This window comes from Frigoribacterium sp. NBH87 (genome assembly GCF_014217665.1).
Taxonomy (GTDB): Bacteria; Actinomycetota; Actinomycetes; order Actinomycetales; family Microbacteriaceae; genus Frigoribacterium; species Frigoribacterium endophyticum.
In genome coordinates, this window is sequence record NZ_CP043650.1 from 1,256,570 (window position 1) to 1,313,740 (window position 57,171).

50 protein-coding genes (2 of these 50 only partly in view) are annotated in these 57,171 nt (G+C 75.7%); 27 read left to right on the plus strand and 23 right to left on the minus strand.

The window, feature by feature from the left end; all coding sequences use genetic code 11:
• Positions 1-280, plus strand: partial view of a DUF4166 domain-containing protein gene (locus tag F1C15_RS05810; RefSeq protein WP_255465504.1) — the 3' end only. It extends 407 nt beyond the left edge of the window; the window shows 280 of its 687 coding nt (coding positions 408-687); its start codon lies off the left edge, out of view; its stop codon occupies positions 278-280.
• Positions 277-1,257: an epimerase gene (locus tag F1C15_RS05815; RefSeq protein ID WP_185233530.1), complete on the plus strand. Its 981-nt coding sequence runs from the start codon at positions 277-279 to the stop codon at positions 1,255-1,257. The genes F1C15_RS05810 and F1C15_RS05815 overlap by 4 nt, the downstream gene beginning before the upstream one ends.
• A gap of 77 nt (positions 1,258-1,334) precedes the next feature.
• Here the strand turns inward: F1C15_RS05815 and F1C15_RS05820 are convergent, their stop codons facing one another.
• Positions 1,335-1,580, minus strand: coding sequence for a glutaredoxin domain-containing protein (locus F1C15_RS05820; RefSeq protein ID WP_056056842.1), 246 nt, complete (start codon positions 1,578-1,580; stop codon positions 1,335-1,337).
• 93 nt (positions 1,581-1,673) lie between these two features.
• Between F1C15_RS05820 and F1C15_RS05825 the strand changes: the two genes are divergently transcribed.
• Positions 1,674-3,182: an amidohydrolase family protein gene (locus F1C15_RS05825; RefSeq protein ID WP_185233538.1), complete on the plus strand. Its 1,509-nt coding sequence runs from the start codon at positions 1,674-1,676 to the stop codon at positions 3,180-3,182.
• A 394-nt stretch (positions 3,183-3,576) separates the two neighbouring features.
• Here the strand turns inward: F1C15_RS05825 and F1C15_RS05830 are convergent, their stop codons facing one another.
• Positions 3,577-4,539 carry a PDR/VanB family oxidoreductase gene (locus F1C15_RS05830; protein ID WP_185233539.1) on the minus strand — a complete coding sequence of 321 codons (963 nt, stop codon included), beginning with the start codon at positions 4,537-4,539 and terminating at the stop codon, positions 3,577-3,579.
• Entirely contained in the window at positions 4,536-5,252 is a 717-nt protein-coding gene (locus F1C15_RS05835; RefSeq protein ID WP_255465506.1) for a helix-turn-helix domain-containing protein, read from the minus strand. Before F1C15_RS05835 ends, F1C15_RS05830 begins: the two co-directional genes overlap by 4 nt.
• Positions 5,253-5,487: 235 nt before the next feature.
• Between F1C15_RS05835 and F1C15_RS05840 the strand changes: the two genes are divergently transcribed.
• The 10 genes from F1C15_RS05840 to F1C15_RS05885 all read left to right on the plus strand — a co-directional run bounded on the left by F1C15_RS05840 (position 5,488) and on the right by F1C15_RS05885 (position 15,845).
• Positions 5,488-6,762, plus strand: coding sequence for an amidohydrolase family protein (locus tag F1C15_RS05840; RefSeq protein ID WP_185233540.1), 1,275 nt, complete (start codon positions 5,488-5,490; stop codon positions 6,760-6,762).
• Between the two features lie 5 nt (positions 6,763-6,767).
• A complete protein-coding gene (locus F1C15_RS05845; RefSeq protein ID WP_056058967.1) occupies positions 6,768-7,550 on the plus strand; it encodes an ABC transporter ATP-binding protein in 783 nt (260 codons plus the stop codon).
• Positions 7,550-8,434, plus strand: a complete 885-nt coding sequence (locus F1C15_RS05850; protein ID WP_185233541.1) for an ABC transporter permease — start codon at positions 7,550-7,552, stop codon at positions 8,432-8,434. Before F1C15_RS05845 ends, F1C15_RS05850 begins: the two co-directional genes overlap by 1 nt.
• Positions 8,435-8,611: 177 nt before the next feature.
• A complete protein-coding gene (locus F1C15_RS05855; protein WP_185233542.1) occupies positions 8,612-9,793 on the plus strand; it encodes an ABC transporter substrate-binding protein in 1,182 nt (393 codons plus the stop codon).
• A 3-nt stretch (positions 9,794-9,796) separates the two neighbouring features.
• Positions 9,797-11,227, plus strand: coding sequence for an FAD-binding oxidoreductase (locus F1C15_RS05860; RefSeq protein ID WP_185233543.1), 1,431 nt, complete (start codon positions 9,797-9,799; stop codon positions 11,225-11,227).
• On the plus strand, positions 11,224-12,051 hold the full coding sequence (locus F1C15_RS05865) for a creatininase family protein (protein WP_056056851.1): 828 nt from the start codon (positions 11,224-11,226) through the stop codon (positions 12,049-12,051). The genes F1C15_RS05860 and F1C15_RS05865 overlap by 4 nt, the downstream gene beginning before the upstream one ends.
• Entirely contained in the window at positions 12,048-12,644 is a 597-nt protein-coding gene (locus F1C15_RS05870) for a pyridoxamine 5'-phosphate oxidase family protein (RefSeq protein WP_056056853.1), read from the plus strand. Before F1C15_RS05865 ends, F1C15_RS05870 begins: the two co-directional genes overlap by 4 nt.
• Before the next feature lie 87 nt (positions 12,645-12,731).
• Positions 12,732-13,508, plus strand: a complete 777-nt coding sequence (locus F1C15_RS05875; RefSeq protein ID WP_255465507.1) for a DUF1275 family protein — start codon at positions 12,732-12,734, stop codon at positions 13,506-13,508.
• On the plus strand, positions 13,501-14,928 hold the full coding sequence (allB, locus tag F1C15_RS05880; protein WP_219731573.1) for an allantoinase AllB: 1,428 nt from the start codon (positions 13,501-13,503) through the stop codon (positions 14,926-14,928). The genes F1C15_RS05875 and allB overlap by 8 nt, the downstream gene beginning before the upstream one ends.
• 305 nt (positions 14,929-15,233) lie before the next feature.
• Positions 15,234-15,845, plus strand: coding sequence for a TetR/AcrR family transcriptional regulator (locus F1C15_RS05885; protein ID WP_082514564.1), 612 nt, complete (start codon positions 15,234-15,236; stop codon positions 15,843-15,845).
• Positions 15,846-16,040: 195 nt separating this feature from the next.
• Here the strand turns inward: F1C15_RS05885 and F1C15_RS05890 are convergent, their stop codons facing one another.
• The 3 genes from F1C15_RS05890 to F1C15_RS05900 are packed head-to-tail and all read right to left on the minus strand — an operon-like array spanning position 16,041 to position 19,512.
• Entirely contained in the window at positions 16,041-16,967 is a 927-nt protein-coding gene (locus F1C15_RS05890; RefSeq protein ID WP_255465508.1) for a MurR/RpiR family transcriptional regulator, read from the minus strand.
• A complete protein-coding gene (locus tag F1C15_RS05895; protein ID WP_185233544.1) occupies positions 16,964-18,226 on the minus strand; it encodes an allantoate amidohydrolase in 1,263 nt (420 codons plus the stop codon). The genes F1C15_RS05890 and F1C15_RS05895 overlap by 4 nt, the downstream gene beginning before the upstream one ends.
• Positions 18,223-19,512, minus strand: coding sequence for an alanine--glyoxylate aminotransferase family protein (locus F1C15_RS05900; RefSeq protein ID WP_255465509.1), 1,290 nt, complete (start codon positions 19,510-19,512; stop codon positions 18,223-18,225). Before F1C15_RS05900 ends, F1C15_RS05895 begins: the two co-directional genes overlap by 4 nt.
• 79 nt (positions 19,513-19,591) lie before the next feature.
• Here F1C15_RS05900 and F1C15_RS05905 point away from each other — a divergent pair, with 79 nt between their 5' ends.
• Positions 19,592-20,278, plus strand: a complete 687-nt coding sequence (locus tag F1C15_RS05905; protein WP_255465510.1) for an NTP transferase domain-containing protein — start codon at positions 19,592-19,594, stop codon at positions 20,276-20,278.
• A gap of 114 nt (positions 20,279-20,392) precedes the next feature.
• Here F1C15_RS05905 and F1C15_RS05910 read toward each other — a convergent pair whose 3' ends face one another.
• Together F1C15_RS05910 and F1C15_RS05915 are read right to left on the minus strand one after the other, a co-directional pair.
• Positions 20,393-22,045 (minus strand): AtzH-like domain-containing protein, encoded by a 1,653-nt coding sequence (locus tag F1C15_RS05910; protein ID WP_255465512.1) that lies wholly within the window; start codon positions 22,043-22,045, stop codon positions 20,393-20,395.
• The gene (locus F1C15_RS05915) at positions 22,038-23,174 is read right to left on the minus strand and encodes an acetamidase/formamidase family protein (RefSeq protein ID WP_255465579.1); all 1,137 of its coding nucleotides are present in this window, start codon (positions 23,172-23,174) and stop codon (positions 22,038-22,040) included. The genes F1C15_RS05910 and F1C15_RS05915 overlap by 8 nt, the downstream gene beginning before the upstream one ends.
• 262 nt (positions 23,175-23,436) lie before the next feature.
• On the opposite strand from F1C15_RS05915, the gene pucL reads away from it, so the two are divergent.
• Together pucL and F1C15_RS05925 are read left to right on the plus strand one after the other, a co-directional pair.
• A complete protein-coding gene (pucL, locus tag F1C15_RS05920; RefSeq protein WP_185233547.1) occupies positions 23,437-24,345 on the plus strand; it encodes a factor-independent urate hydroxylase in 909 nt (302 codons plus the stop codon).
• Positions 24,346-24,416: 71 nt separating this feature from the next.
• The gene (locus F1C15_RS05925) at positions 24,417-24,932 is read left to right on the plus strand and encodes a nucleoside deaminase (RefSeq protein ID WP_185233549.1); all 516 of its coding nucleotides are present in this window, start codon (positions 24,417-24,419) and stop codon (positions 24,930-24,932) included.
• 62 nt (positions 24,933-24,994) lie between these two features.
• Here F1C15_RS05925 and uraH read toward each other — a convergent pair whose 3' ends face one another.
• Together uraH and uraD are read right to left on the minus strand one after the other, a co-directional pair.
• Positions 24,995-25,321, minus strand: coding sequence for a hydroxyisourate hydrolase (gene uraH / locus F1C15_RS05930; protein WP_185233557.1), 327 nt, complete (start codon positions 25,319-25,321; stop codon positions 24,995-24,997).
• Complete coding sequence (gene uraD, locus F1C15_RS05935; protein WP_185233559.1) at positions 25,318-25,860, minus strand: 2-oxo-4-hydroxy-4-carboxy-5-ureidoimidazoline decarboxylase; 543 nt, start codon at positions 25,858-25,860, stop codon at positions 25,318-25,320. The genes uraH and uraD overlap by 4 nt, the downstream gene beginning before the upstream one ends.
• Positions 25,861-25,902: 42 nt before the next feature.
• Here uraD and F1C15_RS05940 point away from each other — a divergent pair, with 42 nt between their 5' ends.
• From F1C15_RS05940 to F1C15_RS05950, 3 genes are all read left to right on the plus strand, one after another.
• Positions 25,903-26,793, plus strand: coding sequence for an FAD binding domain-containing protein (locus F1C15_RS05940; protein ID WP_185233561.1), 891 nt, complete (start codon positions 25,903-25,905; stop codon positions 26,791-26,793).
• Between the two features lie 62 nt (positions 26,794-26,855).
• Complete coding sequence (locus F1C15_RS05945; RefSeq protein WP_185234113.1) at positions 26,856-29,660, plus strand: molybdopterin cofactor-binding domain-containing protein; 2,805 nt, start codon at positions 26,856-26,858, stop codon at positions 29,658-29,660.
• A gap of 79 nt (positions 29,661-29,739) precedes the next feature.
• The gene (locus F1C15_RS05950) at positions 29,740-30,564 is read left to right on the plus strand and encodes a nitrilase-related carbon-nitrogen hydrolase (RefSeq protein ID WP_185233563.1); all 825 of its coding nucleotides are present in this window, start codon (positions 29,740-29,742) and stop codon (positions 30,562-30,564) included.
• Between the two features lie 198 nt (positions 30,565-30,762).
• On the opposite strand, the gene F1C15_RS05955 is transcribed toward F1C15_RS05950, so the two are convergent.
• From F1C15_RS05955 to F1C15_RS05970, 4 genes are all read right to left on the minus strand, one after another.
• On the minus strand, positions 30,763-31,785 hold the full coding sequence (locus F1C15_RS05955; protein ID WP_056058987.1) for a BMP family protein: 1,023 nt from the start codon (positions 31,783-31,785) through the stop codon (positions 30,763-30,765).
• A 232-nt stretch (positions 31,786-32,017) separates the two neighbouring features.
• Positions 32,018-32,752, minus strand: a complete 735-nt coding sequence (locus tag F1C15_RS05960; protein ID WP_255465513.1) for a response regulator transcription factor — start codon at positions 32,750-32,752, stop codon at positions 32,018-32,020.
• Positions 32,740-34,089: a sensor histidine kinase gene (locus tag F1C15_RS05965; RefSeq protein WP_185233565.1), complete on the minus strand. Its 1,350-nt coding sequence runs from the start codon at positions 34,087-34,089 to the stop codon at positions 32,740-32,742. Before F1C15_RS05965 ends, F1C15_RS05960 begins: the two co-directional genes overlap by 13 nt.
• 79 nt (positions 34,090-34,168) lie before the next feature.
• Positions 34,169-36,820: a phosphoenolpyruvate carboxylase gene (locus F1C15_RS05970; RefSeq protein ID WP_185233567.1), complete on the minus strand. Its 2,652-nt coding sequence runs from the start codon at positions 36,818-36,820 to the stop codon at positions 34,169-34,171.
• Positions 36,821-36,892: 72 nt separating this feature from the next.
• On the opposite strand from F1C15_RS05970, the gene F1C15_RS05975 reads away from it, so the two are divergent.
• Positions 36,893-37,228, plus strand: a complete 336-nt coding sequence (locus tag F1C15_RS05975; protein ID WP_185233569.1) for a hypothetical protein — start codon at positions 36,893-36,895, stop codon at positions 37,226-37,228.
• Between the two features lie 153 nt (positions 37,229-37,381).
• Here F1C15_RS05975 and F1C15_RS05980 read toward each other — a convergent pair whose 3' ends face one another.
• The 7 genes from F1C15_RS05980 to F1C15_RS06010 form a co-directional block, all read right to left on the minus strand.
• Positions 37,382-38,248, minus strand: coding sequence for an SDR family NAD(P)-dependent oxidoreductase (locus tag F1C15_RS05980; RefSeq protein ID WP_185233571.1), 867 nt, complete (start codon positions 38,246-38,248; stop codon positions 37,382-37,384).
• An 84-nt stretch (positions 38,249-38,332) separates the two neighbouring features.
• A complete protein-coding gene (locus F1C15_RS05985; RefSeq protein WP_056056874.1) occupies positions 38,333-38,758 on the minus strand; it encodes a DoxX family membrane protein in 426 nt (141 codons plus the stop codon).
• Positions 38,755-40,515: an MDR family MFS transporter gene (locus F1C15_RS05990; protein WP_185233573.1), complete on the minus strand. Its 1,761-nt coding sequence runs from the start codon at positions 40,513-40,515 to the stop codon at positions 38,755-38,757. Before F1C15_RS05990 ends, F1C15_RS05985 begins: the two co-directional genes overlap by 4 nt.
• Positions 40,512-41,234, minus strand: a complete 723-nt coding sequence (locus F1C15_RS05995) for a TetR/AcrR family transcriptional regulator (RefSeq protein WP_255465515.1) — start codon at positions 41,232-41,234, stop codon at positions 40,512-40,514. Before F1C15_RS05995 ends, F1C15_RS05990 begins: the two co-directional genes overlap by 4 nt.
• Positions 41,235-41,447: 213 nt before the next feature.
• Positions 41,448-44,039, minus strand: a complete 2,592-nt coding sequence (locus F1C15_RS06000; RefSeq protein ID WP_185233575.1) for an MMPL family transporter — start codon at positions 44,037-44,039, stop codon at positions 41,448-41,450.
• A gap of 148 nt (positions 44,040-44,187) precedes the next feature.
• Positions 44,188-44,850 carry a TetR/AcrR family transcriptional regulator gene (locus F1C15_RS06005; protein WP_056056879.1) on the minus strand — a complete coding sequence of 221 codons (663 nt, stop codon included), beginning with the start codon at positions 44,848-44,850 and terminating at the stop codon, positions 44,188-44,190.
• Positions 44,851-44,932: 82 nt separating this feature from the next.
• A complete protein-coding gene (locus tag F1C15_RS06010; protein ID WP_185233577.1) occupies positions 44,933-47,362 on the minus strand; it encodes an excinuclease ABC subunit UvrA in 2,430 nt (809 codons plus the stop codon).
• Positions 47,363-47,602: 240 nt separating this feature from the next.
• Between F1C15_RS06010 and F1C15_RS06015 the strand changes: the two genes are divergently transcribed.
• On the plus strand, positions 47,603-48,823 hold the full coding sequence (locus tag F1C15_RS06015) for a GDSL-type esterase/lipase family protein (protein WP_185233579.1): 1,221 nt from the start codon (positions 47,603-47,605) through the stop codon (positions 48,821-48,823).
• Here F1C15_RS06015 and tatA read toward each other — a convergent pair.
• On the minus strand, positions 48,820-49,062 hold the full coding sequence (tatA, locus tag F1C15_RS06020) for a twin-arginine translocase TatA/TatE family subunit (protein ID WP_056056886.1): 243 nt from the start codon (positions 49,060-49,062) through the stop codon (positions 48,820-48,822). The two genes, F1C15_RS06015 and tatA, sit on opposite strands and share 4 nt — an antisense overlap.
• A 243-nt stretch (positions 49,063-49,305) precedes the next feature.
• On the opposite strand from tatA, the gene F1C15_RS06025 reads away from it, so the two are divergent.
• Entirely contained in the window at positions 49,306-51,915 is a 2,610-nt protein-coding gene (locus tag F1C15_RS06025; RefSeq protein ID WP_185233581.1) for a LuxR family transcriptional regulator, read from the plus strand.
• Here the strand turns inward: F1C15_RS06025 and F1C15_RS06030 are convergent.
• Positions 51,912-52,304, minus strand: coding sequence for a PqqD family protein (locus F1C15_RS06030; RefSeq protein WP_185233583.1), 393 nt, complete (start codon positions 52,302-52,304; stop codon positions 51,912-51,914). The two genes, F1C15_RS06025 and F1C15_RS06030, sit on opposite strands and share 4 nt — an antisense overlap.
• A gap of 147 nt (positions 52,305-52,451) precedes the next feature.
• On the opposite strand from F1C15_RS06030, the gene F1C15_RS06035 reads away from it, so the two are divergent.
• The 5 genes in view from F1C15_RS06035 to F1C15_RS06055 are tightly spaced (each overlapping or abutting the next) and all read left to right on the plus strand, a layout consistent with a single transcriptional unit that may run on beyond the window.
• Positions 52,452-53,126 (plus strand): hypothetical protein, encoded by a 675-nt coding sequence (locus tag F1C15_RS06035; protein ID WP_219731574.1) that lies wholly within the window; start codon positions 52,452-52,454, stop codon positions 53,124-53,126.
• On the plus strand, positions 53,123-54,340 hold the full coding sequence (locus F1C15_RS06040) for an LCP family protein (protein WP_185233588.1): 1,218 nt from the start codon (positions 53,123-53,125) through the stop codon (positions 54,338-54,340). The genes F1C15_RS06035 and F1C15_RS06040 overlap by 4 nt, the downstream gene beginning before the upstream one ends.
• Complete coding sequence (locus tag F1C15_RS06045) at positions 54,337-55,932, plus strand: sugar transferase (RefSeq protein WP_185233590.1); 1,596 nt, start codon at positions 54,337-54,339, stop codon at positions 55,930-55,932. Before F1C15_RS06040 ends, F1C15_RS06045 begins: the two co-directional genes overlap by 4 nt.
• On the plus strand, positions 55,932-56,726 hold the full coding sequence (locus F1C15_RS06050; RefSeq protein WP_185233592.1) for a WecB/TagA/CpsF family glycosyltransferase: 795 nt from the start codon (positions 55,932-55,934) through the stop codon (positions 56,724-56,726). Before F1C15_RS06045 ends, F1C15_RS06050 begins: the two co-directional genes overlap by 1 nt.
• Positions 56,723-57,171: the start of a glycosyltransferase family A protein gene (locus tag F1C15_RS06055; RefSeq protein WP_185233594.1), read on the plus strand. Its footprint extends 625 nt past the window's final position; 449 of the gene's 1,074 nt are visible here — the first part of the coding sequence; the start codon lies at positions 56,723-56,725; its stop codon lies off the right edge, out of view. The genes F1C15_RS06050 and F1C15_RS06055 overlap by 4 nt, the downstream gene beginning before the upstream one ends.

Consider the following 57,171-nt stretch of genomic DNA (forward strand, 5'->3'; position numbering starts at 1 on the left):
GGCCGACCTCGCCGTGGCCGTCGTCGACGGCGGGCTCGTGCTCACGTCGGGGGCGCTCGCCCTGCGCGTCGGTCGCCGGCACCTCCCGCTGCCCCGGGCGGTCTCGCCGCGCGTGACGCTGCACGAGGCCTTCGACCCGGCGGCCGGGCGCCAGCGCGTCTCGCTGACGCTCGACGCCCCGGTCGTCGGGCGGATCTACGAGTACTCCGGACACTTCGACTACCGGATCGAGCCCCGCGCCGCGGCGGCCGACCGCCACCCAGGGGGAACAACACCATGACCGAGCACGTCGTCCTCGCCGGGGCCTCCGGCTTCATCGGCCAGCACCTCGCCGCCGCGTACCGCGCGCGCGGCGCCCGCGTGAGCACCGTCGGGCGCTCCGGCTCCGACGCGAGCTGGGGCGACACCGCGGGCATCACGGCCCTGCTCGAGGGCGCCGACGTGCTCGTGAACCTGGCCGGCAAGAGCGTCGACTGCCGCTACGGGCCGGAGAACCGCGCCGAGATCCTCCGGTCACGGGTCGAGACCACGCGGGAGCTGGCGGAGGCGGTGCTCGCGTGCACCGCGCCTCCCGCCGTCTGGTTCAACTCGTCGACCGCGACGATCTACCGCCACGCCGAGGACCGCCCGATGACCGAGTCGACCGGGCAGATCGGCACCGGCTTCTCGGTCGACGTGGCGACGGCCTGGGAGCGCGAGTTCTTCGCGCCCGACCTGCCCGCGACCCGTCGGGTCGCGCTGCGGATGGCCATCGTGCTCGGCGACGGCAGCGCGCTGGTGCCGCTGATGGGGCTGGCGCGCGCCGGCCTCGGCGGCCCGCAGCTCGACGGCCCGTGGCCCGCGACGCGGGCGCGGCTCGCGGCCGGCACGCACCACCGCGAGGGCGCCGGCGGCGGGCGCCAGAAGTTCAGCTGGATCCACGTCGACGACGTGCTCGGCAGCATCGAGTGGCTGCGCGAGCACGAGGAGGTCGACGGGGTCGTGAACCTCTCGTCGCCGAACCCGACCGACAACCGCACGATGATGGGCATCGTCCGTCGTGCGGTGGGGATGCCCGTCGGCCTGCCGGCGACGCGGTGGATGCTCGAGCTCGGCACGGCCGTGCTGCGCACGGAGACGGAGCTCGTGCTGAAGAGCCGGTGGGTGCTGCCGGAGCGCCTGGTCGAGGGTGGCTACGAGTTCACCCACCCGCACCTCGACGAGGCGGTCAAGGGCGTCGTCGCCGAGCGGCGGCAGCGGATCGGCGGCCGCGGGTAGCTCCGCCCGCGACCCGGGGGCCAGGGCGCCCGCCTCCTGCCTGCGGCTGCGCCTGGGCCCGCGCCTACTGCCTGCGCCTAGAGCTTCGCGGCGAGCTCGGGGTCGGTGGGCTCGACGAGGTGGCTGCCGTCGGGGAAGACCACGACCGGGATCTGCGTGCGACCGCTGATCGCGTACGCCCGGTCGGCGCCGTCCTCCACGGCCTCGACGTCGACGTAGTCGTACTCCACGCCCTCGCGGTCGAGCAGCGCCTTCGAGCGGCGGCAGTCGCGGCACCAGTCGGCGCCGAACATGAGGATGCGGTCGGGGGTCTGGTCGCTCATGCGGGCGAGCCTATCTGCGGAGCGTGGGGGCGACTCCCCCTGTTCGCACGGGGCGGAAACGCGCCCGACACACGGCGCTGCTAGGAATCTCGCATGCCCACGACGCCCCTGCCGACCTCCCTGCTGCCCGGCCGCCTCCTCGAGGTCCGCGGCGCCGTGCGCGTCGTCGTCGACGAGTCGACCGAGACCGCCGACAGCCTCTGGGTGCGGGACGGCGTCGTGGTGGCGCCCCCGGGCGAGGACGCGCTGCGCGGCGGGCACGACGTCCTCGACGCCGGCGGGTGCGTCGTCACGCCGGGGCTCGTCAACGCGCACCACCACCTGCTGCAGAGCGGGTTCCGCACGCTGCCCGGCACGCGCCACGTGCCGATGGCCGAGTGGCTGCCCGCGATGGCCGCGGCGTACGGCTCGGCCGTGATCGACCCGTCGCTCGTCGCGGCGACCACGGCCGTCGGGGTCGCCGAGGGGCTGCTCGCGGGCGTGACGACCGTCGCGGACCACCAGCTCAACTGGCCCGCCGCGCCCGGCATCGGCCGGGGTGTGGCCGGCAGGGCCGCCCTCAGCGGGGCCGCGGTCGACGCCGCCGTGGCCGACACCGTCGCGATCGCCCGGAGCATCACGGAGACGGCCCGGGGGCTCGGCGGGCGGCTCGTCTTCGTGCGGGGCTCGGCGCGCGACGACCCGCAGCGCGCCGCGGCGTCGGCCGAGGCGATCGTGCAGGGGCTGCTCGGGGCGGAGGGGCCGGTGCCGCGGGGCGGGGTGAGCGCCGACGGGATGCTCCAGCTCGCCGTCGGGCCGGCCGGCGTGCACAGCGACGGGCGCGAGACCTTCGAGCTGCTGGCCGAGGTCGCGGCCCGCCACGGGCTGAGGAGGCGCACCCAGGCGAACGAGCAGGTCGACGTCGCGATCGCCCTCGAACGCTGGGGGCGTCGCCCGCTCGACCTGCTCGACGAGTGGGGCTGGCTCGCCGACGACGTCACGATCGCCCACCTCTGCGCGGTCGACGCGGGCGAGGTGGCACGGCTGGCGGCGGCCGGGGTCACCGCGACGCACGCCCCGGGGTGCGACCTGCCGATGGGCTGGGGCGTGGCGCCGGTCGCGGCGCTGCGCGCGGCGGGGGTGGTCGTCGGGCTCGGCACGAGCGGCGGCGGGAGCAACGACGCGGGGCACCTGCTGGCGGACGCGCGGCTCGCGGTGCAGGTCGCGCCGCTGGCGCCGCGGCCGGCGGGCGCCGGGGGTGCTGCGGGCGCTGGGGGTGCCGAGGACGGGGAGGGCGCCGGGGGTGCTGCCTCGTCGCCGACGCTGACACTGACGGCCCGGGACGCGCTCGGGCTCGCCACCTCCGGCTCGGCCGCCGGGCTGGGCCGCCCCGAGCTCGGCCACCTCCGGCCGGGCGCGGCGGCCGACCTCTGCCTCTGGGACGTCTCGGGGGTCGCGGACGCCGGGGTCGCCGACCCGGTCGCGGGGCTGCTCTGGGCGAGCCCGGGGCGGCGTCCGCGCCACGTGCTCGTGGCGGGCCGCCCTGTGGTGCGTGACGGGCGCCTCCTCGGGGCCGATGAGCACGAGCTGGTCGCGGCCCTCCGCGAGCGCGTCGGCCGCTAGCCGGCCACCGGCCGCCCTGACCGCTGGCCCCTGGCCCCTGGCCCCTGGCCACCCTGACTGCAGAACCCGACCTGCGCCCGTCCGACGCGACTCCCCCACCCGCAATTGCCGACCGAGGCGCCTCTGGCGCATGGAATACCCGTCACCAGAGCCTCTCTGGGGCCCGATCGGTCGGCATCTGCAGGAGCTGAGCCACGCGTGCCGGACGCCTGGTCGGCATTTGCGGGCGCGAGGGGAGGCGCGGGTCGAGTCGGGACGGGAGGCGCGGGGCGGGAGGCGCGGGTCGAGTCGGGACGGGAGGCGCGGGGCGGGAGGCGCGGGTCGAGTCGGGACGGGAGGCGCGGGACGGGAGGCGCGAGGCGAGCCGGGACGGGAGGGGCGGGGCGCGCGGGCGCTAGAGGTCGAGCACCAGCCGGGGGCACGCGGCCCGCGAGACGCAGGGGAACATGCGGTCGCCGGCGGCCTGCTCGTCGGGCGTCAGGATCGAGTCGCGGTGGTCCACCTCGCCCTCGAGCACGGGCGTCTCGCAGGTGCCGCAGGTGCCCTCGCGGCAGCTCGACAGCACCAGCACGCCGGCCTCCTCGACGACGTCGAGCACCGAGCGGTCGGGCGGCACCGTGACCGTCAGGCCCGAGGCGGCGAGCTCGACCTCGAACGACTCGTGCCGCACCGGCTCGCCGACCTCCTTCGCCTCGAAGCGCTCGACGACGACCTGCCGCCCGGCACCGGCCGCCTCCACGGCCGAGACCAGCCTCTCGGGCCCGCAGCAGTAGGTCGTCGTGAACGCGGCCATCCCGGCGAAGAGGGCGTCGACGTCGAGCCGGTCGCCCTCGTCGGCGGCGTGCACGTGCAGCCGGTCGCCGTGCAGCTCGGCCAGCTCCTCGAGCAGGGCGAGGGAGGCGCGGCTGCGGCCGGCGTAGTGCATCACGTACTCGACGCCCGCACGTGCCGCCGCGCGCGCCATCGCCGAGATCGGCGTGACGCCGATGCCGCCCGCGACGAACACGTACGAGGTGCCGCGACGGGGCTCGAACTCGAAGTGGTTGCGGGGCCCGGCCAGCCGCACCGCGTCACCGACGGCCAGGGAGTCGTGCAGCCAGGCCGAGCCTCCTCGTCCGTCCGTCTCACGCAGCACGCCGACCCGCCAGGTGGGCGCGTCGGGGTCGCCGCAGAGCGAGTACTGCCGCACCTCGCCGCCGGGCAGGGCCACGTCGACGTGGGCCCCGGGCTGCCAGCGCGGCAGGGGGCGGCCGTCGGGCGCCGCGAACTCGAAGAGCTCGACCCGGTCGGCGGAGCGGGTGCGGGCCGTCACGACGACGTCGAGGGCGGTGTCGGGCAGTCGGGTGGGGGCGGTCACAGGGTCTCCGGTCTCTGCTTGACGACGAACAGGCGGTAGCCGTCGTCGTCGACGGCGGCCCAGCGGTGGGCGGTGCCCCCGACGTAGTAGAGGGAGTCGCCGGGGCCGAGCACGTGCACGCCCTCGTCGCCGAGCTCCACGCGCAGGCGACCGGCGAGCACGTGGACGAACTCGTCCTCCGTGTGCTCGAAGAAGTCGCCCGGGTCGCGGTTGTAGCCGGTCATCTCCATCGGGTGGAAGGCACGGTCGCCGTGCGTCAGCAGCCGCGCCGAGGCCTGGCCGTAGCGCCCGGTCGAGCCCTCGGCCGCGGCGACGTGCACGACGCCGGGCTGGTCGCCGGGGCGGTCGTCGTCGACGGCGGCGAGGATCTCGACCTGGCTCGTGCCGAGCGCCCGGGCGATGCGCTCGAGCGAGACGAGGCTCGGCCGGGCGAGCCCGCGCTCGAGCTGGCTGAGGAAGGGGTGCGACAGCTCGGCCTCGCCGGCGAGCTGCACGAGGGTGAGGCCCCGGGCCCGGCGCAGCCGCCGGATGCGCGAGCCCACGGCGAGCGCCTGCGGGTCGACGGGCGCGGCGGCGGGCGCGGCGGCGGGCGCGGCGGTCACCGCGGCGGGTGCGGCGGGCGCGGCGGGCGCGGCGGGCACCGTGGCGGGCGCGGCGGGCCCCGGGGCCGATGCCGGCGCCGGGGTCGCTGCCGACTCGGCGGCGGGAGCCACGGTGTCGAGGTCGTCGAGGGACGTGACGGGAGCCTCCTGGATCGGGTGGACAGACGAGGTCTACCACGGCGGTCGGACGGCCCGGCCCGCAATTAACACGGCGAAACGGCCGCGTCACGTGCCCGAAACGAGCCGTCCTTAGATTGAACCATGTTGATGCGATCAACATTCTGCACCCTGCACCGACCGGCCCTCCCCCCGAGGGGCCACCGGCCGACAGACCCGAGGACGACCCGTGAGCCGACTCCCCCGCCCGATCTCGCTGCTGACCGCGGCCACCCTGCCCGACGGCTCGGTGGTCGACGTCGTCCTGGCCGGCGACACGGTGGAGGCGGTGGTCCCGGCGGGCACGGCGGCGCGGGCCCCCGAGGCCGAGACCCTCGACCTCGCCGGCCACCTGCTGCTCACCGCCCCCGCCGAGCCGCACGCCCACCTCGACAAGGCGCTCTCCTGGGACGCGATCCGGCCGCCGATGGGCGACCTCGAGCTCGCCATCGCCTCCTGGCGCGTGCACGCCGCGACGATGACCGTCGACGACGTGGCCGACCGCGCCCGCCGCCAGCTGCTCGCGATGCTGGCCCAGGGCACCACCGCGGTGCGCACCCACGTCGACGTGCTGCTCGGAGCCGAGGCCACGCGCGGGGCGGAGGCGCTGGTGCGGGTGCGCGACGAGCTGCGTGACCTCGTCGACGTCGAGATCGTCGCCCTCGCCTCGCAGGACAGCCCCGACCGCGACGTCGAGGCCGTCCTCGACCTCGGCGTCGACCTCGTCGGCGGCGCCCCGCACCTCTCCCGCGAGCCCGAGCGCGACCTGCACCGCCTGCTCGACATCGCCGAGCGCCGCGGGGTCGGCGTCGACCTGCACACCGACGAGAGCCTGCACGGCCCCGACACCCTTCTCGCCCTCGCACGCCGCGTGGAGGGCTGGACGACGCCGGTCTCGGCCGGCCACTGCGTGCGCCTCGGCAGCATGCCCGCCGCCCAGCGCGACGAGGTGGTCGAGGCGGTCCGCCGTGCCGACGTCGGCGTGATCGCGAACCCGCTCACGAACCTCTACCTGCAGGGGTGGGAGTCGCCGGTCGCCACGCCCCGCGGCCTCACCGCCGTGCGCGAGCTGCTCGACGCCGGGGTGCGGCTGGCGGCCGGCGCCGACAACGTGCGCGACCCCTTCAACCCCCTCGGCCGGAGCGACGCCCTCGAGACGGCGATGCTGCTCGTCGTCGCCGGCCACCTGACGATCGACGAGGCCTGGCACGCGGTGAGCGACGGGGCGCGGTCGGTCATGGGCCTGCCCGTGGCCGGAGCCGTGGCGGGGGCGCGGGCGGACCTGCTGGCGATCCGCGCCTCCTCGCTGGCGGAGGCCGTGGCCTCGGCGCCCGCCGACCGCACCGTGCTGCACGCCGGCCGCGTCGTCGCCGAGAGCGTCGTCACGCGGCACGTCGCCGCCCCCGCCGCCGAGCGCGCCCGGAGCGCCGCCCCCACCGACCGCACCCTCACGGAGACCAGGTGACCCGCATGACCACCACCGCCACCCCCCGCCCGAGCGCTCCGGCGCCGACGACCGTCGGCACGCTGCTCGACTTCCGCGACGTCGCCATGCGGTTCCCGAACGGCACGGTCGCGCTCGAGGGCGTCGACCTCACCGTCGACCGCGGCGAGTTCGTCACGGTCGTCGGGCCCTCGGGCTGCGGCAAGTCGACCCTGCTGCGGATCGCCTCCGGCCTGGAGAGCGCCTCGGCGGGGCGGGCCGAGGTCGACACCGACCGCATCGGCTACGTCTTCCAGGACGCGACCCTGCTGCCGTGGCGGAACGTCCGCGACAACGTCGAGCTGCTCGCCGAGCTGAACGGGGCCTCGAAGGCCGACCGGCGCCGCGCCGCCGCCGAGGCCATCGACCTCGTCGGCCTGTCGGGCTTCGAGACGTCGCTGCCGAAGGAGCTCTCGGGCGGCATGAAGATGCGCGCCTCGCTCGCCCGGTCGCTGACCCTCGACCCCGAGCTGTTCCTCTTCGACGAGCCGTTCGGCGCCCTCGACGAGATCACCCGCGAGCGCCTCAACGACGAGCTGCTGCGGCTCTTCGTCGAGAAGTCGTTCGCCGGCCTCTTCATCACGCACTCGGTCTCCGAGGCCGTCTACCTCTCCACGCGCGTCATCGTCATGTCGGGCCGGCCCGGCGGCATCGTCGGCGAGTTCGACGTGCCGTTCCCGATGCCCCGCGACCCCGACATCCGCTTCACCCCCGAGTTCGCCGAGCTGGTCGGCGAGGTCTCGCACGCACTCCGAGAAGGGCACCGCTGATGGCGATCGACACCCGGGTCTCCCCCGCCGAGCCGAGCACGGCGCCCGCCGCGCAGCCCCGGCTGACCGGCCCCCGCGCCCCGCGCCGGGCCCTGACGCCCCGCGCGGCGCGGACGCGCGACGTCGTGCTGCCGATCGTCGTCTTCGTGGCGCTGATCGGCGTCGGCTACCTGATCGCGCTCTACTACGACCGGGTGCGCGGGCTGCCCTTCCTGGTGCCGTACCCGCACCTCGTGCTCAACGCCGTCCTGCTCGACGCAGACTTCCGCCCCGACCTGCTCGAGGCGCTCGGCAACACGACGCTGATCGCGGTGATCGGCCTGGCGATCGCCATCGTGATCGGGGTCGCCTGGGCGGTGCTCATGGTGCAGGCGCGCTGGATCGAGAGCGCGCTCTTCCCGTACGCGGTCGTGCTGCAGTGCATCCCGATCCTGGCGCTCGTGCCGCTGATCGGGTCGCTCTTCGGCTACGAGATGCCGTCGCGCATCATCGTCACGGTCATGTTCGCCCTCTTCCCGATGGTGTCGAACACCCTGTTCGGCCTGCAGTCGGTCGACAAGGGCCAGCGCGAGCTCTTCCAGCTGCAGGGCGCCTCGCGCCTCACCCTGCTGACCAAGCTGCGGTTCCCCGCCGCGCTGCCGTCGATCTTCATCGGCCTCCGCAACTCGGCCGGGCTCTCGGTGATCGGCGCGATCGTCGCCGACCAGTTCTTCCAGCGCGGCGACGGCGGCCTCGGCGTCCTGATCTCGGTGATGAACCAGCGGCTCAACGGCGCCGAGATGTTCGCCGCGATCGTCGTCGCGAGCGTCCTCGGCGTCGTGGTCTTCGTGGCGTTCGGCTGGCTCGGCCGGGTCGCGACGGGCAAGTGGTTCACGGCGAACTAGCCGGCCACCGACACGGCCGCGGCGGACCGCCCGGTCGGCCCGCGCCTCCGGCGCTCCCCCTGCCTCCCTCTCTCTTCCCCTCAGCAAGTCCCCTCCCACACCTCCCCTCACCGTTCCGCCCACAGCACAGCACCGCTCTGCCCGCTCCCCTGCTCCACCCCCTGACAGGAGAACCCCATGCCCCGCACCTCCCGCACCCTCACGGCCCTCGGACTCGTCGTCGTGACGGCCGCCGCCCTCTCGGCCTGCTCCGCCGGGCCCTCCGACGACGCCGCGCCCCAGGCCGCCGCGAGCGGCTCGGGCGTCGACCTCTCGGGCGTCTGCCCCGCGACCGTCGTGATCCAGACCGACTGGAACCCGGAGGCCGAGCACGGCCACGCGTACCAGCTGCTCAGCGACGACTACACCGTCGACGCCGACCAGAAGACGGTGACGAGCGACCTCATGGCCGGCGGCCAGCCGACCGGCGTCAAGGTGGAGATCCGGGCCGGCGGCCCGGCGATCGGCTTCAACACCGTCACCTCGCAGATGTACCAGGACGACGACATCACCATGGGCTACGTCACCACCGACGTCGCCGTGCAGAACTCGGCCGACCTGCCGACCACGGCGGTCTTCGCCGAGAACGACATCTCGCCGCAGATGATCATGTGGGACCCGGAGACCTACCCCGACGTGACGACGATCGAGGAGCTCGGGGAGGAGCTGGCGAAGGACGACGGCGTCGTGCGGTACTTCTCCGGCGCCGCCTACATGGACTACCTGATCGGCAACGACATCCTCCCCGAGGGCGTCACCGACGGCAGCTACGACGGCACCCCGTCGAAGTTCGTCGTGTCGCAGGGGAAGGACGCCCAGCAGGGCTTCGCCACGGCCGAGCCGTTCGTCTACGAGAACCAGGTCTCGGCCTGGGGCAAGCCGCTCGAGTACCAGCTGATCAACGACACCGGCTACCCGATCTACCCCGAGGCCATGGCCGTCAAGACGGGCGACCTCGAGGAGCTCAGCCCCTGCCTGGAGAAGCTCGTGCCGGTGCTGCAGCAGGCCGACGTCGACTACTTCGCCTCGCCCGAGGCCACGAACGAGAAGATCGTCGACCTGGTCGAGCAGTACGACACCGGCTGGGTCTACGACGCCGACGTCGCCGCGTACGCCGTGAAGCAGATGAAGGCGCTCGGCATCGCGACCGACGGCGACAACGGCTACGTCGGCGACATGGACGAGGAGCGGATGCAGAAGATCATCGACCTCGACACCGAGATCTTCGAGGCGCAGGGCTCGACGCTGAAGGAGGGCCTCGCCCCGAGCGACCTCTACACGAACGAGTTCCTCGACGACTCGATCAGCCTGGGGTTCTGAGCCGTGCCCGACACGCGGACCGCCACCGGTGCCGGCGGCACCACCGGCACAGGCACCACCGCCTCCGCCACCGCCGCCCTCGAGGCCGAGCTGCGCGAGCTGCTCGGCGACCGCGGGGTCTCGGTCGAGCTCGCCGCCCGTGAGAGGGCGAGCCTCGACGGCTCGCGCCTCTCGCCGGTGATCAGCGAGCAGCTGCCGCTCGGCCTCGCCGACCTCGTCGCCTACCCCGCCGACGCCGAGCAGGTCGCGGCGGTCGTCGCGGCCGCCGTGCGGCACGGCGTGCCCGTGACGCCCCGCGGCAAGGGCACCGGCAACTACGGCCAGGCGATCCCGATGGCCGGCGGCCTCGTGCTCGACCTGACCCGGGCGCGCGCCGTCGTCGAGGTGGGGGTCGGCTGGATCACCGCCGAGGCCGGCGCGACGATGGTCGCCCTCGAGCAGGCCGCCGCGAAGACCGGGCAGCAGATCCTGATGTACCCGTCGACCGCGCAGTCCACCATCGGCGGGTTCCTCGCCGGCGGCTCCGGCGGCACCGGGTCGATCAAGCACGGCTCGAACAGCTCCGGCTTCGTCACGGCGCTCGACGTCGTGCACGCCGTGCCCGACGCCCGGCTCGTGCACGTGGAGGGCGACGACGCGCAGCCGTACGTCCACAACTACGGCACGGCCGGCGTCATCGCCCGGGCGACCGTCGCGCTCGAGCCGCTGCAGGACTGGCGCGGGTTCTTCGCGAGCTTCGACCGCTTCGAGCAGGCCCTGTCGCTCATCCGCCCGTTCGCGGCCCTCGAGCCGACGCCCCGCCTCGTCAGCGCCGACCTGCCGACCCTGGCCGACGCGCTGCCCGACGACCCGGGCATCCCCGCCGGGCGCGTCAGCCTGCGGGCCATCCTCGACGTCGCCACCGTCGAGGAGGCCACCCGGATGGTCGAGGAGGCGGGGGGCCGCGTCGAGGACGTGCGGGAGGGCCCGCAGACCGCCATGAAGATCAGCATGATGTCGTACAACCACCCGATCGAGTGGCTGCAGAAGGCCTACCCCGACACGTACTTCCACGTCGAGGTCTCGGGCGACGCGCTGGTCGACCGCATCGACGAGGTGCACGCGGTCTACGAGGGCGGCATGCTGCACATCGAGTCGCAGCACGGGCGGCCGATCGGCATGCTCGCCGGCGTCTACCGCTCGGCCGCCGAGGTGTACGCGGGCTTCGCGAAGCTCCGTGCCCTCGGCGTCGGCTACCACAACCCGCACCAGTGGTACGTGGACTTCGAGCCCGAGCGCACCCGCGCCCTGGCCGCGACGACCGACCCCGAGGAGCTGCTCAACCCCGGCAAGCTCGTCGACCCGGCGACGGTCGGCGGGCCCGACCCGGGCGTCAAGGGCGGCCACGGAGTGCCGGCCGCGGTCGGCGTCGACACCGGGGCGAAGGTCTCGTGAGCGACCTGCGGCCCCGGCCCCGCGTCCGCTCGCGCTCGCGCGACCTCGTCGAGCTGAGCGGGCCGGCCCTGTCGGCCGCGCTCGGCGAGGACAGCATCGTGGTGCTGCCCACCGGCGCGATCGAGCACCACGGCCCGCACCTGCCGCTCGCCACCGACTGGCTGATGGCCGACCTGATCAGCCGGGCGGTCGTCGAGGAGGCGGCGGCCGGCGGGCAGGACGTCTGGCTGCTGCCCCCGCTCGCCTACACGAAGTCGGACGAGCACCACTGGGCCCCGGGCACGGTCTGGCTCACGGCCGAGACCCTGCTGCAGACCGTCGTCGACATCGGCCGCTCGGTCGCGGCCACGCCCGCCCGGACCCTCGTCTTCTACAACGGGCACGGCGGCAACATCGCGCTGCTGCAGGTGGCCCTCCGCGAGCTGCGGCGGCGCTTCGGGCTCCGCACCTTCCTGATGGGCACCGGCATGGTGGCGGGCGACGGCGTGAACGGGCCCGACGAGCACGGCTTCGGCGTGCACGGCGGGCACAGCGAGACGTCGATGATCCTGCACCTCCGGCCCGACCTCGTCGACATGGGCCAGGCCCGGCGGTGGATCCCTGACCACCTGCTCGACACCGAGTTCGTGCGCTTCAACGGCGGGCCGGTGCACTTCGGCTGGACGAGCGACGACTTCGGGCCCGACGGCGTCGTCGGCGACGCCAGCGGGGCGAACGCCGCCTGGGGCGCCGAGCTGCACGCCACGGCGGTGCGGAACGGGGTGGCCCAGCTCGCCGAGATCGCGCGGTTCCGGCACCGGCCGCCGGGCGGGCCCGCCGCGTGAGGCTGCCCGACGAGGCCTGGGCCGTGCTCGAGGCGTGGCTGCCGCCCGACGACGACCCCGACCGCCCCCAGGTGACCCTGTCGACGGTCGACGCCGACGGGGGCCCCGACGCCCGCACCGTGCTGCTCTCGTCGGTGGCCCGCGACGGGCTGTCGTTCCACACCGACGCGACCAGCCGCAAGGTCGCCCAGATCCGGGCGAACCCGCTGGTCGCCGTCACCGTGCTCTGGCCCGGCTTCACGCACCAGCTCGTGGTGCGGGGCCGGGCCGAGCCCGCCGACCCCCCGGCCGTGGCCGCGGCGTACGCCGCCCGCTCGCCCTACCTGCAGCAGCTCGCCTGGCTCAACACCCACGACTTCGCCGCGCTCCCGCTCGCCGAGCGGCGCGCCCGCTGGGCCGCGGCCGAGGCCGAGAGGGAGGCGCGGGTCGCCACCGCGGGGGGCACCGGCCTCGAGCCGCCCCCGACCTGGGCCGGCTTCGTCGTGCGCCCCACCCGCGTGACCGCCTGGTCGAGCGCGCCCGACACCGCGAGCCGTCGCGAGGAGTGGGTGCTCGGCGACGGGGGCTGGGCCCACTCCCACCGCGCCGGGTGAGCCGGCCCGCCCCGCGGTGCTGAGCCGGGCTCGCCCGGGCCCCGCCGCGGGGCTGCCAGACTCGTACCGCCCCACGAAAGGACCGCCGTGACCGACACCGCCGCACCCCCCGCCCCCGAGCGCGCCAGCCGGAACCCGGTCACGCGCCTCCGCCGTGACCAGGCCCGCATGCACCTCGTGATGATGCTCGCGCTGACCTTCACCACCGGCATCATCGACGCCGTCGGCTACCTCGGCCTCGACCGCGTCTTCACGGCGAACATGACCGGCAACGTGGTCATCCTCGGCATGGCGATCGCCCAGGCCGACGGGCTGCCGATCGTCGGCCCCGTGGTCGCCCTCGTGGCGTTCCTCGTCGGCGCGGCGGGCGGCGGGCGGCTGCTGCGCGGCGGCCGGAAGGGCTGGTCGGGCCGCAGCACGATCGCCTTCTCGGTCACCGGCGGCGTGCTCTTCGTGCTCGGCCTCTCGTGCTTCTGGGTGCTGCCCGAGGAGGGGTCGCCCTGGGCCTACACGATCACCGGCCTGCTCGGCGCGGCCATGGGGCTCCAGGCCGCGGCCGCCCGCAGGATCGCGGTGGCCGACGTGACCACCGTCGTCGTCACCTCGACCATCGTCGGGCTCGCGTCGGAGTCGAAGCTCGCCGGCGGCGACGGCAAGAACTTCCCGCGGCGCGTGCTCGCGGTGTTGATGATCCTCGTCGGCGCGGGCGTCGGGGCCCTGCTGCTGCAGGTGCACATCGGCGTCGGCATGGGCGCGGCCGGGGGCCTGACGCTGCTCGTCGCGCTGACCGGGCACCTGATGCGCGAGCGGGTGAAGGCGGCCGAGGCGGTCGCCGCCGGGGCCGAGGGGGCGCCCCGTGGCTGACGCGGTCGCCGACGACCTCGCCGGGGACCTCGCCGGGGACCTCGTCGGGGACCTCGTCGTGCGGGCCGAGCGCGTGCTCGTCGACGGCGCCTGGCGGGCCGCGTCGGTGCACGTCCGCGACGGGGTGGTGGTCGCGATCGGGTCGCTCGACGCCGTCGCCGCGCGCCCGGGCGGCCCCGACGTCACGCTGCCCGCCGACCAGGTGCTGATGCCCGGGGTGGTCGACAGCCACGTGCACGTCAACGAGCCGGGCCGCACCGAGTGGGAGGGCTTCGCCTCCGCCACCCGGGCCGCGGCCGCCGGCGGCGTCACGACGATCGTCGACATGCCGCTGAACAGCGTCCCGCCGACCACGACCGTCGCCGCCCTCCAGCTCAAGCGCGCGTCCGCGGCGCCGCAGTCCGTCGTCGACGTCGGCTTCTGGGGCGGCGCCGTGCCGGGCAACCTGGGCACGGGCGACCTCCGGGCCCTGCACGACGCCGGCGTCTTCGGCTTCAAGGCCTTCCTGTCGCCGTCGGGGGTCGACGAGTTCCCGCACCTCACGACCGAGCAGCTGCACGCGGCGGCCCGCGAACTCGCGGCGTTCGACGGCCTGCTGATCGTCCACGCGGAGGACCCGGGCGAGCTCGACGCCGCGGCGGCCGGTCTGCCCGAGGGGCCCGCCGGAGGCGCGGTGTACGACGACTTCGTGCGCTCCCGCCCCGAGGTGGTCGAGACCACCGCGATCGAGCACGTCGTCGAGGCCCTGCGCGAGACCGGCGGCCGCGCGCACGTGCTGCACCTCTCGTCGGCGGGCGCGCTCGACACCATCCGCGCGGCCAAGGCCGAGGGCCTGAGGCTCACGGTCGAGACCTGCCCGCACTACCTCACCTTCGACGCCGGCTCGATCGCCGACGGCGCCACGCAGTTCAAGTGCTGCCCGCCCATCCGTGACGAGGCGAACCGCGAGCTGCTCTGGGCCGCCCTCGTCGACGGCACGATCGACGTCGTCGCGTCCGACCACTCGCCGTCGACGCCCGAGCTGAAGTTCGCGGGCGACGGCGACTTCGGCCTCGCCTGGGGCGGCATCGCCGGGCTGGAGCTGAGCTTCCGGGCCGTCTGGTCGGGGGCGCGGGCGCGCGGCGTCCCGCTCGAGCGCGTGCTCGGCTGGATGAGCAGCGGCACGGCCGACCTCGTCGGGCTCGGCCGCGGCTCCGCGGCCTCCCCGGCCAAGGGCCGCATCGCGGTGGGGGCCGCGGCCGACCTGGTCGCCTTCGCGCCGGAGGAGCCCTTCACCGTCGACGTGACGGCGCTCGCGCACCGCAATCCGGTGTCGGCCTTCGACGGCGCGGAGCTCGTCGGGCTCGTCGCCGCGACCTGGGTGGGGGGCGTGCGCGTGACCGACGCCGCGCCTCCGGCCCGGTTGCTGACCCGACCCTGAGGCGGGGCGCCACGGCGGGAGCGCTGGGGGTGCTGTCAGCGCGCCAGTGGCGACGCGGGTGCCCGCACGGGTGCTGACTCGAGCGCGCGACGGGCGACCTGTTCGGGCAGGTCGGGGTGTGCCGCGCCGCGCGCTCGCGTCGCTCTCTGGTGCTCCGGGTGCACCAGGCCTGGCGTCTCGGGTGCGTCAGGTACCTCGATGGTAGCGCCCCCGATACTCTCCGGTATGCACCCCGGTGACCCCCCTTCCGGGGGTCAGCCCCGGGCGTGCCCGACGGGGTGCCGGAGCCCGCTAGGGTGGCGGTCATGGCGACCACGGAACGAGAGCGGACCTCACGACCGCCCCGCGCCGAGGTGCGCGAACGGCTGCTCCAGGCGGCCTCGACCCTCTTCTCGCAGCGCGGCGTCCACGCGACCACCCTCGACGACGTCGCGAAGGCCGCGGGCTTCAGCAAGGGCGCGGTCTACTCCAACTTCGAGTCGAAGTCGGACCTCGTCATCACCCTCCTGACGCAGGAGACCGAGGGGGCCCTCGGCGCCCTCGAGCACATGATGCTGCCGGGCACGCCGCTCTCCGACCTCCCCGCCGCCGTGCGCGACGCCTTCGCGCCCTACGCGCAGGTCACGGCCGACGACTTCACCCTGATGAGCGAGTTCCGCGCTCAGGCCCTCGCCGACGAGGCCGTGATGGCGGCCTTCGTCGACCGGCGGCGGGCGGTGCTCGACACGCTGCGCGGTCTCGTCGACGTCGTGCTGCAGGGCCAGGCGCGACAGGTGACCGGGCTGTCGTCCGACACGCTCGCCCGGCTGCTCATCGACGTCGCGCTCGGCTCGGCGTTCGACGCCCCCGCCACCGGCGAGGTCGGCCCGGGCGAGGTCATGGCCGAGGTGCTCGCGGCGCTGACCCGCACCGCCTGAGGCGCCCCGCCTGAGACGCCCCGACCGAGCCGCCTCGCCTCAGCGTCGAGTCGGCGGGTCCGTGTCCTCGTGGGCGCGCTCGTTCGTCGAGTCGGCGGGTCGGTGCCCTCGTGGGCGGGTCGGCGGCGACCCGCCCACGAGGACGGCGACCCGCCGCACCGGCGAGGACGCCCGGGCGGGGACGCCCGGCGGGGCTCAGGCGCCGGCGCCCTCCGTACCGGGCCGCTGCTCCAGCTCGGCCAGGTCGGCGTAGAGCCCGGTGACGTCGCCGACGCGGGTGCGGCCGGTGCGCGGGTGCTCGGCCAGCACGGCCGCCGCGAAGAGCGCCACGAGGCTCATCGCCGCCGCGTAGCTGTCGAACGGCGAGGGGCTGTCGACCGGGCACTCGAGGCGCACGGCGACCTCCGCCGCGCGGGCCGACGCGTCGCCGACGAGCACGACGGGCACGCCGCGCTCGGCCAGCGAACGGACGACGCCCGAGAACCCGGCCGGCCGTCGCCGGAACCCGACGAGCACGACGACGTCGCGCGGGCTCAGCCCCACGAGCTCCTCCCCGACCGACTGGCCCGGCTGCGGGGCGAGGCGCACGTCGTCGCGCACCTGCACGAGCTGCTGTCGCAGGTGCATCGCGACGGGGTAGCTGTTGCGGAACCCGACGACCACGACGCGCTGGGCGTCGGCCACCAGGCGGGCGGCGTCGGCGAGGCGGCCGTCGGCGAGGCCGTCGAGCATCCGCTGCAGGTTGCGCTGCTCGGAGGCCGCGTGGGGGGCGAGGTCGCCGGAGGCGGTGGTCGGCCCGACGGGGACGCCCCGGCCGCGCGCGGCGCGGGCCTGCTCGCGCACCTCCTGGGCGTCGGTGAACCCGAGACGGCGGAACAGCCGCGACACCGTCGCCTTCGACACCCCGCTCTGCTCGGCGATCTCGGTCGCCGTGACGACCGCCAGGTCGTCGAGGTGGTCGAGGATGAAGTCGGCGGCCCGCTGCTCCTGCGGGCTGAGGGCGCCGTAGCCGGAGTCGATCCGGTCGCGGATGCCGCCCTCGGGCGGGGCGGGCGGGGCGGCCGGAGCGTCGGTCGGCACGGGACCCGCCGGCTCGGCGACCGCGTCCGCGCTCGCGCTCACGCCGCCTCCGCCGTCCGGGCCGCCAGGGCGCGCACCGCGGCCTCGAACGCGTCGAGCGCGACCGCCACGTCGGCGAGGCCGACGATCTCGTCGGGGTGGTGGCTGATGCCGCCGGCCCCGCAGCGGACGAAGAGCATCGCCCAGTCGGTGAGCTCGGCGACGGCCATCGCGTCGTGGCCGGCCTTCGAGAACAGGGTCATCGGGTCGGCGTCGCCCGTCACCGCGATGCCCTCGCGCACGACGTCGCGGAGGGCGGGCGAGGCGACCACGGCGGGGGCGCTGTGCGTCTCGCGCGCCTCGACGGTGAGGCCGCGGCGCTCGGCGACCTCCGCGGCCTCGGCGAGCACCGCCTCCCACACGGCGTCCCGCTCGGCGTCGTGCTCGCCCCGCAGGTCGACACTCGCCTCGACCAGGCCGGGGATGACGTTGACCCCGCCCGGGAACGCCTGCAGCCGGCCCACCGTCGCCACGCAGCCCGCGTCGCGGGCGAGGCGCTCGACCGCGAGCACGATCTCGCTGGCCCCGGCGAGCGCGTCGTGCCGGCGGTGGAAGGGGACTCCCCCGGCGTGCCCCGCGACGCCCGTGACGGTGAGCTCGAAGCGCCGCGCCCCGGCGATCGACGAGACGACGGCGAGGGCCCGGTCGGCCTCCTCGAGGTAGGGGCCCTGCTCGATGTGCGCCTCGAGGTAGCCGACGAGCGACCCCCGGGGAGGCGCGGCGTCGGCCACGGCCGCGGGGTCGAGCCCGAAGGCGGTGAACGCGTCGCGCAGCGTGGTGCCCTGGTCGTCGACGAGCTGCCACCACGCGTCGTCCCAGGTGCCGGCGAGCGCCCGGGAGCCGAGCAGGGCCGTGCCGAAGCGCGTGCCCTCCTCGTCTCCGAACGCCGCGACCTCGACCGCGACCGGCAGGCGGGTGCCGGCACGGTGCAGGCGCTCGACGACGGCGATCGCGAGCAGCACGCCGAGGACGCCGTCGTAGCGCCCGGCGTCGGGCACCGTGTCGAGGTGCGAGCCGAGCAGCACCGCGGGGGCGCCCGGCGTCTCGGCCTCGTACCGGCCGCGCTGGTTGCCCGCGGCGTCCTGCCACGTCGTCATGCCCGCGGCCTGCATCCACCCGGCCGCGATCGCGTTGCCCCGGGCGTGCTCCGGGCTGAGGTAGACGCGCGTGATGCCGTGGGCCGCGCTGCTCTCCCGGGCGAGCTCGTCGCACCGGTCGAGGATCGTCTGCGCGTCGGAGCCGGGCGTGCCTGCGGGGCTCACGCCGCGCCTCCCGCCTGCTCCGCGCCTCCGGCCGTCGCCGCGGCCAGGGCCGCGACCCGGTCGGCGTCGGCGTACACGTCGTAGGCGGCGTCGACCCCGCCGCCCGTCGCGACCCGGGCGCCCGCCCGGCGCAGCACCGACTCGAGCGCCGAGAGCGTCGTCAGCACGGTGTCGCGACGGGCGTTGTAGCCCATCGTGCCGATGCGCCAGACCTTGCCGTGCAGCGGCCCGAAGCTCGTGCCGATCTCGAGGCCGAAGTCGGCGAGCAGCTGCCCGCGGACCGCGTCGCCGTCGACCCCGTCGGGGATCTCGACGGCGACGACGTTGTTCATCTTGTGCTCGACGTCGCCGAAGACGCCGAGGCCGAGCCCACGCACCCCGGCGAGCATCGCCGCGCCGTGCAGGCGGTGCCGCTCGACGGCGGCGTCGAGCCCCTCGTCGACGACGAGCCGGGCGCACTCGCGGGCGCCGTAGAGCATCGTCGTGGCCTCGGTGTGGTGGTTGAGCCGCTGCGGGCCCCAGTAGTCGAAGATCATCGCGAGGTCGAAGTAGTTCGACGCGATGCGCCGCTCGCTGGTCGGGTCGCCCGCGCTGCGGATGCCGGCCTCGACGGAGGCGCGGGCCCGGATGCGCTCGACGGCCCGGTCGGAGAAGGTGGCCGGGGCCGAGCCGGAGGGGCCGCCGAGGCACTTCTGCAGCCCGGCGGTGACGGCGTCGAGCCCGAGCGCGTCGGCGTCGACGGCGTTGCCCGCGATCGAGGCCGTGACGTCGGTGTAGAAGAGGACGCCGTGGCGGGCGCAGACCTCGCCGAGCCCCTCGAGCGGCTGGGCGACGGTCGTCGAGGTGTCGCCGTGCACCACCGCGAGCAGCGCCGGGCGCGTCTCGACGATCGCGCGCTCGATCGCCTCGGCCGTGAAGACCTGGCCCCAGGGCACCTCGATCGTGTGCACCTCGGCGCCGCACCGCCCGGCGATCTCGACGAGCAGGTGGCCGAAGCGGCCGAAGACGGGCACGAGCACGCGGTCGCCCGGCTCGATCAGCGAGACGAGGGCCGCCTCGATGCCGGCCCGGGACGTGCCGTCGACGAGCACGGTCTGCTCGTTGTCGGTCTGGAAGACCTGCCGGTAGAGGGCCTGGGTCTCGTCCATGGTCGCGGTCATCCACGGGTCGTACTGGCCGACCAGCTGCGCCGACATCGCCCGCAGCACGCGCGGGTCGGCGGTGATCGGGCCGGGGCCCATCAGCAGGCGAGCGGGCGGGTCGATCGGCTGGAAGGCTCGTTTCATGCCGCCATCGTACGCAACCCGTGTTTCAGGGGTGTTGCCGTGCGGGCGGGGGCGGCGGCGAGGCTGCGAGGATCGGGGCGTGACCGAGCCGACCCGTGCCCCCTCGTCGCCCTCCGGCGTACCGGCGGGCAGCGCCCCCGGCGGCCGGGTCGTCGGCGTGCTCCTGGCCGCCGGGGCCGGGACGCGCGCGGGGCGGCCGAAGGCGCTCGTCCGCGACCCTGACGGCACGCCCTGGCTCGAGCGGGGGTGCGCGGCGCTGCTCGACGGGGGCTGCGACGTGGTGGTCGTGGTGCTCGGCGCGCGGGCTGGCGAGGCGCGCGGTCTCGTGCCGGCCGACCCGCGCCTCCTCGTGGTCGTCGCCGGCGACTGGGCCGAGGGGCTCGCCGCGTCGCTCCGGGCGGGGCTCGCGGCCGCGGCGGGGCCGGAGGTCGCCCGGGCGCTGGCCGACGCGGCGGGCGGTGCGGGAGGAGGAGCCGAGGAGGCGCGGTGCGCGCTGGTCTCGCTGGTCGACCTCCCGGGGCTGCCGCCGGCCGCGGTCGCGCGGCTGCTCGACGGCGAGGGCGGACGCTCGGCGAGCGCCCTGCGGCAGGCGGTGTTCGACGGCCGCCCGGGCCACCCCGTGGTGATCGGTCGCGACCACTGGGCCCCGCTGGCGGCCACGCTGCACGGCGACTCCGGCGCCCGGAGCTGGCTGCACGCGCACGGTGCCGAGCGCGTCGATGCCTCCGACCTGTGGGACGGCGCCGACGTCGACCGCCCCGCCTGACGGCGAGCGCGACGCCGTCGCGCCCCGAGGCGACTCGAACGGGGCCCTCCGTGGCGCTGCGGGCCCCGGACGAGTCACCTCGATCGCCCCGACGGCACCGCCGTCGCCGACGCCTCAGCCGACGAGCGACGCCGCCAGGTCGACGAGCGCGAGGTCCGAGCCGCGCGGCCCCACCAGGCAGAGCCCCACGGGCCCGCCCGCGACGCGCAGCAGCGGGGCCGAGACGGCGGGGCGCCCGGTGACGCCCGCGAGGCAGGTGAGGCGGAGCGTCGCCCCGCGCACGCGGTCGACCTCCTCCGCCGAGGCGTCGAGCCGGGGCGCCGACGACGAGGTTGACGGCAGCACGAGCACGGCGTCGCCGAGCACCGCGTCGAGGGCGCGACGGGCCTCCGCCAGGCCGACCCGCGCCTCCTGCTCCTGCTCGGCGTCGACGCCCGCCCCGACGGCGAACCGTGCCGCGACGTCCGCGGAGAGGACGCCGGGGTGCGCCTCGATCCACCGCCCGTGGCTGCGCCAGGCCTCGGCGGCCTGCACGACCCGGAACAGCTCGAACAGCGCATCGAGGTCGCCGACCGAGACGGCCGCGAGGCCGGGCAGCCGCCCGTCGTCGACGAGCGCGTCGACGACCTCGGTGAAGGCCGCGGCGACGTCGGGCTCGACCGCGGCGAGCACCCGGGGATCGACGACGACCGACGGCCCCCTCGACCACGACGACCCCGACCGCCCGCGCCCCGCCGACCCGGCGGGCGCCGCCCCCAGCGACGCCTCCGCCGCCGCCCGCAGCGTCGCCGGGTCGCGCGTCAGCCAGCCCACCGTGTCGAAGCTCGGCGCCAGCGGCAGCAGGCCCTCCCGCGGAACGGCCCCGTGCGTCGTCCGCAGCCCCCACAGCCCCTGGTAGGAGGCGGGGACCCGCACCGAGCCTCCCGTGTCCGTGCCGAGCCCGACGTCGGCCTGCCCCAGCGCGACCGCGGAGGCGGGGCCGCTCGACGAGCCGCCCGGCAGCGCACCCGGCACGGCCCCGTTGGGCGGGGTGCCCCACGACCCGTTGCGGCCGGCGACGCTGTACGCGAACTCGTCGGTCTGCGCCAGGCCGGCGACGCTCGCCCCGGCGGCGAGCAGCAGCTCGACGGCCGGGGCCGACGCCGTCTCGACCGGCTGCTCGGCGAGCCAGGCGGGCACGCCCGCGCCGACCGCGTGCCCCGCCACGGCGAAGAGGTCCTTGACGGCGACGGTCCGCCCCGCCAGCGGCCCCGAGGAGGCGCGGGCCGGCACCAGGGGCCCGCTCACCACCCGCCACACCCGCGTGTCGACCGCGGGGCGCGGGGCCTGCACGTGCGCGGTCGCGATCCGCCACGGCTGCCCGGCCCCGCGCCTCCACAGCTGGGTGACGACGCCGCGGCCGCCGCCGGCCGGCGCGTTGACGGTGACCACGACGGCCGAGCCTGGGTCGAGCACGCGCACGTGGCACTCCTCGACGCGACGGGCCGGCGCACCGCCCCGCCGGGCCCGGAACGCCGTGATCGCGTCGTGCCCGACGAGCACGCCCTGCGCGTCGACGCGGACGCTGCCCGGGCCCGGCTCGAACGCGTCGGCCAGGGCCGCGGCGTCGTCGCGGCGCAGGGCGTCCTCGTAGGCGACGACGGCGTCGAGCAGGCCCTCGGGCAGCTCGCCGCCCTCGAGCGTGGTGATCGACAGCGGGGCGACGGGCGGCGAGGTGACCGGCTGCGGGGCGACCGGCCCTGGGCCGGGGGCGGTCTCGTCAGGCACGGGCCGCCTCCTCGCGGTCGAGCCGGGTCACGGCGCGGTCGCCGCCCACCAGCGGCACCCCGGCGAAGTCCGCCTTGCGCACCCGGGCGTGCACGCCCTTCACGAGGTCGACCACCTGCGAGATGTCGAAGTCGGTGGCGGCCGAGAGGTAGGCGTAGGCCAGCGACTCGTCCATGCCCCAGCGGGCCCGCAGCAGGGCGATCGCCGCGCGGACGCAGGCGCGCACCGCCTCGTCGAGGTCGGCGTCGAGCCCCGTCGGCACGAGGTCGTCCACGGTCTCGCCCAGCGGCCCGGCGAGCTCGCCGAACATCGCGAGCGCGTCGTCGCGTCGCACGAGGTCGAGCTGAACGGTCACGCGCAGCGACGCCTCCATCGCGGTCAGCGCGACCTCGCCGTCGCCCTGGGCGAAGTGGGGGTCGCCGACGTAGACGAGCGCGTCGGGCACCTGCACGGGCAGGTGCAGCGTCGTGCCGGCCGTGAGGAGAGCGATGTCGACGTTGCCGCCGAAGGCCCCGGGCGGCACCGAGTGGGGGCGCTCGGCGCCCGCGGCGGCGACGCCCATGATGCCGAGGAAGGGCCGCAGCGGGAAGCGCACGACGTGCTCGCCCCCGGGCACCACCGGCAGCGTGCCGACGAGCGAGCCGTCGGGCTCGACGTCCACCGCCGCGAAGACGCTGACCGGGCCCTCCTGCAGCGGGTACTCGCCGGCGAGGGCCCCGCGCCCGTGCCGGTTCGAGACGACGCCGTACGGCACGCGCGGCAGGGCCTCGACGAGCGTCACGCTGAGCACGTCGCCCGGCTGCGCCCCGCGCACCGCGACCGGGCCGGTGACGAGGTGCGGCCCGTCGACGAGCGGGTCGCGGCCGTGGGCGTCGGAGGCGGCGATCGCGACCGCGTCGCGCAGCACGTCGTCGGCGGCGACGCCGTGGGCGGCGAAGAAGCGCACCGGGTCGCGGCCCTGGTCGTCGAGCACGCCCTCGTGGCTGACCGTGTCGATCGTGACGCGCGTGCCCGGCTCGACCATCAGCACCGCCGTGTCGGCGGCGCAGGGCAGGCGGCCCCAGAGCGTCGTCTCGGGCGTCGCGGGGAGGTAGTGGCCGGCGGCGACGAGGCCCTCCCCCGGCTGCAGGGGCCAGGCCGGGCGGGGCGGGGCGACGGGCGCGGCGGGTGAGACGGACGCCGCGGCGGACGGGGCGGCGGGAGGAGGAGCGGGAGCGGGGGCGGGGTGCACGGCGACGGCCTCTCTGGTCGCGCGGGGCCCGTGGCGGCCCCGGGTGACTCCCGACCCTAGGCGACGAGCCGTCCCTCCCGAGGGCCGTCCTGAAACAATCCGTTCACAAACGGCCCATCGTGAAACACGGCGTTCACACGAGCGTGTGAGGATCACGGCCATGGCGATCATCCTCGGCGACAACCAGTACGGCAAGGCGGAGTCCCGCCTGGTGCGCATCGTGCGCGACTCCCCCCGGCACGAGATCCGCGACCTCAACGTGACGACCGCGCTCCGCGGCCCGTTCGAGGCCGCCCACCTCGCCGGCGACCAGTCGTCCGTGCTGCCCACCGACACGCAGAAGAACACCGCCTTCGCGTTCGCCAAGTCCCACGGCGTGCAGTCGGTGGAGGGCTTCGGCCTCGACCTGGCGCGCCACTTCGTCGCCGACGTGGGCCCCGTCGTGGGCGCGCGGGTCGAGATCGAGGAGTTCGCGTGGGCCCGGGCCGTCGTCGACGGCGTCGAGCACGACCACACCTGGCTGCGCACGGGGCAGGAGGTCCGCACGGCCGCCGTCACGGTCGACGCCGACGACGAGCACGTCGTGGCCGGCCTGAAGGAGCTCGTGCTGCTCAAGTCGACCGGGTCGGAGTTCGCCGGGTTCCTCACCGACGAGTTCACCACCCTGCCCGAGACCCACGACCGCGTGATGGCGACGGCGCTCGACGCGAAGTGGCGGCTCTCCGGCGCGGCGGCGGCCGACCCCGACCGCGACTGGGACGCCCTGTACGCCTCGGTCAAGACGCTGATGGTGCGCGAGTTCGCCACCCTCCAGTCGCTGGCGCTCCAGCAGACGCTCTGGCACATGGGCAAGGCGGTGCTCGAGGCCCACCCCGAGATCGCGGAGATCCGCCTCAAGGCCCCCAACAAGCACCACTTCGCCTACGACCTCGACCGCTTCGGCCTGTCGAACGACAACGAGGTGTTCTGGGCCGCCGATCGGCCCTACGGTCTGATCGAGGCCACCCTCACGCGCGACGACGCCGCCCCCGCGGGCGACGCCTGGCGGGCGTCGGCCGGGCTCGCCTGAGCCCCGTCGCCGTGGCCACCCGACCCGCACCGCCCGCCGCCCCCGCGGCACCCTACCGAGCAGGAGGCGCCGTGAGCGCAGAGAGCACCACACCCGTCACCCGAGCGACCGCCACCGAGGCCGACGACGCCCGCTGGCTCGCCCGCACCATCGAGCTCGCGGTCGAGAACGTCGCCGCCGGCGGGGGGCCGTTCGGCGCGCTGATCGTGCGCGACGGCGAGCTCGTTGCCGAGGGCCAGAACCGCGTCACGGCGAACCTCGACCCGACCGCGCACGCCGAGGTCACGGCGATCCGCGCGGCGTGCCAGGTCGTCGGCGACTTCTCGCTCGCCGGCGCGACGCTGTACACGTCGTGCGAGCCGTGCCCGCTCTGCCTCTCGGCGTCGCTCTGGGCACGGGTCGACCGCGTGGTCTACGCCGCCGACCGCCACGACGCGGCCCGGGGCGGCTTCGACGACCTCGAGTTCTACGAGCTGTTCGGCCGCGACCGCTCCACCTGGGATCTCCCGGTCGTCGCCGCGCGCCCCGACGACGCCGCGGCGCCGTTCGAGGCCTGGCTCGCCCACGACCACCGCACCGACTACTGAGCACCGTGCGAGGTCCCGTCACCGCCGGGGGCGCCCAGCCCGCGGTCGCCCAGGCCGGCGGGTCAGCTGCCGCGGTACGTCGTGAAGGCGAACGGGCTCAGCAGCAGCGGCACGTGGTGGTGGGCCGACGCGTCGGCGAGCTGGAACTCCAGCACGACGCGCGGCCAGAAGGAGTCGCGGCCCGCGGCCTCGAAGTACGCTGCGGTGTGGAACGTGAGCCGGTAGACCCCCGCGACCAGCGCCTCCGGCCCGAGCTCCGCGACGCGACCGTCGGCGTCGGTGACGCCCTGGCCGAGCAGCGTGCCCGCCTCGTCGGAGAGGTCGACGGCGACGCCGGCGGCCGGGCGGCCGAGCGCCGCGTCGAGCACGTGCGTCGTGACGTGGCTCACGCGGCGGTCTCCCGCGGCGACGCGGTCTCGCTGGTGCGGCCGGTCTCGGCCGTCGCGGCGGCGAACATCTGGCGCAGCCGCAGCGCGGCGATCTCGACCAGCTGCTCGCCCACGACCTGCTTCTCGGTATCGTCGTCGAGCTTCAGCCGACGCTCGAGCTCGTCGACGATCTCGGCGCGGCTGCGCCCCGCGGCGCGGATGAGGAAGACGCGGCCGAAGCGGTCCTCGTACGTGGCGTTGCCCTCGGCGAGCGCCTTGGCGAGCTGCGGGTCGTCGGTCTGCGCCGACGCCTCCTGCTCGCGCCGGCTGAACTCCTGCGCGGCGCCCTCGCCCGTCGGCGCCTCGCCGATGCGCGGGTGGTGCGCCATGGCCTCGTCGACCTCGGCCTCGCTGAGCGGGCTGCCCGCGGCCGTGGCGGCCCCGACCAGGGCGTCGACGTCGTCGAACGGCGCGGCCGCGGCCACCTCGTCGACCCAGCGCTGCACGGACAATGCGGTGGCCAGCCGCTCGCGCAGCTCGCTCTCGGGGAGGTCGATCATGGTCGCCACTGTACTGACCGCGACCGCGGGGCGGGTGCCGTCGTGGACCTGATCACCGTGCGCGAGGTGCGCACCCCGACGACGCGGGCCGAGCTCCGCTTCGGCCCCGGCGAGCTGCCGCTCGGCGGCGGCACCTGGCTGTACTCCGAGCCGCAGCCGGGGCTGACCGGCCTCGTCGACCTGACCACCCTCGGCTGGGCCCCGCTCGAGGTCGTCGGCGACGTGCTGAGCATCGCGGCCACGTGCACGCTGGCCGAGCTCACGCGGCTGCCGGCGGAGCCCGGCTGGGCGGCGCACCCGCTCGTGCGCCAGTGCGCCGAGAGCCTGCTCGCCTCGTTCAAGATCTGGAACACGGCGACGGTCGGCGGCAACGTCGCGACGAGCCTGCCCGCCGGCGCGATGACGTCGCTGCTCAGCACCCTCGACGCCGTGGCCGTCGTCTGGACCCCCGACGGCGGCGAGCGCCGCGAGCCCGTGGTCGAGCTCGTCACGGGCGTGCGCGAGAACACCCTGCGTCACGGCGAGGTGCTGCGGTCGCTCGAGGTGCCCCTCGGGTCGCTGCGCTCGCGCACCGGGTTCCGCCGCGTCGCCCTGAGCCCCCTGGGCCGCTCGGGCACGCTCGTCACGAGCCGCACGGCGCCCGACGGCGAGTGGGTGCTCACCGTCACGGCGGGCACGACGCGCCCCGAGCAGCTGCGCTTCGACGAGGTGCCCGGCGAGCGGGCGCTCGCCGACGCGCTCGCCCGCGTCGACACCTGGTACGACGACCCGCACGGCGCCCCCGACTGGCGACGGCACGTCAGCGCTCTCTTCGCGCACGAGCTGCGGGCCGAGGCGCTGTCGCCCGCCCCGACGCCGCCCGCGCGGCCCTTCGTCCACCGACCGGGCCCGGCCCGGTCGGCCGGCACCCCCACACGAGGAGGCACGGCGTGAGCACCCCAGGAGCAGCCAGCGGCGGCGGCGTGACCGGCCCGGCGACCGCCAGCGAGGCGGCCGTGCCGAGCCGCGCCTCCGGCAGGACCGTCTCGTTCGAGGTCGACGGGCGACCGGTCGACGCGCCGGTGGCGCCCGGCCAGGTGCTGCGCACGGTGCTCCGCGAGGCCGGCGTGCACTCGGTGAAGAAGGGCTGTGACGCGGGCGACTGCGGCGCCTGCTCGGTGCTCGTCGACGGCGAGCCCGTGCACTCGTGCATCTGGCCGGCGCACCGCCTCGACGGCCGCGCCGTCACCACGGCCGCCGGCCTCGGCACGGTCGGGCACCCGCACCCCGTGCAGCAGGCCTTCGTCGACGCCGCGGGCTTCCAGTGCGGCTTCTGCACCGCGGGCATGGTCGTGACCGCGTCGACCCTCACCGAGGCCGACCACGACGACCTGCCCCGGCTGCTCAAGGGCAACCTCTGCCGCTGCACCGGCTACCGGGCGATCGGCGACGCGATCTGCGGCGTCGCCAACACGACGACGCCGGCCGCGGGCACGGCCGTCGGCCAGTCGACGACGGCCCCGGCCGCCCTCCGGGTCGTGACCGGCGGCGAGGAGTACACCCTCGACTTCCGCTCGCCGACGAAGCTGCTGCACCTCGCCGTGCTCGGCAGCCCCCACCCGCACGCGCGCGTCGTGTCGATCGACGTCTCGGCCGCCGAGGCCATGCCGGGCGTGCACGCCGTCCTCACGCACCACGACTCCCCCGCGACGCTGTTCTCGACCGGCCGCCACGAAGACCGGGAGGACGACCCCGACGACTCGCTCGTGATCGACCCCGTGCTGCGGTTCCGCGGCCAGCGCGTCGCGGCCGTCGTCGCCGAGTCGGTGCGCGAGGCGCGCCTCGCCCTCGAGGCCGTCGTCGTCGAGTACGAGCTGCTGCCCGCCGTCTTCGACCCCGAGCAGGCCCGGCGCCCCGGAGCCCCGCTGCTGCACGGCGAGAAGACGAGCGAGGTCTCGCGCATCGCCTTCCCCGAGCGCAACACCGTGGCCGCGATGCACGGCGAGACGGGCGACGTCGAGGCCGCGCTCGCCGCCGCCGACGTCACCGTCGAGGGCACGTGGCGCACCCAGCGGGTCAGCCACGCGGCGCTCGAGACGCACGCCACGCGGGGGTGGCTCGACGACGACGGGCGCCTCGTGCTCCGCACCTCGAGCCAGGTGCCCTTCCTCGTCCGTGACGAGGTGGCGCACGTCTTCGGCCTGCCACAGGAGTCCGTCCGGGTCTTCACCAAGCGGGTCGGCGGCGGGTTCGGCGGCAAGCAGGAGCTCTTGACCGAGGACCTCGTGACGCTCGCCGTGCTGCGCACCGGCCGGGCCGTGCAGTACGAGATGAGCCGCGACGACGAGTTCACGGTCGTGCCGACCCGGCACCCGATGCGCGTGCGCGTGCGGCTCGGGGCCACCCGCGACGGCCTGCTCACGGCGATGCACGTCGACCAGCTGATGGACACGGGTGCCTACGGCAACCACGGCATCGGGGTCATGTACCACTCGGTGCACGAGTCGACCTCCGTGTACCGCTGCGAGAACAAGCGGGTCGACGCCGAGAGCGTCTACACGAACAACCTGCCGTCGGGGGCGTTCCGCGGCTACGGCCTCGGCCAGGTCGTCTTCGGCGTCGAGTCGGCGATGGACGAGCTGGCCCGCGAGCTCGGCCTCGACCCGTTCGAGCTGCGCCGCCGCAACGTCGTCGTGCCGGGCGACCCGATGGTCGTCACCGACCCCGACGAGGAGACGGACCTGCTCTACGGCAGCTACGGCCTCGACCAGTGCCTCGACCTCGTCGAGCGGGCCCTGGCGACCCCGAGCGACGACCCCGCGGTGACCGCCGCCGACGTCGTGCCCGAGGGCCCGAGCTGGAGCGTCGGCACCGGCATGGCCCTCGCGATGATCGCGACCATGCCGCCCCGCGGCCACTTCGCCGACACGTCGGTCGCGCTGCGGCCCGACGGCGGGTACGACGTGGCCGTCGGCACGGCCGAGTTCGGCAACGGCACGACCACGGTGCACGGCCAGCTGGTCGCGACCGTGCTCGGCACCACGCCCGACCGCGTGACGATCCGGCAGAGCGACACCGACGTGGCGCGGTACGACACCGGCGCCTTCGGGTCGGCCGGGGTCGTCGTGGCCGGCAAGGCGCTGCTCGCCGCGGCACAGAAGCTCAGGGCCGCGATGGTGGAGCGGGCGCTCGACCTCACCGGAGGCGCGGCGTCGGTCGTCGACGGAGGCCCGCTGCCCGAGGTGGTGACCGGGGGCGTCGTCGTGACCCGCGCCTCCCGCACCCCCGGGGGCGACCCCGAGCACGTCGTCGTCGACGCCGGGCAGCTGCTCGCCGCCGGTCCGCTCTCGGCCGACGGCAGCCACGACGGCACGCCGCGCTCGGTCGCGTTCAACGTGCACGCGTTCCGCGTCGCCGTCGACCGGTCGACCGGAGAGGTGCGCATGCTGCGCTCGATCCAGGCGGCCGACGCCGGCACCGTGCTGAACCCCGAACAGCTGCGCGGGCAGGTCGAGGGCGGCACCGCGCAGGCGATCGGCACGGCGCTCTACGAGGAGGTCCTGCTCGACGAGGAGGGGCGGGTCACCACGACCGCTCTCCGCAACTACCGCGTTCCCAAGTTCTCGGACGTGCCGCGCACCGAGGTGCTCTTCGCGGCGACCCACGACGACCTCGGTCCGCTCGGCGCGAAGTCGATGAGCGAGGCGCCGTACAACCCGGTCGCCCCGGCGCTCGCGAACGCGATCCGGGACGCCCTGGGCGTGCGGCCGTACGAGCTGCCCATGTCGCGCGACCGACTCTGGCGGCTCGCGCGGGGGTGAGCGGGGCTGACCGGCCGGGCGTGGCCGGGCGCGGCCGGGGGTGAGCGCGCGCGGCCGCTGGCCTACAGTACGGAGCACCATGCGCATCGCCCTCGCCCAGATCATCAGCACCGCCGACCCGGCCGCGAACCTCCGGGAGGTGGAGCGCGTCGCCGAGCTCGCCGCGGCCGACGACGCCGAGCTCGTCGTCTTCCCCGAGGCGACGCTCTGCGCCTTCGGCGGCGCCGACCTCGGCACGGTCGCCGAGCCGCTCGACGGCCCCTGGGCGTCGTCGGTGCGGGGCCTCGCCGCCCGGCTCGGCACGACGCTCGTCGTCGGCACGTTCACGCCCGGCGACGACGGCCGGGTGCGCAACACCCTGCTGGTGGCGGGGCCCACGCCCGGCGACGGGGCCCACTACGACAAGGTGCACGTCTTCGACGCCTTCGGCTACGCCGAGTCGGAGTCGGTGCAGCCGGGCGACCGGGCCGTCACCGTGCAGGTGGCGGGCGAGACCGTCGGGCTGTCCACCTGCTACGACGTGCGCTTCCCCGCGCTGTTCCTCGCGACGGCCGCGGCGGGGGCACGCGTCAGCCTCGTCTGCGCGTCGTGGGGCGCGGGCCCCGGCAAGGTCGAGCAGTGGCGGCTGCTGACCCGGGCCCGGGCCGTCGACACGACCACCGTCGTCGTGGCCGTGGACCAGGGCGACCCCGCGACGCAGGGCGTCGAGCCCTCGGGCGGCGCGCCCACCGGGGTGGGGCACAGCGTCGTCGTGTCTCCGCTCGGCGAGGTTCTCGTCGAGCTCGGCGCAGCGGCCGAGCTCAGGGTCGTCGACGTCGACCTCGCCCAGGTCGACGCCGCCCGCGGATCGCTGCCCGTGCTGGCGAACCAGCGCTTCGCGGTCGCGAGCGGGCCGCAGGGCTGACCCGCGCCTCCGGACCGGCCCGTCGCTCGGCGGTTCGAGAGCGCCCTCGGGGCCTCGAGGAGGGTCCGCCGTCACCGCTGATCCACTCCAGAGTGGATCAGCGGTAGGCGTGGGTGCTTCCCGGGCGACGGGACCCGCAGGTCGGCCGCGGCAGCGCCAGCTCTGGCCGTACTGGCCGCGCTCCGGCGCCCTCGCCCGCTACGGCGCGCTGGGCGACTCGACGACGAGCTCGCCGCTGACGATGCTCGCTCGCACCGCGTCGAGCTCGGCCTGCAGCTCGGCGGGGACCGACGAGGCGAGGTCGTGGAACGGCGCGATGTCGACGCCGCCGTTGTCGAGCGTGCCGACGTAGGGCTCCGCCGTGAACGAGTCGTCGGTCGACGAGACGGCGATCTGCTGCACGGCCTGCTCCGTGTCCTTGATCACCGAGGTGAGCATGATCGGCCGGTACTCCTCTGGGAGCGTGTCGTAGCCGTCGTTGTCGACCCAGATCACCGAGACGCCGCCCGCGTCGAGGGCCGCGGAGGCGGCGCCCTCGCCGACCTGCCCGGCCACCGGCATGATCACGTCGGCGCCCTGGTCGATCAGCGCCTGCGCCAGCTGCTTGCCCTTGTTGACGTCCTCGAAGTCGCCGGTGAACGAGCCGTCCTGCGCCTCCTTCGACCAGCCGAGCAGCTCGACCGCGGTGCCGTGCGCGGCGTTGTAGGCGTCGACGCCGTCCGAGAAGCCGTCCATGAACAGCGTCACGGGCGGCTGGTTGCCGCCGCCGAAGGTCGCCACCGCGCCGGTCTTGCTGACCCCGGCCGCGAGGTAGCCCGCGAGGTACGAGGCCTGCGCCGTGTCGAAGAGGATGGGCTTGACGTTCTCGCCCTCGACGCTCTCGTCGACGATCGCGAAGTCGATGTCGGGGTTCGCGGCGGCCTGCTCCTGCGTCGCCGCGGCGAGCTCGTAGCCGACCGTCAGCACGAAGCCGCAGCCCGAGCCCACGGCCTGCTCGACGTTGGGGGCCAGGTCGGTCTCGCTCGTCGACACAAGCACCTTCGCGTCGATGCCGTCCTCGGCCTGGGCCGCCTGGAGGCCCGCCCAGCTCGACTGGTTGAACGACCGGTCGTCGAGGCCGCCCGAGTTCGTGACCATGCGGGCGCAGTGCGTGCTGTCGGTCGCGGCGACGTCGTCGCTCGGCGCGGTCGCGCAGGCGCTGAGCAGCACGAGGGCCGACAGGCCGACGACGCCCCCGAGGAGGCGCGAGGGGCGACGAGCGGACGACGCGCGGGCCGGGGCGGCGAGGCGGACGACGGCGGCGGGGCTGCCGGTGCGGGCGGGGCGGACTGACACGACGGGGAGACCTCCGGGCTGGGGGATGCTGCAGGGGTGAGCAGCATCATGGCACCGATCGGCCGCCGTGCCGCCTCCGTGACGCCGACGCGCGCGCCCGCGAGGGCGGGGCGTGACGTCAGCGCGCCCCGCCGACCCGGTGCACCAGCATCGCCAGGTCGACCCGCCCCTCCACCTCGAGCTTCTCGTAGACGTGGCCGACGTGCGTCTTCACCGTCGCGAGCGTGATGAACAGGTCGGCCGCGACCTGCGCGTTCGTGAGGCCGCGCGCCACCGCCCGGGCGACCTCCGCCTCCCGCTCGGTCAGCCGCTCGAAGCGCTCGACCTCGCCGACCACCACGGCGGCGTCCACGCCGGTGCCGGCGACCGGGCCCACGCCCTGCCCCGCTCCCCCGCCGCGCCCGGCCGCGACCTCGATCACCCGGTCGAGCACCGACGGCGAGAGCGTCGACCGCCCCTCGGCGGCCGCGTGCACGGCGGCGACCAGCTCGGCCGGCGGCGTGTCCTTGAGCACGAAGCCGCGGGCACCGCTCCGCAGCGCCCCGAGCACCATCTCGTCGGCGTCGAAGGTCGTCAGCACGAGCACCGCGAGGTCGGGCCGTCGCCGCAGCTCGCGGGCGGTGGCGTCGAGGCCGTTGCAGCGCGGCATGCGGATGTCCATCAGCACGACGTCGGGCCGGGTGCGGGCGATGACGGCCTCGGCGGCCAGGCCGTCCTCCGCCTGGCCCACCACCTCGATGCCCGGGTCGCCGCCGAGGAGCAGCAGCAGGCCCTCGCGCACCAGGCGCTCGTCGTCGACCACGACGACGCGCACGGGGGCCGGCCCCGGGGAGTCGCGGGTCACCTCGTCCACGGCAGCCGCGCCTCCACGGTGAACCGGCCGTCGGCGTGCTCGACGGTCAGCGAGCCGCCCGCCAGCCGGGCCCGCTCCTCCAGGCCCGTCAGGCCGTGGCCCCGCTCGGGCACGCGGAGGCCGTCGGCGGCGCCGCCGACGCCCTCGGCGCCCCCCGTCGTGCTCGTGGTCGTGTTCTCGACCCGCACCCGCAGCTCGCGCCCCGGGCGCCCCGAGAGGCCGACCGTCACCGGCTGCCCCGGTGCGTGACGGCGCGCGTTCGTGAGGCACTCCTGCACGACGCGGAAGGCGTGGCGCGAGGTCGACGTCGGCAGCGCCTCCAGCCCGCGGCGCGTGTCGTCGTCGACCCGCAGCGTCACCGCGGCGCCGGCCGCGCGGGCCTCGTGGAGCAGGCCGTCGAGGCCCGCCAACGTCGGCTGCGGCGGCACGGCAGCGGCGCTGGCGGCGGCGGCGACGTCGGAGTCGGGGTCGCCGTCGGGGTCGGCGTCGGGCCCGTCGCCCCCGCGCGCCCCGTCGCGCAGCACGCCGAGCACCTCGCGCAGCTCGGTGAGCGCCGCCCGGGCGTTGTCCCGGATGACCCCGGCCGTCGCCCGGGTCTCCGCCTCGCCGAGCCCCTCGCGGTACTCGAGCGCCCCGGCGTGCAGCGCCACGAGCGAGAGCCGGTGGGCGAGCACGTCGTGCATCTCGCGGGCGATCCGCGTGCGCTCGTGGTCGCGGGCCTGGGCGAGGCGCAGCGACTGCTCCTCCTCGGCGAGGCGGGCCCGCTCGCGGAGCGAGCGCAGCAGCTCGCGGCGGCCCCCGACGTAGAGGCCCACGGCGACGAGGAGGGCGACGACGAGCGTCGAGACCGCGACCAGCTGCCAGAGGGGCGTCGCCGCGGAGGCCTGCGTGACGATGCGGTCGCCGAGCACCGACGCCCCGACGAAGACGACCGACACGAGGCCGATCTCGACCGGGCGACGACGGGTCGCCAGCGAGACGGTGGCGAGCACCGCGGCGCCGATGCCGAGCGCGGAGGCCCCGCAGAGCGCCACGGCGACGAGGGCCACCACCAGGGGCGCGTGCCGCCGGAAGGGCACGAGCACGAGGGCGGCCGACCCGAGCACGAGATCGAGCAGCACCAGCAGCGTGAAGCGGGGCTCGCCGAGGCCCTCGGACACCGCGGGGTCCGAGAACCAGACGACCACGAAGAGCAGGAGGCCCACGACCGCGGCCACGACCCAGCGCCAGGTCTCCGACCAGAGGCGCGCCGCGGCGCCCGGGCGGTCGTCGTCGACCGGGCGGCCGACGTCGGCGGGGCTCGGGGGCGGGCTCGCGGGGCGTGCTGTCGCGGTCATGCGGCGAGCCTACGGAGCGGCCCGCGGGGCCCGGATCGACCGAAGGTCGGAGATCGGGGCCCCGCGCCCGCGCCCGGGGTCATCCGGTGTTCTGCAGGCCCGCGGCGATCCCGTTGACGGTGAGCAGGAGGAGGCGGTGGTCGGCGTCGGCCGGGTCCTTCTCGACCGCGCGGCGGATGCCCCGGAGCGCCCGCAGCTGCAGCAGCGACAGCGCGTCGACGTACGGGCTGCGGAGGCGCACCGAGCGCTTCAGCACCGGTCGGCCCTCGAGCACCTCGGCGTGGCCGCTGACGCGGAGCACCCACTCACGGGTCAGCGCCATCTCGGCGAGCACCCGGTCGGCGAGGTCGGTGCGCTCGGCCAGGCCGAGGTACTCGCGGGCGATGTGGTCGTCGGTCTTGGCGAACGACAGCTCGACGTTCTTGATCATCGTCGTGAAGAGCGGCCACGACGCGTACGCCTCGCGCAGCAGCTCGACGTCGCCCACCGCGGCGAGGGCGGAGCCGAGGCCGTACCAGCCCGCGAGGTTGATGCGCGCCTGGGTCCAGGCGAACACCCACGGGATCGCCCGCAGGTCCTCCAGCGACTCGACCGAGAGGCCGCGCCGCGCGGGGCGGGAGCCGAGCGCGAGCAGGCCCACCTCCTCCATCGGGGTGACCGTGGCGAACCACTGGGCGAAGCCGTCCGCCTTGACGAGGCCGAAGAAGGCGTCCTTCGAGGCGGCGTCCATCGCGCTCGCGAGCGGGGCGAAGCGCTCCGCCGCGGCGGCGTTGCGCGCGGCCGTGGCGGGGCTCGACGCCTGCAGGGTCGCGGCGGCCATCTGCTCGATGTGCCGGGCGGCGATGGTCTTGTTGCCGTAGTGCGCCAGGATCACCTCGCCCTGCTCCGTGATCTTGAACCGCCCCTCCACCGATCCGGGCGGCTGGGCGCGCACGGCCTCGTGGGCCGGCCCGCCGCCGCGGCCCATCGAGCCGCCGCGGCCGTGGAAGAGCGTCAGCACGATGTCGTTGCGCTCGGCCCACTCGGCGATGCGCGCCTGGGCATCGTAGAGAGCGAAGCTCGCGCTGACCGGGCCGACGTCCTTCGACGAGTCGGAGTAGCCGAGCATGACCTCGAGCCGGCGGCCGTTCGCGGCGAGGCGACGCTGCACGGGCTCGGTCTGCAGGGCCTCCTCGAGGATGCGCGTCGACGCCTCGAGGTCCGCGAACGTCTCGAAGAGCGGGATGACGTCGAGCACGGGCGCCGCCTCGGCCGAGCCGAGCGCGAGCTCGGCCAGCTCGACGACGTTCGCGAGGTCGGCCGACGACTGCGTGAACGAGACGATGTAGCGGGAGGCGGCCTGGCGCCCGAAGCGCTGCTGCAGCTCGGCGACCACGCGGAACACCTCCAGCACCTCGACGGTGGTGGGGCTGAGCTCGCCGCCGGCCCGCGCCTCCTCGAGGGCGTTCCGGTGCACCTGCGAGTGCTGGCGCACCTCGAGCTCGGCGAGGTGGAAGCCGAAGGTCTCGACCTGCCACACGAGGTTCTGCAGCTCGCCGTTCGCGGCGCGGTCGGCCCCCGCGGCCCGCAGCGAGCGCTGCACCGTGCAGAGGTCGTCGAGCAGCTCGTCGGGGCGGCCGTAGGCGAGGGGTTCCTGGCCGAGGCGGGTCGCCTCGAGGCGGGCCGCGACGAAGAGCAGCACGCGGCGGTGGCTCTCGTTCGGCGAGCGGATGCCGATGCGCGAGGCGACGTCGGGCTCGAGCTGCCGCTGCTGCTCGGCGAGCGCCACGAGGCCCTCGTCGCCGGGGGTGTCGGCCTCGTCGAGGGTGAGGGTGCTGCCGATGCGCGTGGTCGCGCGCTGCAGGCCGATCAGCACGTGCTCGGAGGCGATCTCGGCCGCAGCCCGCGTGACCTCGGCGGTGACGTGCGGGTTGCCGTCGCGGTCGCCGCCGATCCAGCTGCTGAGGCGCATGAAGGCGGGGGCGCGCACCGGCTCGCGGCCGGCGCCGTCGCCCTGCAGGCGGTCGTCGAGCAGGCGGTAGACGGTCGGCACGACCTCGAAGAGCGTCTGGTCGAAGACGTTCATCGCGGTGCGGACCTCGTCGAGCGGGGTCGGGCGCGTCGTGCGCAGCGGCGAGGTGCGCCACAGCGTGTCGATCTCCTCCAGGAGGCGGCGCTGCGTCTCGGCGCCGGTCACCTCGTTGGCGGAGATGTCTCGCTCGGCGAGCAGGTCGCTGATGCGGCGGATGGTCGACGCCACGGCGCGGCGGCGGGCCTCCGTCGGGTGCGCCGTGAAGACGGGCTGGAAGCGCAGCTCGGCGAGGCGCCGCGACGCCTCGTCGGCGCCGAGCTCGTCGACCAGCCGCTCGACGGCGGCCGGCAGGGAGTCGGGGCCCGAGCCGCGGCGCGTCAGCACGCGCACGCGGTGGTGCTCCTCCGCGAGGTTGCTGAGGTGGAAGTAGCAGGTGAAGGCGCGGGCGACCTGCTCGGCGCGCTCGTGGTCGAGCGACTCGACGAGGTCGCGGGCACGGGCCCTGGCCACCTCGTCGGTGTCGCCCTCGTAGGCGCCGATCACGGCGGCGCGCAGGGCCTCGACGTCGGCGAGCAGCTCGGGGCCGCCCGCCTCGGTGAGCACGCGCCCGAGCAGGCTGCCGAGGAAGCTGACGTCGGCGCGGAGGGCCGCGTCGACCTCGCCCCGGACGTCGTCGCGGGAGGTGCCGTCAGGGCGTCGGGGGGTCTCGGTGTCCGTCACGCGACCATTCTGTGGCACGCGGGCGGAGTGTGACGAACATCGGGGCCCCGGGGGGCGGCCTAGGGTGGCGGCATGACCCCCGAGCCCTCCGCGAAGACCGTCCAGCTGCGCCGCTACGACCTGGTGCCGGGGGTGCTCGACGACTTCCTGGCGTGGTTCCACGCCGAGATCGTGCCCGTCCGCACCGCCCAGGGCTTCACGGTCGAGTTCGCCTACGCCGACCGCGAGGCCGAGCAGTTCACCTGGGCGGTCAGCGTGCCCGGCGACGCCGCGGCGTTCACCGCCCTCGAGCAGACGTACCTCGCCAGCGAGGGCCGGGCCGCGGCCTTCGCCGGCCAGCCGACCCGCGTCGCCGTCTCGCACGTGCGCCTGGTCGAGACCGTCGTCGAGGCCGGCAGTCGCCCGTAGCGGCGCCCGGCCCGCGCCCGCCCCGTCCTCACCCCGAGCGAACCACCGACTGATCGAAGAACCATCGCGAAGCGTGGTTCTTTGATCAGTCGGTGGTTCGCCGGGGACGAGGCTGCGGGGGGGCGGGGGGCGGGGGGGGGCAGCGCCGGGGCGTCAGGCGGCGGAGACGCCGACCATCGCCGCGCTGCGCTCCCACAGGCTGCGCGAGAGCTCGCGGTCGCCGGCCTGCGCCGCGACGCGGCCGGGGGCCTTCAGGCGGTCGAAGTAGTTGCCGCTCGGGGCGGGCACCGAGGCCGCGGCCGCGAGCCGGACGAGGGGCTCGGCGCCCTGCTCGGTGCTGATCGCGAGGTTCTTGGCGAGGCTGACGACGGGGCCGCCGCCGCCGAAGCTCGAGGCGACGAAGCCGGGGTGGAAGGCGAAGGCGTCGACCGCGGTGCCGCGGAGGCGGCGCGCCAGCTCGCGCGTGAAGAGCACGTTCGCGAGCTTCGAGGTGCCGTACGCCCGCATGCCGCCGAGCCAGGGGCCGCGCGAGCTGTCGAGGTCGTCGAGGTCGACGCGGCCCATCAGGTTGCCGGCGCTCGACGTCTGGACGATGCGGACGGCGCCCGGCGGGACGTCCTGCGCGGTCTCGGTGAGGCGCGGCAGCAGGATCGAGGTCAGCAGGAAGGCCGCGAGGTGGTTGCTCTGCAGCGTCGTCTCGAAGCCGTCGCCGGTGGTGCCGCGCTCGGGCATGAGGCCGCCGGCGTTGTTCGCCAGCACGTGGATGCGCGGGTGGTCGGCGAGCAGCTGCTCGCCGAGCGAGCGCACGGCGGCGAGGTCGGTGAAGTCGGCGAGGTAGGCCTGGCCGCCGACCTCGTCGGCGACGCGGCGGGTGCGCTCGGCGTTGCGCCCGACGACGGCGACGGTGGCGCCGAGACCCGACAGGGCGACCGCCGCAGCGCGGCCGATGCCCGAGCTCGCGCCGGTGATCACGACCGTGCGGTCGTCGAGTCGGGCGGGGGCGGGCAGCGTGACGGTCATGCCGTGCACGATAGCCGCGCGCCCCCCGCCCCGCCTGGGTGCGGGAGGAGGGGCGCGGGGCGGACCGCGGGAGGCGCGGTGCGGCTAGCGGCGGCGCTTCCGGTCGCGCCAGGCTCCGGTCGACCAGAGCGCCCAGGCGATCAGCAGCGGCTGGCCGAGCAGGCGCAGGCCGCGCTTGGTGTCGGTGTCGAGCCCGAACGCGTCGCGGTGGTGGATGAGCTGCGCGATGTTGCCGGGGAAGATCACCGTGAAGAAGATCGCGGCGACCCAGCCGACCGTGACGCGGCGGCCGCGGAGGGCGATCAGCGCGGCGCCGAGCGAGATCTCGGCGACGCCCGAGGCGAGCACCGTGACGTCCTCGCTGAGCGGGACGAACTCGGGCACCTGCGCGCGGAAGTCCTCGCGGCCGAAGGTGAGGTGGCTGGTGCCGGCGAAGACCAGCGCGGAGCCGAGCAGCACCCGGCCGATCGTGCGGGGCACGGAGGTGCGGGGGAGCTTGCGCGAGGTCATGGTCGGTCCGTTCGGTCGGTGCGGGTGGAGTCGGGGTGCGGGTCGGTGTCGCCCACGGCGCCGTCGAGCGGGGCGACGGGCGCGCCCGTGGCGACGGCTGCGGCGGTGGCTGTCTCGGCGGCGGCGGACGTGGCGGCGGGCGCTCCTGCGGTGCGGCCCCGCGCCTCCGCCTCGAGCCGGTCGGCCTCCTCGCCGGTGACGGCCTCGCCGCGGGCGACCATGCCGGCCACGTCGCTGAGGGCGATCTGCGGCAGGAAGAGCGCGAGCACGAACGCCACGGCGATGAAGGGGATGAGGTAGGCGAAGACCGGGGCGAGCGCGTCGGCGTAGCCCTCGACGACCTGGCGACGGATCGCCTCGGGCAGCTCGTTCAGGGCCGCGGGGTCGAGGGTGGCCGTCGACTGCGCGGCGTCGCCCGCCGAGGCCCCGGCGCCGGTGAAGACGCTGGTGAGGTTCTCGGTGAGGCGGCTCGTGAAGAGCGCGCCGAAGATCGCGACGCCGAGCGCGGCGCCGACCTCGCGGAAGTAGTTGTTCGTGCTGGTCGCCGTGCCGACGTTCGCCGCGTCGACCGAGTTCTGCACGACGAGCACCACGACCTGCATGATGAGGCCGAGGCCCGCGCCGAAGACCAGCAGGAACACGCAGATCAGCCAGAGGGGCGTGTCGGCCGTGAGCGTCGTGAAGAGGGCCATCGCGATGCCGGTGAGCACCGTCCCGACGATGGGGAACATCTTGTAGCGACCGGTCTTGGTGATCAGGTTGCCCGAGATGATCGAGGTGCCGATGAGGCCCCCCATCATCGGCAGCAGCAGCAGGCCGGAGACCGCCGCGGAGGCGCCCGACGACATCTGCAGGAAGGTCGGCACGAACGCGATGGCCGAGAACATGCCGATCCCCAGCACGAAGCCGACGGCCGTGGCGAGCACGAACACGCGGTTGCGGAAGAACGAGAGCGGGATGATCGGGTCGTCGGCCCGCGACTCGACGAGCACGAAGAGGCTGACCGCGATGAGCACGCCGGCGCCCCACAGCCAGGTCTCGGGGGCGCCCCAGCCGTGGTCGGCCTGGCCACCGAACTCGGTGAAGAAGATGAGGCAGGTGGTGGCCGCCGAGAGCAGCACGACGCCGAGCCAGTCGACCTTCTTCGTGGCCTTCTTGCTGGGCAGGGTCAGGGCCATCCAGGCGATGACGAACGCGGCGACCCCGACGGGCACGTTGATGTAGAACGCCCACTGCCAGGTGAGGTGGTCGACGAAGAAGCCGCCGAGCAGGGGCCCGCCGATGGCGGAGAGGCCGAAGACGGCGCCCAGCGGGCCGAGGTACTTGCCGCGCTCGGAGGCGGGCACGATGTCGGCGATGATCGCCTGCGACAGGATCATCAGCCCGCCGCCGCCGAGGCCCTGGATCGCCCGGAAGACGACGAACATCCAGAAGTCGGTGGCGAAGGCGCAGCCGATGCTCGCGAGGGTGAAGATCGCGATGGCGACGAGGAAGAGGCTGCGCCGCCCGAGCACGTCGCCGAACTTGCCGTAGATCGGCATGACGATCGTCGTCGCGAGCAGGTACGCCGTGGTGATCCAGGCCTGGTGCTCGACGCCGCCGAGCTCGCCGACGATGGTCGGCATGGCCGTGGAGACGATCGTCTGGTCGAGGCTCGACAGCAGCATGCCGGAGATCAGCGCGCCGAAGATGATCCAGATGCGCCTCTGGGTGAGCAGGAAGGGGGCGTCGGCCCGCTTCTCGGTGGTGGTCGTCATGCGGGTCGAGGCGCCTCTCGGTCGGTCGTGCGGAGCGGGGGTGTCACGGGGGCGGCGGTGCGGACCGGTGCGGTGGCGCCGGCGGCCAGCAGCTCGCGGGCGAGCCGCAGCTGCTCCGCGAGCACCGCGTCGAAGCGCTGGGCCTGGTCGCCCTGAGCGGTGAAGAAGACGGCCATCGAGCGCTGCGCGAGGCCGGTCATCAGGGTCACGACGACGTCGACGCGAGGGTCGGCGACGTCGAGCCCCTCGTGCGCGGCCACGGCGGCGGCGATGCGCCGCTGCTGCTCGTCTCCCTGGCGCATCACGCTGCCGAGCAGGCGCGGCTCGCGGTCGAGCGCGGCCTTGAACTCGGCGGCGCGGGCGCGGGTGAGCCCGACGTGCTGGATCCGCTCGACGAGCATCGCCGACAGGTCGTCGAAGGTGGTGGCGAACGGCGGCAGCGCCGGGTCGCGGCGGGTCGCGGCGTAGGCCTCCAGCGGCTCGTCGTCGTCGTCGAGGGCGACGCCCACGACCACGTCGTCCTTCGAGGCGAAGTGGTTGAAGAAGGTGCGGCGCGAGATGCCGACCGTCGTGCAGAGCTCGTCGATCGTGAAGCCGGCCAGGCCCTCCGCGGCGGTCAGGCGCCGGGCCTCGGCGACGAGCTCGGAGCGCACGCGCAGCCGCCGGAGCGCGGCCTTGCCGAGCGCCTCGGGGCCGCTCTCGGTCGTGCTGTCGGTCACGGGTGCCTCCTCTCGGTCGTCGCGGTGCGGGCCGGCGACGTCGCCGAGGGCGGGATGCCCGACGACGAGAATTGCACCCTGAGGCGCAGAGTGCAACTCTCAGCAGCTGAGAGATCGCCGAGACGACTGAGCCACGCACGGGAGGCGCGGTGCCGGTCAGACCGACGCCGCGCCTCCCTCGGGCACTGCTCCCCCGCGCTCGCGGGGCCGGGGCTACGCCCGGTGCGCTCCGTCGCCGTCGTGCGCCGTCGCCGTCACGGGAGCGTCGACCTCGGCGCCGGGAGCGACGTGCGAGTGGTGCTGCTCGTCGGCGGTGTGCGCGGCCGCCGGGTGCGAGCGCTCGAGCGAGGCACCCTCCACGTCGACGTCGGGCAGGATGCGGTCGAGCCACTTGGGGATCCACCACGCGGCGTCGCCGAGCAGGTGCATCACGGCCGGGATCAGCAGCAGGCGGACGACGAACGCGTCGACGAGCACGCCGAGCGCGAGGCCGAGGCCGATCGACTGGATCATCACCGAGTTCGAGAAGACGAAGCCGGAGAAGACCGCAGTCATGATCAGGGCCGCCGCGATGACGACCGTCCGCCCGGCGTGCACGCCGCGCTGGACGGCGAGGCGGGCCGGGGCACCGTGCGCGAACGACTCGCGCATGCCGCTGACGAGGAAGAGCTGGTAGTCCATCGCGAGCCCGAAGAGCACGCCGACCATCAGGATCGGCAGGAAGCTCAGGATGGGCCCCGGGTCGTGCACGCCGAAGACCGGCGCGAGCCAGCCCCACTGGAACACCGCGGTGACGCCGCCGAAGGCCGCGAACAGCGACAGCACGAAGCCGAGCGTCGCCGTGATCGGCACGAGGATCGACCGGAACACGAAGATCAGGATGATCAGCGACAGCCCGACGACCACGAGCAGGTAGAGCGGCAGCGCCGAGGCGAGCTTCTCGCTGACGTCGATGTTGCCCGAGGCGTTGCCCGCGACGCCGAGCGCGGAGACGCCCTCGACGTCGAGCCCGCGGAGGTCGCGGACGAGCTGCTCGGTCGACTCGCTCGACGGGCCGCCCTGCGGGACCACCTGGAAGGCGAGGGTGCGGTCGTCGTCCGAGGCGCCGATCGGGGCCACCGCCACGACGTCGTCCTCGCCCTTGATCTCGGTGCCGATGCGCACCTGCTCGGCGACGAGGTCGTCCTCCGAGACGGCCTGGTCGAGGTCGGCGACGACGATCAGCGGGCCGTTGACGCCGGCGCCGAACTTGTCGTCGATCAGCTTGTACGCCGTGTAAGCGCTCGAGTCGACGGGCTCCGACGAGCCGGCCGGCAGGCCGAGGCGCATCGACAGCGCCGGGATGGCGACGATCAGCAGCACGGCGACGCCGGCGACCAGCGTGAGCACGGCACGGCCGGTGCGCATCGGCGAGGTGGGCACCTTCACCGGGCCGGTCTGGCCGACGCGGGCGCGCACCTTCTTGGTGAGGATGCGCAGGCCGACCAGGCGCAGCAGCGCCGGGGTGAGCGTGACGGCGATGAGGATGGCGACGAAGACGCAGACCGCGCCGACGGTGCCCATCAGGCCGAGGAAGGGGATGCCCGTGAGGTTCAGCGCCAGGAGGGCGATGAGCACGGTCGAGCCGGCGAAGACGACGGCGTTGCCCGAGGTGCCGTTGGCGAGCCCGATCGACTCCTCGAGGGGCACCCCGTCGCGCAGTTGCTGCCGGTGGCGGTTGAGGATGAAGAGCGAGTAGTCGATGCCGACCGCGAGGCCGAGCATCACGCCCAGCACGGGGGTGACCGACAGCATCTCGACGGTGCCCGAGAGGGCGAGCGAGGCGAGCACGCCGACGCCGACGCCGATCAGGGCGTTGACGAGCGGCAGGCCGGCGCCGATGAGGGTGCCGAGCATGACGAAGAGCACGATCGCGGCGATGACGACGCCGCCGACCTCGCCCGGGCCCAGGATCTCGGGGATGCTCGCGGCGATGTCGTTCGACACCTCGACGTCGACGCCGGCGATGTCGGCGCCCTGCATCTCCTCCACGAGGGCGTCCTTCGACTCCGTGGTCACGAGGTTGAGGGCCTTGTCGAACTGGATGCTGGCGACCGCGGTCGTCTCGTCCTTCGAGACCTGGCGGATCTCCTCCGCGAGTGCGAGCAGGTCGGCGCCGTCCTCCAGGGTGGCCGACTGCGTCTCGAGCTCGGTGCGGCTGGCGTCGAGCGTGGCCTGCTGCTCGTCGATCTGCTGCTGGCCCGCGGTGATCTGGGCCTGCTGCGCGTCGAGCTGCGCCTGGGCGGCGGCGAGCTGGCCCGCGGCCTCGGCCTGGGCCCTCGCCGCGTCCAGCTGCTGCTGGCCGGCGGTCAGCTGCGCCTGCGCGGCGTCGATCTGCGCCTGCCCGGCCTCGAGCTGCGCCGTGCCCGCGTCGATCTGGGCGCGCCCGTCGGTGACCTTCTGCGCCTGCTCCGCGAGCTGCGCCTGGGTGTCGAAGGGGTTCGTGGTGCCCTTGACGTCGTCGAGCTCCTCCGTGCGGGTGAGCAGGTCGGCGATCTCGGTCTTCTGCTCGTCGGTGAACGCCGAGTCGTCGGAGGTGGTGAAGACCACCGAGCCCGAGCCGCCGCTCGCGGCCGGGAACTTCTCGGAGAGCTCGTCGCTCACCGCCTGGGTCGCGGTGCCGGGGATGCTGACGGCGGAGGTCAGCGTTCCGCCGAACAGGGCGAAGGCGCCGCCGGCGAGGCCGAGCACGACGACCCACGCCACGATCACCAGCCAGGCGCGTCGGGCCGCGAGGCGGCCGAGTCGGTAGAGCAGTGTCGCCATGGTGGTGGTCCTCCAGGTGGGGCGGTGGTGGCCGTGCGGTGGTGGCCGGGGTGCGGTGGGCCTCGCGTCGTCGGGAGGAGGGGCGGAGCAGCCGGGGTGCGGCGGGTCGGGGGCGCCGGGTCGGGGCGCCGGGGGCGGTCGGTGCGGGTCAGGGCCCGTCGGGGCCGCGGGCCGCCGGGTAGCCCGTGCGCACCGTCTCGACCAGCCGGTCGAGCAGCTCGCCCCAGACCGCCCGCGACGCGTCGTCGAGCGCGCCGTCGGTGCGGCGCACCCAGTGCACCGCGATCACGGCGATGCCGTGCATCAGCGAGCTGACGAGCAGCTCGACGTCGAGGTCGTCGACCTCGGAGCTTCGGCGGGCCGCGTCGGCCGAGAGGTGCTCGGTCGCCCGCGAGAAGACGTCCTGCATGACGTTCGGCTCGCCCGGCCCCTCGCTGCCGCCCTCGAGCACGCGCCAGAGGTAGGCGATCACGGCCGGCAGGTCGATGCTGCGGAGGGCGAGCGTGACCTCGTCGAACAGGGAGGCGCGGGTGAGCACCGCGGCGGGGGTCGCCACGGCCGCGGTGGCGGTCTGGAACTCCTCGACGGCGTTCGTGATGGCGACGGTGCCGAGGGTCAGCACCACCTGGTCGAGGCCGGAGAAGTGGTTGAAGATCGTGCGGCGCGACACGTCGGCGCGCTCGGCGAGCTCGTCGACGCTGAACCTCGGGGCGCCCCGCTCGGCGATGAGGGCGTCGGCCGCGTCGAGGATCGCCTGCCGGTGCCGCGCCTTGAGGGCGGCACGTCGGTCGAGGGCGGGAGCGGCGGTCACGGTGATTACACTAAGTGCACCCACGCACTCGGTGCACCCTGCTCTGGGCGCATTCCCAGGCCCCCTGAGCCCCGGGCCGTCGTCAGGGCCGGAGCCGCCGCGCGAGGTACGGCGCCGTCCGGCTCGCCGTGCTCGCCGCCACCTCGCGCGGGGTGCCGCTCGCGACGACCTGCCCGCCCGCGTCGCCGCCGCCCGGGCCGAGGTCGATCACGTGGTCGGCCGCCGCGACGACGTCCATCGCGTGCTCGACGAGCACCACGGTGCCGCCGGCGTCGACGAGCCGCTGCAGCTGGGCGACGAGCAGCTCGACGTCGGCCGGGTGCAGCCCCGTCGTCGGCTCGTCGAGGAGGTACAGCGTGTGGCCGCCGCGGGCGCGCTGCAGCTCGGTCGCCAGCTTGATGCGCTGCGCCTCGCCGCCCGACAGCTCGGGGGCCGGCTGCCCGAGCCGCAGGTAGCCGAGGCCCACCTGCCGCAGGGCCTCGAGCGCCCGGGCGGCGGCGGGCACCTCGGCGAGGAAGCCCGCGGCCTCCTCGACGGTCATGCCGAGCACGTCGGCGACCGTGGCGCCGTGCCAGGTGACCTCGAGCGTCTCGGGCGCGTAGCGCGACCCGTGGCACTCCGGGCACGGCGCGTACGAGCCGGGCAGGAAGAGCAGCTCGACCGAGACCGACCCCTCGCCCTGGCAGACCTCGCACCGGCCGCCGACGACGTTGAACGAGAAGCGGCCGGCGCCCCAGCCCCGGGCCCGCGCCTCGTCGGTGGCCGCGAAGGAGGCGCGGACCGCGTCGAAGAGGCCGGTGTACGTCGCGAGGTTCGACCGCGGGGTCCGCCCGATCGGCTTCTGGTCGACCTGCACGACGCGGTCGACGCCGGGGTGCTCGACCGCGCGCTCGGCGACGACGTGGCCGACGAGGGTCGACTTGCCGGAGCCGGAGACGCCCGTGACCGCGGTCAGCACGCCGAGGGGCACGTCGACGTCGAGCGCTCGGAGGTTGTGCCGCGTGACGTCGCGGAGCTCCAGCCACGCGGCCGGCGTGCGCGCCTCGCGGGGGGCGGGGCGCGCCTCCTCGGCTCCCAGGAAGCGGCGGGTCACCGACGCCTCGACGTCGGCCAGCCCGGCGACCGGGCCGCTGTAGAGCACCTCGCCGCCGCCGGCCCCGGCGGCGGGCCCGACGTCGACGACCCAGTCGGCGCGGCGCACGACGTCCATGTCGTGCTCGACGACGAAGACGCTGTTGCCGCTCGCGACGAGCTGCTCGAGCACCTCGACGAGGGGCTCGGCGTCGGCCGGGTGCAGCCCCGCGCTCGGCTCGTCGAGCACGTAGACGACGCCGAACAGGCCCGAGCGCAGCTGCGTCGCGATGCGCAGGCGCTGCATCTCGCCGGGCGAGAGCGTCGGGGTGGCCCGGCCGAGGCTGAGGTAGCCGAGGCCGAGCTCGGTCAGCACCTCGACCCGCGCGAGCAGGTCGCGGCTGATGGCGACCGCGACCTCGGTGCGCTCGCCCGACGACGCCCGCGACGTCGCGACGCCGGCGTCGGTGATCGCCGCGATCGGCCGCAGCAGCTCGGCGACCTCGGTGAGCGGCAGCGCGTTCAGCTCGGCGACCGTGCGGCCCGCGACCGTCACCGCGAGCGCGGCCCGGGTGAGGCCGGTGCCGCCGCAGAGCGAGCACGGCCCCGACTCGACGAACTGCAGCACCTTCGTGCGCTGCGTCTCGCTCTGCGAGTCGGCGAGGGTGTGCAGCACGAACTGCCGCGCGCTCCAGAAGCGGCCCTTGTACGGCTTGGCGACGCGGTCGCGCTGGGGCTGCACCTCGACCACCGGCTGCTCCTCGGTGAAGAGCAGCCAGTCGCGGTCCTCCCGCGACAGCTCCCGCCACGGTCGGTCGATGTCGTAGCCGAGCACGGCGGTGACGTCGCGGAGGTTCTTGCCCTGCCAGGCGCCCGGCCACGCCGCGATCGCGCCGTCGCGGATGCTCAGCGACGGGTCGCGGACGGCCGAGGCCTCGGTCACCTCGTGCGCCACCCCGAGGCCGTGGCAGCGCGGGCACGCGCCGGCCACGGTGTTCGGCGAGAACGAGTCGGACTCGAGGCGGTCGGCCCCCTCGGGGTAGGTGCCCGCGCGCGACCACAGCATGCGGACGGAGTTCGACAGCGTCGTGACCGTGCCGACCGACGAGCGCGAGCTGGGCGCGCCGCGGCGCTGCTGCAGCGCGACGGCCGGGGGCAGGCCCGTGATCGAGTCGACCCGGGGCGTCGACCCCTGCGCGATCAGCCGACGAGCGTAGGGGGCCACCGACTCGAGGAACCTCCGCTGCGCCTCGGCGAACACGGTGCCGAAGGCGAGCGACGACTTGCCCGAGCCGGAGACCCCGGTGAACGCGACGATGCGGTCGCGGGGCACGTCGACGTCGACGGCCCGCAGGTTGTTCTCGCGGGCGCCCCGCACCCGCACGAAGCCGTCGACCGGGTCGGGGGCGGACGAGGAGGCGCGGGTGCGGTCGGCAGGCATCCGGTCGATGGTAGGCGGCCGGTCCGCGGCGGGGCCGGGGAGACTCCCGGGCAGACCACCTTGTCTGCCCGGGCGCGCGTGGCTAGCGTGGGGGGACGACGCCCGAGGCGTCGGGCACGAGGCAGCACCGCTGCACACCGACTCGTCGCCGGCGACACCGGATCAGGGAGACACCACGATGGGCGAGACGACGCAGGGCGGCTCGGGCCGTACGAGGGCGCGCGGCGCCGGGGCGACGTCGTGAACCCGGCCGGGCGCTTCCTCCTCTCCCCCGCCCTCGCGGCCCGGTACGCCTGGCTCTGCGCGCGGTCGACGACGACGCCGCGGCCCCGCGACGTGCCCTTCGGCGCCGGGGCGGGCCTCGACCCCGACCGGGTCCTCATCGTGGGGGCCGGCCCCGCCGTCGGCTGGGGCACGAGCTCGCACTCGGTCGCGCTGCCGGGCCGGCTCGCGCGGCGCCTGGCCCGCCGCACCGGCCGGGGCTCGCACGTCGCGGCCCTCGCCGACCCGACGCACCGGGTGCCGTCGCTGCACACCGTGCTCGGCGACGCCTTCCTCGAGAACTGGGACGTCGTGGTGGTGACGCTCGGGGCCGCCGAGGCGATGACCCTGCGGTCGCCCCGCGCCTGCGCCCGCGACCTCGACGGCCTCGTGTCGGCCCTGCTCGAGCGCACGAGGCCGTGCGCGAGGGTGGTCGTCGCCTCCACTCCCCTGGCCGACGCGCTGGGCACGTTCGGCGTGCAGCCGACGGCGCTCGCCGAGCGCCACTCGGCCCTCCTGGCCGAGGTCTCGGCGGGGGTCTGCGCCGAGCACGCCCGGGTCACCCACCTGACGCTGCCGGGAGGGGGAGGCGCGGAGGCCGTCGACGACGACCGGTCGCCGGGGCGCGCGGAGGCCACGGCCGAGCTCTACGAGACCTGGGCGGAGGCGCTCAGCGAGCACGTCGCGCCCCTGCTGCACGCCCAGCGGGCGCGCATCGACTCGCCGCAGCGGGCCCGGAGCCGCCCGCAGCCCGAGCCGACGCGGCTCGAGGCGATCGCCGCGTCGGGCGTCGTGCAGCCCGAGCCGGAGGCGGCCTTCCAGCAGATCACCGACCAGGCCAGGGCCCTGTTCGAGACCGACGGCGCCGCGTTCAACCTCGTGCTCGACGACCACCAGTGGAACGTCGTGAGCACCCTCGGCTCGAGCACGGCCGTGCCGCTCAGCGAGTCGTTCTGCGCGACGACGGTCGACGCCGACGAGCCCTTCGTCGTGGCGGACGCCTGGCAGACGACCCTGACGGTGCCCCGCAACGACATCCGGTTCTACGCCGGCTACCCGGTGCACACCGCGGAGGGCATCCGCATCGGGGCGCTCTGCGTCTTCGACCCGGAGCCCCGCGACGTGCGGGGCCTGCCGCTCGACGCCCTGCGCGAGCTGGCCCTCGACATCGAGCGGGAGCTCTGGCGCCGAGCCGCCTAGCGCGCCTGGTCGGCCGGGGCCGGCGCCGTGGTCGCGGGGGCGGGGGCGGCGGTCGCGGCCACCGTCGGGGCGGCCGCCGACGCCGCGTCGGCCTCGGCGCCCTTCTCGGTCTCCTTCTTGAAGATGCTGATCGACTGGCCGAGGCCCTTCGCGAGGGCGGGGAGCTTCGTCGAGCCGAAGAGCAGCAGGACGATGCCGAGGATGATCAGCAGGTGCATTCCGCCGAGGTTGGCGAGCATGGGGACTCCTTGGGTCGTGGGGCGCCCCGGAGGTCCCGGGTCGTGCCGCACCGTAGGCCGTGCCGGACGGTCGTCCGGCGAGCCGGCCCCGTCGCCCTCGCCGAGGCGCCCCGCGATGCCACCCCCGCCTCCACCCCGCGGGTCACCCGGTCTCACGTCGGTGAGGAGGAGATCTCACCTCCGGCGTGATATGTGTGATATTTTGTGTTCCTGCACTGGATATCTTCCACAGGAGAGGCCCCCATGTCACCCACGTCCACGCTCGCCGAGCACCGCTCCCCCGACCAGGGCCTCCGCGGTCGCCCCCGCACCCGCCGCCACGTGCTGCGCCGCGAGGGCGTCTCGGAGGCCCTCAGCCGTGCGGCGGAGGCCTCGGTCGTCGTGGTGCGGGGGCCCGCCGGCGTCGGCAAGACGACCGCGGTCGCGGCCTGGCTCGACGAGGCACCGATCAGGGGCGCCTGGTGGACGGTCCGGGGCGACCAGGCCGTCGCCGACGTCTGGGCCGGCGTGGCCCGCCTGCTCGACCCGGCCGCCGGCGACCTGGGCGGCGCCCCCCTGGCCGCGCTCGACGAGGCGCTCGGCGGCGCCGCCGGGCCGGTGACGGTCGTGCTCGACGACGTCGACCGCCTCGACGACCCGCGGCTCGCGGCCGACGTCGAGCGCCTCGTGCTGCGCCACGACCACCTCCACGTCGTGCTGGTCGGCCGGGTGCGGACGACCTTCGAGCGCGCCGCCGGCGCCGACCTCGACGTCGAGCTCGTCGCCCCCGACGTCTTCGAGCTCGACCGGGGCGAGGTCGCGGCGATGCTCACCGCCCGCGGGGTCTGCTTCGACGACGCCGCGCTCTCGCTCGTCGACGAGGCGCTCGGCGGCTGGGCCGTCGCCGTGCAGCGCCTGGCCCACGAGCTGGCCCTGCAGCCGCGGCGCCTCTGGCGACGTCGGGACCTCGCCCCGCTGGTGGCCCGGCTCGAGGGCGAGCTGACCCGCGACGTGTCGACGGAGGCGGAGTCGCTGGTCGGGGCCGACGCGCTCCGGGCCGCCGCCGAGCTCCCCTTCCTCTCGCCCGAGCTGCTCGAGGCCGTCACCGGCGACCACGACGCCGCGGCCGAGCTGCTCGACGTCGTCGAGCGGTCAGGCGTCGGCGGGTGGACGGTCGTCGGCAGCACGCGGCACCTCGTGCTGGTGCCGGTCGTCCGTCGGGTCCTGCTCGAGCGCCGGGTCGACGAGGCCCAGCGGCAGGAGGCCCGGCGCGTGCAGGTGGCCGGCGCCCGCCAGCTGCTCGACGACGGCGACGCCCGGGAGGCCCTGGGGCTCGCGGCCGCGGCCCACGACTGGCCCCTGCTCGGCGAGGTGCTCGAGCGGCACCACGCCGAGCTGACCCGCGACCACGCCGACGAGGTCCTGGCCGTGCTCGAGACCGTGCCGGAGGCGTCGCTGCGCGCCGACCCGTGGCTGCTCTGCCTGCTCGGCAAGCTCTCGGCGTTCCGCGGTCGCAGCTGGCTGGCCGCCGCGGGCACCCTCGCCGCCGCCGACACGGCCGCGCGTGAGCTGCAGAAGGACGCGGGCCCCACCGGCGCCCTCCGGCTCGCCGCGGTGCGCATCGCGGCGCTGCGGCGGGCGGGCAGCGTCGGGAGGGCCGCGGCCCTCGCCCGACGCACCCGCGAGTCGATGGCCCAGCTCCGGGTGCCCCGCACCCCCGAGCTCGCGCGCCGGCTGGCCGACGCCCACCTGCAGATCGGCCTCTCGCTCTTCCACGAGGGCGCGTACGACGAGGCGCTGCTCGAGTTCGGCGCGGTCGGCCGCCTCGACGAGGCGACCGACCCGGTGCGCCTGCGGGCCCTCGGCACCGCAGCCCTCGTCCACGCCCTCGACGGCCGGCTGGGCGAGGCGCGGGCGCTCGTCGTCGCGGCGGAGGGCGACGAGCGCTGGTCGGACTGGCGGCACACGGTCTGGGCGCTGCCCGCCCACCTCGCGGCCGGCGTCGCCGCGCTCGACGCGGGCGACGACCGGGAGGCCCGGCGCCGCATCCGCACGGCGGCGAGCATGCCGGCCTCGGTGGAGGAGTGGCCCGTCGTCGCCTGGCTGACGGCCCTGCGGCACCTGGCCCACGGCGACGGGGCCACGGGCTTCAGCGTGGTCCGCGACGCGGAGGCCGCGCACCCGCAGGGCGTCGCGAGCAACCACCTGCACGGGCTCCTGACCGCCCTGAAGTCCGACTTCCTCCTGCTCTCGAAGCAGGCGCGCTCGGCCCTCGGCGCCCTGCGGCCCTTCGTCGACGGCCGCGAGTCGGTCGCCGGGGCGCACGCCCGCGCGCTGCTCTTCGCGGGCGCGGCGGCCGACGCCCGGGTCGTGGCCGACCGCATGGTCTGGCGGGGCCGGCTCGCGCCCCGCCCGCAGCTCGAGCTGCAGCTCGTCCGGGCGGTCGCCAGCGGCCGGGTCGGCGACCTCGACGTCGCGCGGACGGCGCTCGAGCAGGCCGTCTCGGTGTCGGCCCGCCACGACCTCCGCCTGCCGTGGTGGCTCGTCCCCGCCGAGGAGCTCCGCTCCCTCGCCCGGCAGACGGGCGTCGACCTCGACCCCGTGCTCGCCGACGCTCCCCGCATCTACTCGAGCGGCCTCACCGTGCCGAAGCTCACGCGACGCGAGGCCGTCGTGCTCGCGCAGCTGCGCGGCGCCGGCTCCGTCGAGGACATCGCCCGCACCCTCGGGGTCTCCCACAACACCGTCAAGAGCCAGGTGCGGAGCCTCTACCGCAAGCTCGGCGTGAGCACCCGGCCGGCGGCCCTGCGCGTCGCCTACGAGTGGCGGCTCCTGGCCCCCGTGAGCCGCGAGCAGGCGGCCACCGCCTCCTAGGCCGGCTCTACCCGCTCGACCAGCCCCTCGGCCAGCAGCTGGTCGACGAAGGCCGCGACCTGCTCGCGCACCGCCGCGGGGTCGGCCCCGGGGTGGTCGGCGAGCGACGCGTCGACGAGGTCGTCGACCGCGGCGACGCCGTCGAGCCGCGCCCAGAGCTCCGCCGCCGTGCCCTCGAGCCGGCGGAGCGCGCTGCGGTCGAGCTGGGCCACGACGAGCGCGTCGCCGTCACGGGCGACCGCCACGCGCGGTGACACGCGGACGACGAGGCGGCCGTCGACCGTGGGGGCTCCGCGGCGGGCGGGGCCGCCGGAGGCTCCGGGGCCGTCGGCGGCCGGGGCGACGCGCCCCTCGCCGGGCCCTCGGCCGGTCCCCTCGCCGTCGGTCATCCGGCCATCCTCCCACGGCGGACCGGCCGCGGCACCCGGGGTGTCATGCGACATGTCACCCCGGTGAAGGGCGGGGTGACATCTCGGGGGCCGCGGCCCGTCGCGACGCCCGACCCGCGCCTCCCGGGGGTGACGGCGCTGCCTACGGTGCACGCCTCTGACACCGACCCCGAGGAGCTGATCACGGTGCCACGCCCCGAGACCCGACCCGCCGCCCACCGCCTGCCCTGGGCCACCGCGACCGAGCCCGCCGAGCCCACCCGGGCGGACGGCCCCTTCGAGATCGTCGTCGTCTGCCGGGCCAACGAGGCCCGGTCGCCGTTGATCGAGAGACTGCTCGGCGCGGAGCTCGAGCGCCTCGCCCCCGGCGACTTCCGGGTCACGAGCTGCGGCACCCGGGCCCGGGTCGGCGCCGGCGCCGCGCACGGCACCCTCGAGCTGCTCCGGTCGCACGGCATCGACGCGGCCGACCACCGTGCCCGGCAGCTGACCCCGGCCGAGCTCGACGACGTCGACCTCGTCGTCACGGCGGAGCGGAGCCACTCCGACCGCGTGCTCGACCTCGCGCCCGGACTGCTCAAGCGCACCTTCACCTTCCTCGAGCTGGCCGGCCTCGCCGTGCACGCCGAGACCGGAGCACTCGAGGGCCGGGCGTTCGTCGAGCGGGCCGCCGCCCTCCGCGCCGGCCTCGCCGACGTCGACGGCCACCGCGCCGACCTCGACGACCCGGTCTCCACGGTGCCGGGGGCCTTCGAGCTGCTCGACCTGCGCACGCAGGACGCGGTGTTCGTCATCGCCCGGGCCCTCGCGGGTTCGTCGTGACCGGCACCGTGCCGCCCCGCGACGAGGCCGCCCCGGTGACCGACGGCCTGGCGCTCGTCTTCCCGGAGAACGCCGGGGAGCCCGTGTCGCTGCCGCCCCGGCGGCGGCGCAGCCACCAGCCGCACGCGTCGTCCTCCCGCCCGGGGACCCGCGGCTCCGGAGGCTCCCGCAGCACCGCGGGCTCCCGGGCCGAGGCTCGGCCCGGCCGACGGTCTCCCCGGAGCCCACGTCGCCGACGCGCCCTCCGCCGCCTGTCCGCCGCGCTCGTCGTCCTCGTCGGGCTGCCGCTGCTGGCCGGCGCCCTCGTGCAGCTCGGCTGGCGGTCGGGCGTGACCACCTTCGAGGCCGATCCCTTCCCGTCCGGCAGCCGACCCGCGCCTCCGGCCGACGGGGCCCTCAACGTGCTGCTCATCGGCTCCGACAGCCGCGACGGCGACCTCGACCCGGTCGACGAGGCCGGGCCCACGGGCCAGCGCTCCGACACGATGATGCTCGTCAACGTCTCCGGCGACCGCCGCGAGGTGACCGTGGTCTCGATCATGCGCGACCTCTGGGTCGACGTGCCGGGCCACGGCGAGGCGAAGGTCAACGCGGCCTACGCCTGGGGCGGCGCGCCGCTGCTCGTGCAGACGGTCGAGCAGCTGCTCGACACCCGCGTGGCCCACGTGGCCCTGGTCGACTTCGAGGGCTTCGCGTCGATGTCGACGGCGCTCGGCGGCGTCGAGGTCGACTCCCCCGTCGCGTTCAGCAGCCGCAACGTGCCGGGCCACGACTTCGCCGCCGGCCCGAACGTCGTCGCCGGCGAGCGGGCCCTGGCCTTCGTCCGCGAGCGGTACGCGTTCGCCGACGCCGACCACCAGCGCGTGCGCAACCAGCAGGCGTTCCTCCGCGGCGTCGTCGACGGGCTGCTCCGCGACGGCCTCGCCGACCCCGGTCGCCTGGCCTCGTTCGTCAGCACGACGACCCGCTGGGTGACGGTCGACGCGGGGCTCGGCCCCGCCGAGACGACCCGCCTCGGCTACGAGCTGCGCGGCGTCCGGGCCGACGACGTCGCCTTCTTCACCCTCCCCACCGCCGGCGGCGGCGTGCGGGGCGGCGGCCAGTCCGTCGTCCTGCCCGACGAGGCGGCGACGACCGCCGTCTCCGCCGCCATCGCCGACGACGACCTGCGCCGCTGGAGCGACGCGGCAGACCTCACCCCGGAGCGACCATGACCAGCACCCTCCCGGGCCCGACCACCACGGGCCCCGCCACGACCGACCCGGCCGCCACGGGCCGGGCCCGACCCGCCGAGCGACCGGCCGTCCGCCCCGCCAGCCGGCCCGCCGAGCGCCCCGACGGCCGCGCCGACGACCGCACCCCGCCCCGGGGGCCGGCACCGCGACTCCCCCGACGTGCGCTGCCCGTCGTCCCGATGGCCGTCACCGAGGCGGCCGCCCTGCTCGTCGCGACGTCCGCCGCGCAGCTCGCCTGGTTCGGGCGCGGCCCCCAGGGGCTCGCGATCGGCGACGGCGGCGTGGGCTACGGCACCGTCTCGGTCGCGCTCACGGCGGCCTGGACGCTGCTCCTCCTCGTCGCCCGGGCCGACGTCCGGCCCGACGACCTCTTCGCGAGCGGCGCCGCGGCGTTCCGCGACCTGCTGCGCGCGACGGTGGTCGTCGCGGTCGGCGTGAGCCTCTTCTCCGCGGCGACGCAGACGCAGATCTCCCGCGGCTGGCTGCTCGTCGCCGTGCCCGCCGGGCTGGCCGTGCTGCTGCTGAACCGGCTCGCGTGGCGGGCGCACGTCCGGTCGCTGCGGGCCGCTCGGCGCCTCGGCACGCGCACCGTGGTCGTCGGCACGGCCGCCGGCGTGGCCGGCCTCCGCCACGTGCTCGCCCGTGACTCGTCGTCGGGGCTGGACGTGGTCGCGGAGGTCGTCCTGGACGACCTCGACGACGCCCCGGTGGCCCACGTCGCCCGCACCGCCGAGCTCGTCTCGCTCGTCGAGCGACGGCTGGCCGCCGAGGGAGCCGAGGGCGTCGTCGTCGTCGGCAGCGGGCTCGTCGGCGACGAGTTCGTGCGCCGCCTCTCGTGGGCCCTCGAGGGCACCGACGTGCAGCTGATCGTGTCACCGCAGGTCGGCCCGGTGTCGAGCCGGCGCCTGCAGCCCGTCGCCGTCGGCGGGCACCAGCTCATCCGCGTCGACCGGGTCCAGCTCGGCGGGCGCCAGTCGGTGCTCAAGCGCCTGATGGACGTCGCGCTCTCCGCCGTGGGCCTCGTGGCCCTCGCGCCGCTCCTCGCCGGGGTGGCCGCGGCGATCCGCCTGACCTCGCCCGGCCCCGCGGTGTTCCGCCAGACCCGCGTCGGCGTCGACGGCGCCGAGTTCACCCTCTACAAGTTCCGCAGCATGGTGACCGGGGCCGACGCCCTCGTCACGGCCCTCGTCTCCGACGACGACGACGCCCGCGGACCGCTCTTCAAGATGCGCGACGACCCCCGGGTCACGCGGGTCGGCCGCGTCATCCGCCGGTTCTCGATCGACGAGCTGCCGCAGCTGGTCAACGTGCTGCGGGGCGACATGAGCCTCGTGGGACCCCGCCCGCCGCTGCCGCGCGAGGTCGCGGCCTACGACCGCACGGCCCACCGTCGCCTGCTCACCCGCCCCGGCCTGACCGGAGCGTGGCAGGTCAGCGGCCGCGCCGACCTCGACTGGGAGGAGGGGCTCGTCATCGACCTCCTCTACGTCGAGAACTGGACCCTCTCGGGCGACCTCGCCATCCTCGGCCGCACCGTCGGCGCCGTCCTCCGAGCACGGGGGGCCTACTGATGTCGCTCCTCACCGCGCCCCTGCTGCGCGTCGGCGCCCGGGGCACGCACCTCGACGGGCAGCCGCTCTTCCGGGGCGGCCCCGACGAGCTCCTCGACGAGATGGAGGCGCTGGTCGCCTCGGGCGGCCGCCACCTGGTCATGACCCCGAACGTCGACCAGGTGCTGGCCCTCCGCACCGACCCGCGCACCGCCGCCGCGCACCGTGCCGCCTCCCTGCGGATCGCCGACGGCGCCCCCCTCGTCGGCCTCGCCCGTCTGCTCGGCGACCAGCGCATCCAGCGGCTCACGGGCGCCGACCTCCTCGGCGACGTCGTCGCCCGGGCGGCGCGGAACGGCTGGCGCGTCGCGATCGTCGGGGGCGCCGAGGGCGTCAGCGACGACGCGGCGGCCAGGCTGAGGGCGTCGTCGCCGGGCGTCCGGCTCGTCACCGTGCCCTTCCCGTTCGTGCGCTCGGTCGACGACGCCGGGTGCAGAGCCGTCGCCGACGCGCTGCGCGTCGAGCGGCCCGACGTCGTCTTCGTCTGCCTCGGCTCGCCGAAGCAGGAGGCCTGGTTCCTCGAGTGGCGCGACCTCCTCCCCCCGGGCGTCTACGTCGGCGCCGGCGCCGCCGTCGAGTTCGCGGCGGGCACCCGGGCGCGTGCCCCGCGCCTCGTGCAGCGCCTCGGCGGCGAGTGGCTCTGGCGGCTCGCCCAGGAGCCGCGCCGCCTGGCGCACCGCTACCTCGTGCGCGGCCCGGCCTTCGTCGGCGTCGTGCTGGGCTCGCTCCTCGTGGCCCGCGGGCGGCGCTCGTGAGCGCGCCCCGGGTCACCGTCGTCTCGGCCGTGCACCGGCCGGGCGCCCACCTGCCCGCCTTCCTCGCCCGGCTCGACGGCTGCCTCGCCGAGGGCGCGCAGGTCGTCGTCGTCGACGACGCCTCCGGCGACGGCACCGGGGAGGCGCTGGTCACGTGGGCCGCGTCGCGCCCGTCCGCCGTCGTGGTCGTCGCCGACGAGAACGCGGGCGTCGCCCGCAGCCGGAACCGGGCGCTCCGTCACGCCGTCGGCGACTTCGTGTGGTTCGTCGACCACGACGACGAGTGGGAGGACGACGCGCTCGCCGTCCTCACCGCCGCCACGGGCGACGACGACGGCGACCCCGTCGACGTCGTCTGGTGCCGGGCCGACCACCGACGGGCGGCCGGGGTGCCCGGCAAGGTCGTCGACGGCCTCGTGGAGCGCCGGACTGTGACCGGCGACGT

Bases quoted from the DNA above. Each gene is read 5' to 3' on its own strand.
- F1C15_RS05855 (WP_185233542.1), top strand. From the start codon at position 8,612: ATGCCCCGCACCTCCCGCACCCTCACGGCCCTCGGACTCGTCGTCGTG.
- F1C15_RS05980 (WP_185233571.1), bottom strand. From the start codon at position 38,248: ATGACCGTCACGCTGCCCGCCCCCGCCCGACTCGACGACCGCACGGTC.
- uraD (WP_185233559.1), bottom strand. From the start codon at position 25,860: ATGATCGACCTCCCCGAGAGCGAGCTGCGCGAGCGGCTGGCCACCGCA.
- F1C15_RS05950 (WP_185233563.1), top strand. From the start codon at position 29,740: ATGCGCATCGCCCTCGCCCAGATCATCAGCACCGCCGACCCGGCCGCG.
- F1C15_RS06030 (WP_185233583.1), bottom strand. From the start codon at position 52,304: ATGACCGACGGCGAGGGGACCGGCCGAGGGCCCGGCGAGGGGCGCGTC.
- F1C15_RS06045 (WP_185233590.1), top strand. From the start codon at position 54,337: ATGACCAGCACCCTCCCGGGCCCGACCACCACGGGCCCCGCCACGACC.
- F1C15_RS05820 (WP_056056842.1), bottom strand. From the start codon at position 1,580: ATGAGCGACCAGACCCCCGACCGCATCCTCATGTTCGGCGCCGACTGG.
- F1C15_RS05825 (WP_185233538.1), top strand. From the start codon at position 1,674: ATGCCCACGACGCCCCTGCCGACCTCCCTGCTGCCCGGCCGCCTCCTC.
- F1C15_RS06010 (WP_185233577.1), bottom strand. From the start codon at position 47,362: ATGCCTGCCGACCGCACCCGCGCCTCCTCGTCCGCCCCCGACCCGGTC.
- F1C15_RS05975 (WP_185233569.1), top strand. From the start codon at position 36,893: ATGACCCCCGAGCCCTCCGCGAAGACCGTCCAGCTGCGCCGCTACGAC.
- F1C15_RS05985 (WP_056056874.1), bottom strand. From the start codon at position 38,758: ATGACCTCGCGCAAGCTCCCCCGCACCTCCGTGCCCCGCACGATCGGC.
- F1C15_RS05965 (WP_185233565.1), bottom strand. From the start codon at position 34,089: ATGACCGCGACAGCACGCCCCGCGAGCCCGCCCCCGAGCCCCGCCGAC.
- F1C15_RS06025 (WP_185233581.1), top strand. From the start codon at position 49,306: ATGTCACCCACGTCCACGCTCGCCGAGCACCGCTCCCCCGACCAGGGC.
- pucL (WP_185233547.1), top strand. From the start codon at position 23,437: ATGGCGATCATCCTCGGCGACAACCAGTACGGCAAGGCGGAGTCCCGC.
- F1C15_RS05845 (WP_056058967.1), top strand. From the start codon at position 6,768: ATGACCACCACCGCCACCCCCCGCCCGAGCGCTCCGGCGCCGACGACC.
- F1C15_RS06000 (WP_185233575.1), bottom strand. From the start codon at position 44,039: ATGGCGACACTGCTCTACCGACTCGGCCGCCTCGCGGCCCGACGCGCC.
- tatA (WP_056056886.1), bottom strand. From the start codon at position 49,062: ATGCTCGCCAACCTCGGCGGAATGCACCTGCTGATCATCCTCGGCATC.
- F1C15_RS06050 (WP_185233592.1), top strand. From the start codon at position 55,932: ATGTCGCTCCTCACCGCGCCCCTGCTGCGCGTCGGCGCCCGGGGCACG.
- F1C15_RS05885 (WP_082514564.1), top strand. From the start codon at position 15,234: ATGGCGACCACGGAACGAGAGCGGACCTCACGACCGCCCCGCGCCGAG.
- F1C15_RS05815 (WP_185233530.1), top strand. From the start codon at position 277: ATGACCGAGCACGTCGTCCTCGCCGGGGCCTCCGGCTTCATCGGCCAG.
- F1C15_RS05900 (WP_255465509.1), bottom strand. From the start codon at position 19,512: ATGAAACGAGCCTTCCAGCCGATCGACCCGCCCGCTCGCCTGCTGATG.
- F1C15_RS05850 (WP_185233541.1), top strand. From the start codon at position 7,550: ATGGCGATCGACACCCGGGTCTCCCCCGCCGAGCCGAGCACGGCGCCC.
- F1C15_RS05990 (WP_185233573.1), bottom strand. From the start codon at position 40,515: ATGACGACCACCACCGAGAAGCGGGCCGACGCCCCCTTCCTGCTCACC.